The sequence below is a fragment of the Salibacterium lacus genome (assembly GCF_042684865.1).
Lineage (GTDB): Bacteria > Bacillota > Bacilli > Bacillales > Marinococcaceae > Salibacterium > Salibacterium lacus.
In genome coordinates this window covers 155838-213185 of record NZ_JBHUML010000006.1, presented here as the reverse complement: position 1 = coordinate 213185, position 57348 = coordinate 155838, and the positions used below count along the sequence as shown (strand labels likewise).

Below are 57348 nucleotides of genomic sequence, written 5' to 3'. Positions count from 1 at the left end.
AAGACCTGCCCGACCTTCTATGACCTCCTTGAACACCTCGGGGTTTCTGTTTCCTATAGAACAGCCACGTAGTACGGCCGCGGATCTTTATGGCGGAGGCGGTGCAGACGACAGGTCTTCCGGCAGCAGTTCGATATCGGAGCAGCGCGGAAATCATTTTATCGAACATACCAAAAAACGCTCCCGGTTGTCATAACGACAGCGGGGAGCGTTTTACGGTTACTGCTGACAGGAGGCGGCTGCTGTCACCAGTCATCACCGGGCGCGAGAATCGGTGTGCTTCCTTCCATGATATCCGGAGTTTTTACCCCCATGGCTGTATTTATACACACGACGCGATCTTCACGCTGAATCCAGTTCTCTTCCCTCAGCTGCCTTACTCCGGCAAACACTGCCGCCCCTTCCGGACTGGAAAAAATCCCTTCTTCCCGGGTAATCAGCCGTTGCTCAGCCAGAAGGTCCTCTTCGCAGACGGCCACAGCTGCTCCCTTTGTTTTGTAAATAGCATCCAGGACGAGAAAATCTCCAGCGGACGTGCCTGTACTGATCTCAAAAGCTGCCGAATACAATTCCGGGGTCTCTACCGTGTGGGTCCATTTTTTTTCAAAGGCGTGTACAATCGGAGCACAGCTTTCTGTCTGTACGGCTACAAGCTTCGGTATTTTCGCCGAACGCACCCATCCCAGTTCGATTAATTCATGAATTGCCTTATACAGACCGATAAAACTCGTCCCCGCTCCAACAGGGCAGGCGATCACATCGGGAAGGTTCCACTGCAGTTGTTCGGCAAGCTCCAGTCCGGTTGTTTTTTCGCCCTCAATCCGGTAAGGTTCTTTGAAAGTGGAAGCATCGAACCAGCCGTGACGCTCAGATGCCCGGTCTGCTGCCTCCTCAGCCTCCTGCATGAATCCGTTAATCAGCTGCAGGTCGGCTCCTGAGGCTGCACATTCTTTTCTTACAGCAAGTGGAGCTTCCACAGGCATGGCGACATGAGAGCAAATGGAGGAACGGCTGCCGTACAGCGCCCAGGCAGCTCCGGCATGGCCATTTGCGGCCAGGACCATATCGGGTACGTTATATTCGTTCAGTTTGGAAATGCCGACGGCTGCTCCACGGGCTTCTGCAGAACCAGCGGGAAGGACGCCGTCATCCTTGAGCCGCAGGTCATCCATGTTGTATCGTGCAGCGGTTTTCTTCATGGGTAGTAACGGAGTTATGCCTTCGCCCAAAGATACAATGTCCTTTTCCGTACGAACGGGAAGCAGTTCGTGGTACCGCCATATGGAAGGAGGGCGTACCATGACCGCTTCTTTGCGGAACTGAATCTTCAGAGCATCCATATCATAGGCTGTGAGCAGTGGTGCTCCGCACAAACATTTATGCTGCGGGACCGAGGCATCATATTCACGGCTGCACCTCGGGCAGTACAAATGGGAGAGGTAGCTGTAAGCTTGATACACAATGATTCCCTTCTTTCTTCGTCATCAACGGTCAACCGGACTGAAAATAGTTCATAATGGTATTCTGATTAAAGGGAAGGCGCTCATAGGGTGCATGAACACTGAAAGAAATTTCATTATTCTGGAGATCAAACTGTTCTGCTCTCACTTGAATGCTGCTGTGGCTGATCTCTGTTACAGCAACGTAAATATTCTCACGTGACGGATGAACACGAATCCATTCAGGCATTTCATAGTTTTGTTTAATATATTGGAGAACCCGGCTGTTTGGGAGCTGCAGTCTTCCCAGCCGTATGGAATCCTGCTTCAAAATGAGATCACCATTTGTCTGCACTTCAGGGATCAGATTCACCGTTGCGGGAATCTGCTGATTGAAAGCTTTGACAGAGCCGGATAATTCCACAGTACTGTTTAAATCCACGCTGTAGGATACATTTTCGTTCTGGGGAAGCCTGCTTATATACTCTTCGATTAATTGATTCAGATTTTCCTTGTCTGATTCAATCGTGAAAGCTACATCTTGTTCTTCGATTTCTCCGGAAGACCGGGAAACAGGGTCGGAAGGGGGGGCATTCAGAACAAGAAACAACCAGAGAAAGACCCCCAGGTTAATAGTAAACAGGGATAAAAATAACCATTTCCATACTGTTTTCCTGCGGTTTGTGCTAGTCATTGCTGTTCTCCCCATCTGTTCCACTCTGGTATTCTTCCAAATCAGGTTCGATATAATCAAGCACCCGGTCGGCCATAGAAGCATATCCCCTTTGATTCGGGTGAAATTTATCTTCCGAATAGTATCCGGGTCCTGCGTACTGGAAAATGCCTCTGATTGGAATAAATGCGGCATTTTCCTGTTCGTTCACGACGCTTCTTCCGATCATGTTCCAGTCTGTGATAATTTGGTCAAGCTCTGGAATATCAGAAAAGTACATGTTAAATGGATTGTACAGCCCCAGAAGGTAAATGGCAGCATCTCCATTTGCTTCACGGATTTGTTCGAAAATCGAGGTGAGTCTCTGTTCATAGGGGTCTTTTTCTTTTTCAAATACTTCATAGGTGAGGTCGGTTGCGTTGGATCTGACAATTTTCATAATGTCGTTGGCCCCGACTGTAAGAAGAATAATATCCGATTCACGAATAGATGATGAAATGTTCGGTTTATTCAGACGCTCCAGGATCTGGTCGCTGCGGTTCCCCTTCTTCCCGTAATTCTGCACGCGGATGGAAGCATCCGGGACACTTTTTTCCAGCGAGTCTTTCAGAATACCGACATAGCCGCCGCTGCTGGAGGAATCGCCGGTACCTTTTGTCAGGGAGTCACCGACAGCTGTGATGTGCAGATCCGAGGAAATGAAAAGACTGCGTGTCTCATTTACCACAGAAGCCACCGCTTCCTGAATGCCTTGTTCGAAGGGACGTTTGTCATCTTCATTTGAAGGTGTACCGGTGCCGGTGGAGGAGACGGCAGTATCTTCCTGCTGCGTTTTGGAGGAGTTGGCAGCTGAATCGGAAAGTGCGTGGTCAGAACCGGCATCTGAAAGAGAAGAGCTTACAAACCAAGCTCCCGAGGGAAGCATTAATAAAAAAACGAGACCAAGTAAAATAAAGATTCTTTTTTTCATGTGGTATCACACCCGCACATTATCATTTCGCTGTTATACGAACATAACCAGTCTGTTCTTATTATATCAGGTTATGAGGGTTCAGGGAAAAGTACAGCTTTTTCCTGAGGAAAAAAAGCAGCGGGTAACGCGTGTGGACGACTCCCTGCTTTTCTTACATTGTAAGGTGGTTGATGTTTATTTCTATGCTTTCGTCCACCTTATCCATGCCGAATTCATCTTTCACTTGACCTGTAAATGTCACCTGCAGGCGTTGTGCCTCGTCCGGGAGGCGGACTTTATAATAGTTGGTGTTCTGTTCCTGTTCACCCGGCTGCAGGGTTGTCTGCAGACTGTTTGCTGCACTCTCGTTCTTATTTTCAGGGGCCGATACCGAATCTTTAATGACATTGCCGTGTTCATCAAGTACGGCAACGGACATGAAGTCGGCGCTGTATGTCAGGGTGATATCCGAAGAAGGGTTTGGGTTTTCGATATAAGGCTGAAAGTAAACCGTTTGTTCTGCCGGGTCTGTGTATTTCATTCCCACTTCCACCCGTTCCGTCAGTTGTTTGTAATCGTGGCTGAACGTGGGAGTGGTGAAAAAGTAGACAGCCGCCGCACCGGCACCTATTACGATAAACGGAAGGAGCCATTTCAGTATTTTATTAGAAGTCATGATTTTTCACACCTTTTAGCAGCCTGGATGAAGGCTGAATAGTACCAATATATGTTTATGTCCTCATTATAAATCAGGAAAAGCAGAGGGAGAAGGTACAGCATAAACCGTTATTTAGACTTAATCCATGTGTCATCTGTTTGAAAAAAAGGTCCAGTATAACTAAATATTCCACCCCTATTAGACGAATAACGGAGGGATATCGTTTCACTACCAGCAATGTTTCACGTGAAACATTGCTGTGCTCAAAGACTGAACATATTGTATTCAACCATGTTTACTAGTATATTGCCATAAAGTAAGGAGGACGATGTGATGGTTGAGAATGCGGTGACACGTATTAAGGATACGAAGAGATACCTGCGGAAGCAAACCCTGCATACGATTCTGGAACAGTTCGATGCGGAGATTATGAATTTGAGTAACGCGGACCGGAAGGCGAAGTACGATAAGATGAAGGAAGATCCGTTCAGCTTTTTCCGAGGAAGTGCCTATCTTTTCTATTATGATGTGACCAATATTCCTTTTTTCTATCATACCCCGGAAGATAAGCCGACGTGGATTATGGGAGATCTTCATTTTGATAACTTCAGCGCGTTTCAAAATGAGGAAGGCGACATTGTATTCGACGTTGATGACTTTGACGAAGGGTATCTTGGTTCCTACCTGTACGATGTGCTGCGCATGGTGGTAAGTATCCGCCTGTTTGCCGCGCAGCAGGGTTTTAATGAAAAGGAACGGGATGCGCTGGTTGAACGGTTTGCGAAGTCGTATTACAAGCAGATCAAGAAATTCACAAAAGATAAAGAGGATCCCGTGACGACGCGCTTTACCGTAGACAACACGAAGAGCGCCATCAAGAAAGCATTGAAGAAGCTCGAAGAACGCAAAGCGACGCATGAACTGGACAAGCAGACAACCGTGGATGAAAACGGAAACCGTGTGTTTGACCGTGAACATACGAAGCTTGATCCTGTTTCTGATAATGAGTGGAAGGAAATAAATGAAGTCTGGGAGCAGTACATTCAAAGTGTGGCGGAAGAAAGTCTTCAACATGAGGATCATTATGAAATAAAGGATATCGTGAAAAAGTCAGGTGCCGGGATCGGCTCCACCGGCTTGAAGCGTTTCTATATTTTAATAGAAGGAACGCACGATAAGGAACATGAAGATGATGTGATCCTGGAGGCAAAAGAAGCGCGCACCCCTGTTCCGGCTTACTTTTTCCCGTATGACGAGCAGTTTTGGACCGCCCACAAGCATCAAGGGGAGCGCGTCATCGTTACCCAGCAGGCGATGCATCATATGGCTGACCCGTATTTAGGTTACTTCACCATGCAGAACCGCGACTTTTATGTGCGCGAGCGTTCTCCATACGAAAAAGATCTGAAGGAGAAGCATCTGCAGGAGTATGATGACGTGGATAAAACGCTGAAAACCATGGGTGAAATTGCCGCCAAAATCCATTCCCGCGCTGATGGCGATATCGAGAATCACATTCTGGACTATCACAGCGAAAATGAAATTCTAAAAGCCATTGGTGATGACAAGGAAGGATTTATCAAAGAACTTCAGCTATGGTCCAAATTCTACAAAGAGCGCGTGGAGCAGGACCATGAGTTGTTTAACGAATGGCTGGATGAGTATTTCGATTTTGAGACCGCAGAGTGACGTTGTAAACTTTTATCGTTCTGCGTTATTTTCTTGTATTGAAATCCTTGCAGAATGTGAAAAAACCAGGAGCATTCATACTTCCAAATGAATGAATGCTCTCTATACAGGATAACCGAAGGTCCTGGCGCAGATCTTCTCTTTCGTGAGCGTGCGTCTGCGCGAGGCACTGTTCCATAAATGGTTCAAACTGGTCGACGATGCGTTGAATGGCTTTTTCATCGTGTGTTCTTGCTTCCTGAATAAGGGGCAGTGTAATGGTCACTCATTATTCCTCCTGTTTTCCTTGTTTCTCTTCAATGTTTTTTCTATACTTTCCAATCGTTTTTCGAACCGGAACAGCAGGTAAAACGTCATGACAATCGGAAATCCGACGTTGGCAAGCATCTGCATAAAACCTGCCGCGTTCAACACATTCATCATGTGTTCCTTCCCCCTTCCATGAACGATCTCAATTTCGAAAGCGCAGCCTGTTTGGTCTTGTAGACGGCCTGCGGGGAAATGTTCCACTCGCCGGCAATGGCTTTATTGGTTTTTTCTTCTAAAAACTTCTTGTGAAGCACGGCATACTGGTGATCCGTGAGTTGGCTCAAGGCTTTATAAAGGAAAGCATCGCCGATACACTGCCGGAGATCTTGTGCTTTTTCCGGCAGCCATCTTTCCGGCTCCGGTGTGTTGGTTGATACAAAAGAATCTATTATCGTTTCCGGCTGGTCCGGGTTCAGAGGTTTGTCCATTATTAGAGGCTGCTGCCGTGTCCTGCGCTGCCGCTTCTGATCATATCGGACTGCCTTCCAGTGCAGCGTTTTCAATATATAGGATGTAAACCTGACTTCTGTGTAAAAGGAAGCGAACACTTTATCGAGTGCTTCCCGGTTTTCTGGTGTCGGAGCACAAACCGCCTGAATGAGCTGTTCCCGGCGGTGCTCATCCTGGAGGAACTGCTGCATCACAGAATGCTCCCAGAGCGCAGGGTGATCCGCAATGAATTGATCAAGCCTGCGGCAGCGGCCGTACAATCCGGATGGTACGTGTTCCATGCTGTGTCCTCCTTTCCTTTCGTCTCCCCATCAAAAGACAGGAATCCGCGTGAAAAACAACCATAAAATCGAACGTTTGTTCTTATATTAAAACAGAAAAGCCCTCTGAATGCAAAAGGAAACAAGAATATTTCTCCAGGTTCATGGCATCGTCCTGCGAAAAAAGAAGGAGAAGAGGAGGCGTACTCCGGATCTGCCGCAGTTTTGAAAACTGATAGATCCGTAAGGTTTGTGCTACATTGTGTATACGGGGCAGTAATGATGCTGGCTGCCGCACAACGTAAAAAAGGTGGAGAATACACATGAAAACAAATAAGATGTATGAAGCAGGAGACGTACGTGTGGAAGACGTACCGGTTCCACGCGTCCAGCAGCCGACAGACAGCGTGTTGAAAGTGGTGGCGTCCTGTATCTGCGGGACTGACCTGCATCCTTATCACAACATGGAATCCCATGAACACGGAGAAGGCGCAGCGATGGGTCATGAAGTACTTGGCCGAATCGAAGAATTGGGAGAAGACGTAACCGGCTTTGAGAAAGGCGACCTCGTCGTTGTGCCGTTTTTCTACGCCGATAACACCTGCCCGCACTGTCAGGAAGGATGGACGACATCGTGCGTGAACGGAGGGTTTATGAGCGGCGGCCAGGCAGAATACGTTCATGTCCCCCAGGCCCAGGGAAGTATGTTCAAACTGCCTGATGAAATAGAAGACGACTCCCCTCTTATTCCATCTCTCCTGACGTTGTCAGACGTATACGGCACCGGTTATCATGCAGCAGTCATGGGCGGCGTGAACGAGAATACAACCGTCACGGTAATCGGTGACGGAGCAGTTGGTCTTCTTGCTGTACTGTCCGCGAAAAAACTCGGGGCAGAGAAGATCATACTAATGGGACGTCACAAGGAACGCACCGACCTCGGTGTCGAATTCGGCGCGACAGACGTTGTCGCCGAGCGCGGCGAAGAAGGCATTGCGAAAGTGCGTGAGCTCACAAATGGGGAAGGCACCCATGTTGTGCTCGAATGCGTCGGCCTGATGCCCGCGTTTGAAATGAGCGCCGGTGTCGTCCGCTCCGGCGGTGTGATAAGCCGCGTCGGAGCACCGCAGTACAACGATGCTCCTGTTGGAGCCAGCTTTTTCGGCCGCAACATTACGCTGACCGGAGGCCCGGCGCCGACACGTGCCTACATGGACGAGCTGCTGCCGGACATTCTCAATGGCACCCTGAATCCCGGCCGCGTCTTTGACGTAACGATGGGCCTCGATGACGTGCCGGAAGGGTACCGTGCCATGGACAATCGTGAAGCCCTGAAAGTCCTGATCAGACCTTAACGATGCAGGGCATCGAATCTAAAGAAGAAACGAAGACGAAAAATCCGGATGATATTGTCCGGATTTTTTCTTTTAACTGAATGTTTCAAAAACGCACACAGATGTAATGATCTAAGCGTTTAAGGATTGGCTGAATAAGGAAAAGTCATACAGTCATATAAAATTGGAAGGAATGAGTGAAGAGGGATTATACGGTTGTAACAAGTTATGCTATACCTTTATAAAGGCGTGATAATGAATGGGTACCGCATACGAAGCAGCAAGAAAAGTCTTTATCGAACATTTTAGAGAAGGAAAGCATGTTGAAAAATCAAAAACGAAAGACAGCCATACCGGAGAGTTGATCATGCGCTTCGCTATGGATATTCAGTTTTTGTCCCTTCTGGAAAATAAAGCACGAAGCAACGGGGACCATCATGTGGCAGATGAGGCGTTAACGCAGCTGGAAGATGCTTTTGATTTTGTTTACAGGAATGTGACGGCTGATGGGAATGAATATTATGAGCGGACCAGTATTTTTAATTCGCCCAGTGCTTCTCTTATGGCACAGGCTTGTATCTATATGAGGTATTATAATTTTTCCAGGTTATCGGATCATAATCCGGATACTCAACAGAGAACAGAGATGTTAAAGGATGATTTGATGACGGAAATGACCGATGTCTATATTAATGACACATATGGAGATTATGGAACGTTTCAAGAGATTGTCAGAGCGCAGGAGTATAGAAATGCTTCGGAGAATCTTCCGGTGTTTTCTATCAATATCATTTCTCTGTACGGTGCAGCATTGGCGATGGACTCGTATTTAATGCACCATGCTTTCGAGAATGATGGGGAAAGCGTTCCGAAAGACTACAAACGGTATGGAGGGTATGACCGCATCGTTGAAATAGGAGATTTTATCAAGGCGATGGATTATGATCATATGGACGGTAAAGGAAGAGAGAATAAAATTGGAGGAGGCAGAGAACTATCCAACACAGTATCTGCAGGCTATACTTCGTGGGTCGCCTGGTCAGAAGCCCAGATAGCTTTTGGGCACTGTTATGACGTTTCTAGCATCGAAGCAGAGAACAACTCTGTATATACACAAGAAGCAGATGCTGTGTGGGAAGGTTTTCAGACAACGTACGAAAGGGACGGCGTGATTCATGAAAATTATTATGATCACGGCGGTACGGCGGTGGAAGGAAATAAAATAGGTTATTTGTATCCTATGGTTTTCTCCTGCACCAAAGAAAAAGACAAGTATGTGAAATGGCTGGATAACAATGTCCATGATTTCTGCGACGCGCAGCAGGAGAAAAATAACGGGGACGAAGCGGTTGTAAGGCTTGCCCGGATAGATGTAGAGACAACGACTACGGTGAATGGAGACCCATTTTATGACGAGCCTTTTTTCCATAGAGCTCTGACTGGTTTAACGATGGGGATGATAAAAAATATATCCTTCCGTTAATACAACTAAAGCTTAAGATTTCCATGAGTTCGTACCGTGTTCAGCTGGGTGTGCGGCTGTCTTTTACTGCTGGATCCGTGCCAGAAACAGCCAGCTGATGACGGATATGACCCGGATTTTATCCTGATGGGACAGGTCGTCGGACAATGCTACGATGTCATTTTGCATGTCCCGGAAGAGGTTGGTGTATTCATGGGGAAACCAACCGTTGTAAAAGGACGCCCAACGTCTGCCTTCTTCATCATACCACTTGAAATCGCCGGAAAATCCGGATGTTTTTAAGGCAATTCTTTCTTCTCCGTGCTCGTCGTAAAGCGAGCCTTTCATCTGGGTGAACGATTTCCACTCCTCTTGTATGTACGTGCCGGTCTCTTCCTTTTCTTCATTGAAAATCCTGACCTTCCCCCGTTTGAAACCGCCTGTTTTCCGGAAGGTACAGGCGGTTTTTCCATGATGTAAAACCAGTCCGTATGTGACAGGTAGAAGGTGGAGTATTGACTCACCGAGCAGACCGAGCGGCGCCATCCACCAGGGCAGGTGGAGCGGCTTCACCATGCCGATAAACGCGCCGTCCTTTTCAAACAGCAGGAGCCGCGGAACGAACGCCGCATCTTTTTTAATGACGACGTGCTGCAGGTCCGGCAGTTGTTTTTCGGAAGGGGGAATGACGCTATCTTTCACTTTATGATAGTTGAAGCGGCTTGTGGCAATGATGGAGAGAACCATGCCGAGCGGAAGCAGGAACCAGAGCATTTCCAGCCACTCTCCCACAGTTTCAAATGGCTGATACAACAACCACAAAGCGGCAATCAGCAGAATGACCGCTGTGAGAACATACCCCAGTTTTTCCCGTCGTTTGTACATATCTGCAATCACGTTATACCACCCTCTCTGTTGATGCAAAACCTTATTTCATTCTGCACGATAAAGCAGGATTTGACCATTACAGCTTTCATAAAAAAATCCGATTATCAATCAAGATAATCGGATTCCGTTCTCCCGTACTTTTTACTGTTGTTTAGTATGTGCTGTATACTCCCGGACAACTTCCTTCCGACGGGGTGTAAAAACAATGGGATTTGTAGCGGCCGGCAAGTGGTTCGCCGAACCATTGGTCGGGGCAGTTTCCAGTGGGAGCGAAGAACCACAGGGAGTAGCTGGCGGGATGATAACGTTTTCCCTGAATTACTTTTCTTGCTAAGTTGATGTCCGTCTGTCTGGCTCTTTGATAAAAATATCCCTTCTGAGTGGCTTCGAAGCCGCCAGGTGACTGGTAAACCATTTCAGGAATGGTATTAATGTTTTCAAAATCCAGGCACCGGACTCTTGTACGGTTTATTCCAACGTTGCCAACCATAAGCATTCCCAGTTTTCCGTCCCCCTCGGCCTCGGCACGAATCAGTCTGGCCAGCATCTTCACATCGGATTCGTTCGCTTTAACTACAGCCAATGAAAATACCTCCTTTTTTACCTATACTCCTTATGTATATAAAGAGCATGGGTAAACTATAACGTGTGATGATGATAAAGGCTGATAAATATAAATAAGAAAATGAACACACCTGTCCATTTTCTATAAATCTCTATGAAAGCATGTACAAAAAATACATTTCAGCTATATCTCTTAAAGGAGGATATTATACTAAAAGCTCGCACATTGCCGATCGTAGAAGCCGACACTTCCTGTGTAGTACGTCCTGTAACGGGCACCGATCCTAGAACATACTGTTCGTCGAAGAGACAGCCGAATATCCCATCAAACAAAGGATCACGTGATATGAGCCAGACCGTTTCCCGACAGGATGTGCCGAATATAACCAATCTTACCTCAGAGATGCCTTAACTTTTAATGGCTTTTGATACGGTCCTGTTTTTTTGAATGATATGACGGAAATACGTAATGAATGGGTACTGCTTTTCCCTTCCCTACGCACCGGCTTCGGCTTGTGCGGAAGATGATTTCCGGCGTTCGGATATGACGAAAATAGAGGCGAGCACGAGAATGATGCCGAGAACCTGCCAGCTGTTCAGGGTGTCGCCGAATACGGTGACGCCGAGGAGGATGGCAACGACCGGCTCTATCGTCGTCAGAATCGAGGCACGGCTCGATTCGATATAGGTCAGGCCGCTCGTATACAGGATATAGCCGAGCACGGTCGGGACGAAGGCGAGCCCGAACCCGTACAGCAGGACAGCCGGATCCGCCAGTTTGCCGGCCTGACCGATCAGCCCTCCCGCCGGTATCATAAAGGCACTCGCGCAGATAAACGAATAGGCGGTGATCGTCATGGAAGAGTAGCGGCGGCTGACGTATTTTCCGAAAATGCTGTACAGCGCGTAGAAAAATCCGGAACCAAGCCCCGCCAGAATCACAAACGCGGAGATGCTCGTGTCAAACGACGGAAGCAGACCGACCGTAAAAGCACAGCCTGTTAACGTAAGAAAGAGCGATATAATTTTCCGCCGGGTCAGCCATTCCTTAAACAGGAGGCGGGAAAGCAGGGTGACAAACAGCGGTCCGGTGTACAGCAGCACGACCGCAAGCGACAGCGATGCTTCATCCATGACGGTGAAATAGCACCAGTTAAAGAACACGATGCTGATAATGCCGGTGCCGATGAAATACGGCAGATCTTTGATATGTATTTTTAAAAGGTGCGGGTGCCGGATGGCAAGATAGGCGGTGATTAACCCCGCAGAAAAAATGGCCCGGACGGCCACCGTCTGCCACGGGGTAAACCCTTCCGCATAGAGGGCCTGCACGAATAAACCGAGGAACCCCCACATCGCTGCTCCTGCCGTTGCACAAAAATAAGCCTGCTGCCTGGACATAAACGCATCTTCCTTTGCCTGAACGTAGTTCCTTTCATATCTTCTCATACCTTTGTGGGAAAGGAAATAAGGGATACCGCTGTATCATCACTTCTGGTGTATTCTTTTGAGAACTGGTTTCAGCGGCTGATGATTTTTACTATCAGCAGATGGTTGGCAGCTGGTAGTGTGAATTGGTCGTCAGCCCGGTTCTAAGAGCTATCTGCCCGGTGGAGCATGAAGAAAGATGGTCTTTAGAAGAGTCTATGAACCATCTGTGCGGCTGTTCTGTCTGGAATTGGTCCCCGGCCTCCTTCTACCGGCCATTTCCGCCCTGCCCCCACCAGCCGGATCAGTCGTTTCATGCAGGAACCATCACACGACATGCTGTTCCATACTGCTTTTTGGCAGGCACAGAAAAAACCGGACGACCCCTGCCTCATCGTCCGGTTTCTCCTCTGTTATTCATTTTGTTTAGTCATCAATTGTCACAGTAACCGGGGACCATTCTGCGGTGACTGTCTGGCCGTGGACGGAGACGCTGCCTTCCGGGGTGAGGTCTTTTTCGGTCATGATACCGAGGCCGACGGTGAACTGGTTGAGCTTGAGCGGGACCTCTTTTTCCCGGCGTACTTCCACGCCGTTCACATGATAAATGACTTCGTCTTCCGCGCGGTTGTACGTGATACGGTACGTATTGAAGGCACGTTCTTCAAAACTGTGCGTATCTTCTTTGAAAATACAGAAGTACTTTGTCTGATCGGTGTCCGGCACTTCGACATTTGGAAACGGAAGTACCCCGTACACCGATGCGTACTGATCATCCGTGACGAAGAAGTCAAGCGCCGCGCCGGTTGTGAAATCAAGAAGATTCAACGACACGTATCCGTCATACAGATCCCCCGGGACGGTATCCTGCGTGCGCGCGCGGATCTGGAATTCGAAGCTGACCTCCCCATTTTCGGGAACTTCGACCGGTTCTTTGGAGTAATACATATGCTTGGCGTTGTCGAGAATCTGAACCTGGTCATGGCTGCGGCTGAGCGGAGCGCGCACATACAGCATGCCGTTTCGGACAATCACGACAGCTTCGGGTTCCCGGTACGTCCAGAAACTTCCGTTCCGAAGCGGGAAACCGCCGATCTGCCACGGACCGTTTTCTGATAAAATCGTATCAAATGCTCCAAGCTGAAACTCTCGTCCCATCATTTGGCCTCCTTACGTAATAAAACCGTGAATAATCAGTGCAAGGATCTGAAGCCCCCCGCACCGCGTTGATGCTTTGAGTGCAGCCCCCATAAAAGGCGGATAAGCTTCCGCAGGATTGGTTTCTCCAAGCGACCGGTGCATGCGTATAAGCGGTATGAAGCCTATCAGGCTGATCAAACCGTACCAGGGCAGGGCCTGAAATGCCACGCAGACCAAAACAAAAACAAACGCAGCAGCGGTCAGCCATTTGGACAGCACGAGCCCTTTTTTTTCTCCAAGTACGACGACTACGGTCCGTTTGCCGGCCGCTTCATCGGAACGCGGGTGCAGGAAGTGGTGGTTATACAGAACCAACGTGGTCAGGATTCCTACGGGAAAGGATAATAGAAACGCCCGGAAATCAAACGCACTGGTCTGAACGAAATAGGCACCCATAACCGGCAGTATGCCAAAAGCCGTGAAGATGCCGAACTCACTGTATCCTTTGCCGCGGTAGCCGAATTTAAGCGGCGGTGCGACGTAAAAGTAGGCAATCAATGCTCCGAGCAGGGCAATGCCGAGAACAGGCCATCCTCTCCCTGCCGCAATGATAATACCGCAGACAGCTGCTACAGCAAACAACCCCCATGTTACCGTTGTAAATGCTCTTTCCGACATGGCACCGCCCGGAAGAATTCTGGAATTGGTCGCAATATCGGCTTCTTCCTTTTCCGCCAGTTCATCGGCGCCGTTGCGGTAGTCCCATAAGTCATTAATCATATTGGAAAATAAGTGCGCGGCCGCCGCGCCGATCAGTGTAATCAGAAACCAGAAAAACTGGAACGTTTCGTCCCAGGCGAAAGCACCTGCTGTGCCGAGAAGTACTGGTACAATGATGACCGGCAGGGCGAATGAACGGGTGGCTTTTCTCCAGAACTGGATTCCCTTTTGCAACATGAGCCCCCCTTTTATATAAAAATTTTGTCGAAAAATAAATCACCTCCATCATTGTAAGGTGGTCCGGATGATTTATCAACAAATATGCAGACGGCATGAATTTTTGAGTAATAAAATAGTTTGATTTTAAGGGGAGAAAGGAATGGAAAACTGTCGGACTGGATGATGGAAGAGGGATGCGGCATGAATGTAGAGAATCAATGGAGTTTCCTTGAAACATTTCAGGATCAGGAGCTTCGTGAACAGCTGGAGAACATGCTGGAAGCAGCCTATCGCAAAGGGTACGATGATGGATACAAAGCAAAGAACGAGGAAATAAAGTAGGGGCACTACTCTCCCGGCAGCGGATATCGAACCCTCCAGTCCAGCATGTGCAGGCACTGCTCCGGGAAATCACTCTCCGGAGCAGTTATTATTTTCACATATGGTATAATGAAAGAGAAAAAGTAGTGATGGAGGGATAGCTGTGAAGGACATGGAAAAGCATATAACAGAGATTCTTGTGGAAAAACTGTCTCCGGTTCTGCTGATTCTGTCCGGGTCGTTTGCCAAAGGGACAAACCGTGCTGACAGTGATGTTGATATTGCTTTTTTAACATATACCTCTATCGACACGACGGCAGCGTTTTTTACCGCGGAGGATCTGGCTGCGCGGGTTGGCAGAGATGTGCAGCTGGTTGATATAAAGAAAGCTTCCATGGTTTTTCAAATGCAGATTGTCAGTACCGGCAAAAGTACTGTACTGCTCGGATGAACCAAAGCGTGAGTGGTTGGAAATGAGGATTTACAAGGGGTGCGCAAAGTGGAACGAGGAACAAAAAGTAGTACTGGACCGGATTGAGGAAAATGGGTCCGTTTATGAAAAGTGATATTGTTTATAATAAAGGAGATACGATAAATTATGGAATAGATATGTTGCATACCGGAGAGAGTCATAATATTATATAAATACAGGGTAGGGGTATATGAAAAAAGGAGGAATATTCATGGAAGAACAGATGCACACGGAGAAACGGACCGTGCAGCCGCATAAACAGCAGATGCTGAACCGCCTGAAGCGAATTGAAGGACAGGTCCGCGGTGTTCATAACATGGTGGAGGATGACCGGTACTGCGTGGATATTCTCAATCAGATCGCAGCAATTCAGTCCGCGGTCAACAAGGTGTCGGTACAGCTAATGGAGGATCATACCCATCATTGTGTATCCAACGCCATCGAGAGCGGGGAAGGTGAAGAATCCATCAATGAGCTGATGGATGTGATGAAACGGATGTTGAAATAATTTTTTGCATATAAAATACCTTACTTGGGTATAGTAAATAAAAAGGAGGAACACATGATGACTACAGAAACATTGAATGTAAAAGGAATGTCCTGCGCTCACTGTGTGCAGGCTGTGGAAGGAAGCGTCGGCAAGCTTGAAGGTGTATCGAATGTTACGGTGCATCTGGATCAGGGAACAGTCGATATAGAGTACGATAAAGATATAACAAAGCATGAAGATATTGTAGAAGAAATTGATGACCAGGGGTACGATGTGGAAGAATAAAATATATTCTTCCGCCCCTCGAAGCAGAGGAGTTAGAAGTCCTGGATTATTTTTGTTTTTTAAAATACCCTACACCGGTAAGGTAAATAGGTGCCGGGAATTTAAAAAGAAATATACCACTCACTCTGGTGATTGGAGAAGGGGGGAACCATGAGCAGACAGGAAGAAACGACGCTGCAGATTACAGGAATGACGTGTGCGGCGTGTGCCAACCGGATTGAAAAAGGACTGAACAAAATCGACGGTGTGGAGAAGGCGGACGTCAACCTGGCAATGGAGCGTGCCGGCGTCACCTATGATCCGGAACAAACCGGGGCCTCGGATTTTGAAGAAAAAATCGAAAAACTCGGTTATCACGTGGAACATGAAAAAACAGATTTTGATGTGACCGGCATGACGTGTGCGGCATGCGCCAACCGGATTGAGAAAAAACTGAACAAAATGCCCGGTGTTGCGGAGGCCAGTGTCAATCTCGCGATGGAAACGGCCTCGGTGGAATATACCCCGGGTATGGTATCCACTGAAGATATGACGCAGGCCGTCGACCGTCTTGGATACGGGCTTCATCAAAAAACAGAGAGCAGCGGGGAGGATCCACGGCAGAAGGCGGTCCGGAAACAGACCATTAAGTTTACGGCGTCAGCCATACTCGCTCTGCCGCTGCTATGGACGATGGTCACCCATTTTGAATGGCTTTATTTCATCTGGATGCCGGACATTCTGATGAATCCGTGGGTTCAGTTTGCACTTGCCACGCCGGTCCAGTTTATTATCGGCTGGCAGTTTTATGAAGGGGCCTGGAAAGCCCTTCGCAATAAAAGTGCGAACATGGATGTGCTCGTTGCGATGGGGACCTCGGCGGCTTATTTTTACAGTATCTATTTAGGCTGGCAGTGGTGGAGCAGTCCGGGGTCTGAGGTGCCCGTTCTGTATTTTGAAGCGTCGGCTGTCATCATCACTCTCATCCTGCTCGGCAAACTTTTTGAGGCGCGTGCCAAAGGACGCACGTCCCAGGCCATTCAGAAACTACTCGGCATGCGTGCCAAAACAGCGGTCGTATACCGCGGTGGAGAAGAAGTGGAAATTCCGGTCGAAGACGTGCAGATCGGGGACACCGTGTATGTGAAACCCGGCGAAAAGATTCCGGTCGACGGCGAAGTGACACAAGGCAGTTCCTCCATCGATGAATCGATGCTCACCGGAGAAAGCATGCCGGTCGATAAAACAGCAGGCAGCGATGTGTACGGCGCCACCATGAATAAAAACGGCGCGCTTCAAATCCGGGCCTCCAGAGTAGGAAGCGACACGGCGTTATCCCAGATTGTCAAAGTGGTGGAGGAAGCGCAGAGTTCCAAAGCAGAGGTTCAGCGTCTTGCCGACCGGGTTTCGAGTGTTTTTGTTCCATCGGTCATCGGCATTGCGCTTTTGACATTTCTCGTCTGGATATTCTTTATTACGCCGGGCAGTGTAGGCGGCGCTCTCATACCAACGATCTCCATTCTTGTCATTGCCTGCCCGTGCGCGCTCGGTCTCGCCACACCGACCTCGATTATGGCAGGATCGGGACGCGCAGCTGAAGCCGGCATTCTGTTTAAAGGCGGAGAATACCTGGAGAATACGAAAAGTATTCAAACCGTAGTGCTCGACAAAACGGGCACGGTAACAAAAGGAGAACCGGAACTGACAGATGTCATACCGGCGGACGGCTGGAATGAAAATGACCTTTTATCGTACGCCGCTTCCGCTGAAAAAGATTCCGAACACCCCCTCGCCCGCGCTATCGTGGAGGGAGCCGGGACCCGCACTGTATCGTTACTTGAAGCGGCAGATACCGAAGCCGTTCCCGGCCGGGGTATCCGGTCCACGGTGAACAGCCGCGCGGTATGGATCGGTACCCAGCGGATGATGGAAGAACAGAAAGTAGAACTGAAGCAAACGGTGCAGGATACGCTGCAGCGGCTCGAATCCGCCGGAAAAACCGCAATGCTCGCAGTAGTGGATGGAGTATATGCCGGTATTATCGCTGTAGCCGATACGATCAAGGAAACATCGAAAGAAGCGGTGCAGCGTTTGCATGAGACTGGGCTTGAGGTTGTGCTTTTGACCGGCGACAACCAGCGCACCGCCGATGCTATCGCGGCGCAGGTTGGCATCAGCCGTGTTATTGCAGGTGTCCTGCCTGAACAAAAAAGCGTAGAGATCCAGAAACTGCAGCAGGAAGGCAGAAAAACCGCGATGGTCGGTGACGGGATGAATGACGCCCCGGCGCTTGCTGCCGCTGATATCGGTATGGCGGTCGGCACCGGTACCGACGTTGCCATCGAAGCGGCCGACATCACGCTGATGCGCGGCGACTTGAACAGCGTCGCCGATGCAGTGCTGATGAGCCGGACAACGATGCGAAACATCAAGCAGAATCTGTTCTTTGCGTTCATCTATAACACACTCGGCATCCCGATTGCCGCCGCCGGCCTGCTCGCCCCGTGGGTCGCCGGCGCGGCGATGGCATTCAGCTCCGTCTCTGTTGTGCTGAATGCTCTGCGCCTGCAGAAAATGAAACTATCCTGATAGAAAGAGTCTCTACTATAGAGGCTCTTTTTTGAGTGGAGTGGTTATGGACAAATGCGCGGGGAAAATGGCCGCAATTGCTGGATTAGGGACAAAGTAGAGGGGAGCAGTGTGGAAAGTGTCTCTAAAACTCAGGTTGCAGACAAAATCCGGAGCGCAAGCCGTCAAAGTGTCTGTAAAAAACACATTATAGACACTTTCCACAGCAATCTGTCTCTAACCTTCAAAATCAAAGCACACTCCTTTCATTCTCAGGATTACAAACGGTCTAAAAGTCACTTTTCCATCATATTCAGGAAAAAGAAGAGCGCAGGCGCTGTCTAAGCCCTTCTTTTCGAGTTTTATGCGTGAAAGTGACGGTTAGAGCGGGATAGATGGTACAATGGCAACATTGATCTAGATTCAAGATTCGAGTGGTGTGACAAAACGGGCACAACTCGTAGGATTTTTCTGTATGTGATTGCTTTGATACCTCATTTCCGATATAATTTTTACGACATTAATAATCATTATCAATTAAAAATGGAAGGGGCACAATAAATGAAACATCGTTCGATATATATGATAGGCACCATCCTTCTGGCTGCAGTCGTGCTGGCTGCCTGCGGAGGAGGTTCCGGTTCGGAATCCGATTCGAGTCAAAGCAGCGCTGACGAAGGGAACAAGGAAGAACAAAACAGTGAAGAACAGAACATGCGTACATACACAGACAGTATGGACCGGGAAGTCGAGATACCGGAGAAACCAGAAGATGTGGTCGCGATTAATTACTTCGGCGAACTTTCGGCGCTTGGAATTAAACCGGTCGGAGCGCTCGATTATGACCTGAACAAATACAGAGATGAATTGACCGAAGGGGTGGAAAGTGTCGGCTCGGAGCAGTCGGACGCAGAAAAAATCATCTCGCTCGATCCGGACTTGATTGTGGTTTCGAACTACCGAGAGACAGAAGCAATCGAAAACCTGCAGAAGATAGCACCGACCGTAGCGCTTAAATTCGGGGCGCCGCTTCGGGAACAGTTGAACATCGTGGCGGAGGTCACAGGACGTGAAGAAGCGGCTCAGGAATGGGTGCAGCAGTATGAAGAAGATGTCCAGCAGGCACGTGAAGAGATGGAGCCGTATATGGATGAGGGAGAGACAGCTGCGGTGATGCAGTTTTATGACAAAAACATTCATATGTACTCCACTTCCGCTTTTCCAACGATTTACGATGCCGCCCAGTTTGAACCGACCGATAAAGCGGCGGAATTAACTGATGCGGTGACACTTTCTGAGGAAGTCATACCGGAATATGGCGCGGACCGTATTTTTGTCATGTTTTCCAATTCGACGGCAGAGGAAAACTATGAGCAGTTAAAGCAAAAAGATGTATGGAATACCCTTTCTGCGGTGCAGAACGACAAAGTCCATGTCGTGGACAATGATTACTGGAGCGAATTCAACCCTGTGCTGGTGGAACGGCAGCTGGATACTCTCGTGTCCCAAATCACCGAATCTGAATGATAGAAGGGAATCACTGTGGCAGAACATGAAAAAGAACAGCTCGAGACGGTAAAAAATAAAAAAAAGAACGGTACCGCTGCGGCCGTTTTGATTCTCGTATTCGGCACGCTCGCACTCCTGCTCAGTCTTGCCGTTTCCATCACCTTCGGGGCGGCCTCGATTAAGCTGACAACGGTATGGGAAGCGCTGTTTGCGTTTAATCCGGACAGCTCCGATCACCAGGTGATTCAGGAAATCCGTCTCCCACGGGTGCTGAGTGCCGTATTTGTCGGTTCTTTTCTGGCTGTCTCCGGTGCCATCATGCAGGGGATGACAAGAAACCCGCTCGCCTCCCCTGCCATTCTGGGTGTATCAGATGGGGCGGCTTTTGCGATAGCCATCGCATTCGCTTTTTTTCCGGCTACGTCGTATGTCGGATTGATGGGATGGTCTTTTGCAGGAGCAGGGCTTGGAGCCCTGCTCGTATTCGGCATCGGGATGTTCTCCAAAGGCGGCATCACGCCGGTGAAACTGGCTTTGGCCGGAGTGGCTGTTGGTGCGATGCTCAGTTCTTTCTCGACGGCCATTGCGATTCAGTTTGACGTCGCGCAGGATATGACGTTCTGGTTCGCCGGCGGGCTGGCCGGCATAGAGTGGACGAGTATACAGATGCTGATTCCGGTTGCTGCTGCCGGGCTTGGCCTTGCGCTCCTCATCTCAAGAGCGATCACCATTTTGAGTCTTGGAGAAGAAGTGTCCAAAGGACTCGGGCAGCGGACGACTCTGATTAAAGTACTCGGCATTATCACCGTACTCCTTTTAACCGGAGCGGCAGTTGCCGTGGCGGGAAGAATCGGTTTTATTGGTCTTGTCATCCCGCATATCACGCGATTTCTTGCAGGAGTGGACTACCGCTGGCTGATTCCGTGTTCCGCTGTGCTGGGGGCGCTTTTGCTCGTCTGGTCCGACCTTGGCGCCAGAATGGTTAACGCTCCTTATGAAACACCGGTCGGCGCCATCACCGCCTTGATCGGCATTCCTTTCTTTCTTTACCTGGCCCGCGGTGAAGGGAGGGGTCTGTAATGGATATCGACCGTATCCACCGGAAACGGTTCGCTTATGTGATGATGATACTCGCCTTTCTCGTCGTTCTTGTTTTTCTATTCAGCATGAATCTCGGAAGTTATCCTCTTTCCCCTTTGGATACGATCAGAACATTGTTCGGAGCAGGCACATCGGAATCTTCGCTTGTGCTGTTTGGTTTCCGGATGCCGAGAATGGTGCTGGCTCTTCTGATCGGGGCAGGCCTTGCAGTATCCGGCGCCATCCTCCAGGGAGTGTCGCGGAATGAACTCGCGGATCCCGGCATTATCGGTATCAATGCCGGTGCCGGTCTGGCGGTGGTTCTGTTCATTTATATGTTTGAAGGATCGATGGGGGATCTGGGCTTATTCTCCATGTTTGCGATGCCGTTTTCCGCTTTGGCCGGTGCTTTTCTGGCTGCGTTTTTGATTTACATTTTGGCCTGGAAGCAGGGCATTTCGCCGGTACGTCTGATTCTTGTCGGAATCGCGGTGAATGCAGGATTCAACGCCCTGCTGATTGTGTTTCAGCTCCGCATGGAGCCCAATAATTTCTCCCAGGCCATGATTTGGCTTTCCGGCAGTATTTGGGGAGCAAACTGGCAGCTTGTCCTCTCCACCCTGCCGTGGATTGTTCTTTTACTGCCGTACACGATATACAAAGCGCAGCACTTGAATGTCCTCTCCCTCGGGGATCACATTGCGACAGGGCTCGGTACAAAAGTGGAGAAGGAACGCCGGGTACTTCTAATGGCAGCAGTAGCGCTTGCAGGCGCGTGTGTTGCTGTCGGCGGCGGTATTGCGTTTCTCGGTCTGGTTGCGCCGCACCTGGCTCGTCGGCTCGTCGGCCCGATGCATCACTACCTGATTCCGACATCGGCTGTTATGGGAGCATTACTTTTGCTGATTGCTGATACAATCGGAAAAAATCTATTTACGCCGGCCGAAATTCCGGTCGGGCTCGTCGTCTCAGCCATCGGTGCGCCGTATTTTATTTACCTGTTAATGAAAACTACTTAACGTTCCATTAAACCCATCCTTTCCCGAGCTGGAGCTCGCGGGGGATGGGTTTTTGATTTAAATGATATTCCATTTGTCATGGTTCCCGGAACGGCCGGCACGCAACGCGCGATAAGCTGATCATCTCTGCTCTGTTTCCGGCAGCTGATCCTCCATCCGTTTCATTCCCGCTGTGACGATGGTAGTGATGATAAGAATCGCAAAAGAACCGAAAATGACAGCATTCCATCCGAACAGACTCCACAACAGTCCGTAATACAGGCTTCCAAGGCTTCCTCCAATGTAATAGGAAGTCAGGTAAAGACCGGAAGCGCTCGCTCTGGCGTGTGTGGCGTGCCTGGTAACCCAGGCGCTCGAAGTGGAATGGGTAAAAAAGAATCCGAAACAAAGCAGAAACAATGCAGCGATAATAACAGGAAATACAGGAAGCAGCGTAGCGGCCAGACTGACTGCCATACAGCCCATACCGGCGAACATACAGACGGTCTGCTTCCACCGCTGCGCAGCTTTGCCGGCAAGGATGGAGCTGATCGTACCTGAGCTGTACGTGAGATAAAGCAGACCAAGAACCCCGGTGGAGGCATAGAACGGCTCCTGGCTGAGATAATAGGTGATAAACGTGAAAATACCCATAAACATGAGAAAATGCAGGCCGCCGATGATGTAAGCCCCGCGGAGCAGGGGGCTGGCTAAATGGTCTTTATTGTCCTGAATAATCGTTTTGAGATGAAGAGGTCTTGCCTGAAATTCCTGTGAGCGCGGCAGCAGCATATACACAAGGGCAGCCAGAATCACGCTCAGCACGGTCATCACAAGAAACGCTGTCCGCCAGTCCCAGAATTCGGTTAACACACCACTGAGTACGCGGCCGCTCATTCCGCCGAGACTGTTACAGCTGATATAGGCGCCGACAGCCACTGTCATCGCACGCGTCTTGAATTCTTCACTGATATAGGCCATGGCAGCCACCGGAATGCCGGCCAGTCCGGCAGCCTGAAATATCCGTCCGGCCAGCATCACCTCAAATGTCGGAGCCGCGCTTACTGCAATCGTACCTAACGTCCCGAGTCCGAGCGCCGTAAAAATGATGGGACGCCGCCCGAACGCATCCGATAATGCAGTATAAACAAAAAACGTAATCCCGAGCACAAACAGCGGCACCGAAACGAGTAGACTCGCTGTCGTTTCGGAAACGCCGAAAGACTCGGAGAAATGAGGAAGGAGCGGCTGCGGGAAATACAGGTTGGCGAACGTCATCAGGGCGGCTGCTCCGAGCGCCAGCGTCCCCCGCCAGAATGCTTTCGTTTTGATGTCGATCATAGGAGCACCTTCTTCTATAGATATAACCAATTTTAGGAATGCAACTACAGGGGAATTATAGAATCCGCCACGGGCAAATGCAATACACCTGCTAAGTTGATGTTTTTATTTCACGGGAAAAAAGGAATAGAGGAAAAGTAAAGGGTAACCAAGAGGTAAGGAGGTATGGGAATGAAAAAATTTATTAATAACCCGGAAAACGTTGTGGAAGAGATGCTTGAAGGAATGGCAGCTGCTCATTCCGATGAACTGAGACGTCTCCCCGGCTGGAATGTGCTGGTCCGCAAAGATGCTCCCCTTCCCGGCAAAGTCGGACTCGTGAGCGGGGGAGGAAGCGGCCACGAACCGGCCCACGCCGGCTATATCGGAGAAAATATGCTCGATGCCGCCGTTGCGGGGGAAGTGTTCACGTCCCCGGCGCCGGACCAGATCCTTGAAGCCATCAAGGCGGTGGACAGCGGAAGCGGCGTCCTGCTGATTGTGAAAAATTTCAGCGGAGACGTGATGAACTTTGATATGGCGGCGGAAATGGCAGCCGCGGAAGGTATCGATACAGAGCAGGTGGTCGTAAAAGACGATATGGCGGTGGAAAACGAAGAAGACCGCCGCGGCACAGCAGGAACAGTGCTGGTACACAAAATAGTCGGCACGGCCGTGGAAGAAGGACTGGATCTCCAGGAAGCAGCAGAGCTTGCCCGTCATGTCATAGGCCATACCCGGTCGATGGGGGTATCCCTCAGTCCCAGCACAGTTCCGGCCTCCGGCAAACCAGGCTTTACACTTGCTGACGATGAAATGGAGCTTGGCACCGGTATTCACGGAGAGCCGGGAATGGAGAGAAAGAAAATCCAGCCGGCCGATGTCGTAGCCGAAGAACTGCTGAATAACGTGACGGCAGACCTTGACGTGAAAAATGGAGAGGAAGTAGTCGTTCTCGTGAACGGACAGGGTTCCACGCCGTTGATGGAGCTTTATATCGTGTACCGCAAAGCAGCCGCGCTTCTTGCCGGCAGAAACATTTCCATCCATACCTCGATGGTAGGCGAATACATGAGTTCGCTTGAAATGGCAGGATGTTCTATCACGCTGTTGAAGCTCGATGACACGATGAAAAAGTATATAACATAATCAGAAAGGGTGATTGGTGCTGTGGAACTGACGACCAATGATATGAAGCAGTGGCTGTTAACAGCCGGCGAAAAAATGCAGGACAATAAAGAATATTTATCCGAACTGGATCAGGCCATAGGAGACGGTGACCACGGCCACAATATGGCCCGCGGGTTTCAGGAAGCCGCAGATGGTGTGAAAGGGAGCGGAGAAGAAGATATCGGAAGTATTGTAAAATCCGCGGCGATGACCCTTATCTCTAAGATCGGCGGGGCATCCGGTCCGCTTTACGGCACCGCCTTCCTGAAAGCCTCGAACGAGTGGAAAGACAAAACTTCCCTCACACAAAATGAACTGGCCCAGGGTCTGGAAGCTGCTGTAGAAGGCGTGAAAACACGCGGCAAGGCTGAAAGCGGCGGCAAAACCATGCTGGATGTCTGGGTTCCTGTTGTGGAATACGTGCAGCAGCGGGATCTCGTTCCATCGGAATTAGCCGCAAAAGCGAAAGAAAGCATGGAGCAGACGGAGGGAATGAAAGCAAATAAAGGAAGGGCTTCGTATTACGGAGAAGAATCCAAAACTCATATTGACCCCGGGGCCTATTCCTCCTATCTTCTGTTCGAAGCGCTGGCGGAGGCCCTGGACAAGGAGGAAGTCTAATGAGCAAACCCGCAGTCATTATCGTTTCCCACAGCGGGAAAATCGCAGACGGAGTATATGATCTCGCCGCCCAGACGAAACAGCCGGACGTTGAAGTATATGCTGCCGGCGGCACGGAAGACGGCGGCATCGGGACGAGCGCGGATAAAATTCAGAATGCGCTGCAGCAGGCGGATAATGAAGCCGGCATGCTTGTGTTTTATGACATCGGAAGCGCTCTGATGAACGCTGAACTCGCACTTGATATGCTTCCTGATTTGGAGGGGAGTGTGGAGATTGTGAATGCGCCGATTGTGGAAGGCACCTATGTAGCGGTGGTGGAAGCCGGTATGGGAAAATCACTTGAAGAAACCGCCGCAGCCGTCCGGCGCCAGCAGTTCGTGGAATAAAACAACGAACGTGCAAGTACCTTTACTTCAAAGAAGCGGCGGTCCTTGATCCCGCAGTAGACGAATACGTTAAAAATCCGAACGATAGCGCATTTTTGCGTAGAATGCAGCTCATCGTTCGGAGTTTTGTGTACAGGAAGGGGAAAGGGGTTTTCATTGAAAGCGTGATGACAAAACGAAGCCCTCTGCGGTATTATGACCTGCGTTTCTGGACGAGCAGAAGAAAACAGCCCAGCGCCAGGAGGTCGGCTGTGAAAATAATCAAGCCCATAGGGAGTGCTGTGTTTTCTCCGGCCACTCCGACAAGCGGGGCGGAGGTCGCTCCGAATAGAAACGGCAGCAGACCGAGCAGCGCAGAGGCACTGCCGGCCCGGTGACCCTGGGTCTCCATCGCGAGGGAAAAGCAGGTGGTCGTAACAACACCTACGCACGACACGATCAGAAAAAGCGGAATAACGATAAAGACGAGCGGAGCCTGCAGTAAAATCATGAGCAGCAAAAACGTGCTGGCGCCCATTGTGACAAACAGCCCGCTTTTCAGTATTGTATTTTCGTTTACCAAGCCTGCCAAACGGCCGGTCAGCTGACTTCCTATAATCAGGCCGATCCCGTTCATCGCAAACAGGATACTGAACACCTGGGCGGATACTCCGTAAATGCCCTGATAGACAAACGGAGTACCGGAAACGTAAGCGAATATTCCAGCCATGACAAGCCCCTGTGCCAGCGCGTAGCCGGCAAAGGTGCTGTCTTTCATTAATTCACCGAATGTCTGAATCGTATGTTTGATACCGCTGCTTGATTTATTGTCGTCCGCCAGCGTTTCCGGAAGCAGCCAAAAGACAGTAGTCAGCATAAACAGACCGATCATACCCAGTATGACAAATATCCCCTGCCACGACGTCCAGTTCAGCACAATGCCGCCGGCAAGCGGGGCAAGAATCGGTGCCAGTCCGTTGACAAGCATCAGCAGGGCAAAAAATTTCGTGAGTTCTTTGCCGGTATACAGATCCCGGACGACGGCTCTCGAAATGACAATGCCCGCCGAAGCGGAAAATCCCTGCAGGAAACGCGCAGCGATGAGAACCCAGATGGAAGGCGCAAACACACAAAGTATGGATGCGGCCGCATAGACCGCCAGAGAAATCATCATCGGTGTTTTACGGCCTTTCATATCGCTGATGGGGCCGATGACAAGCTGCCCTCCCGCAAGACCGAGAAGACAGGCGGTCAGACTTAACTGTACCGACGAAGCGGTCGTTTCCAAATCACTCGCGATGGAAGGGAAACTCGGCAGATACATATCAATCGTAAGCGGCCCGAAAGCAGCCAGCGAACCGAGCAGGACAGCCATCCATAAACGGCGCATTTTAGATAACGTTGGAGCGGAGGTGGCGGAATGTTCCATAAATATACCAGACGACCTTTCAGATAGGAATAACATCTACACTTGACACACTATCTCTCATCATACAGGAGAAAGAGAAATATATCCCGTCATTCGGCTTGTTCAGAAGGCGCTTTTTCCTAATCTTCAAGATCATCGAGAGAGACGGGCTTAAGGTTTTCGTTTCCCTGCAGCCGGGTGAAGAAGGAGACGAGCAGTTCAATCGTCTGTTCGATATCATCCAGGCTTACGGTTTCAACCGGTGCATGCATATACCGAAGCGGCAGAGAAACCACAGCAACAGGAACACCGCGTGCTGTTTTGCGCAGCTGATCGGCATCGGTGCCGGTTGAGCGCGGAGTAAGTTCATACTGCACCGGGATACCTGCGGCGCCGGCAGCCTGTTCCAGCAGGTCATTGGCTTTTTGGTTAATGGGAGCCCCTTTGGCAAGGACTGGACCTTTACCGAGCTTCACTTCCGCTGTTTGTCCTGATACGGCGCCCGGATAATCTGTGGCAAATGTCACATCCACCGCGATGGCAAGGTCCGGAGCGATTCCTGCTCCGGCAAAATAAGCCCCGCCCATGTTTGTTTCTTCATTCACCGTACTGACCGCATGCATGCCGACGTCCGCTTGAAGCCGGTTCTCCAGGCGCCGGAAGACTTCCGCTACAATGAAAGCACCGGTCCGGTTATCGAGGCCGCGCCCACTGATGCGGTTGTTCAAAAGTCCTTCCGGTTCCCGTTTGTAGACTGCTGTGTCCCCCGGTACCGTGAAAGCCTCCACTTCTTCCCTGGAAGACGCCCCGCAGTCAATGAATAAATCCGAAAAGCTGAAATCATCTTTTGCCCCGCCGTGATGTTCGGCCTTTGATCCAAACACCCCGGTCAGACGGCCGTATTTCCCGAGTATCGCCACTTTCATGCCGATCGCCGGTTTGTGACTGATACCACCTAATTTCTCCACATAAATATAACCATCGTTATCGATGGCTTTGACCATAAATCCAATTTCATCACAGTGTCCCGCCACAGCTACCCGCAGCGAAGCATCCGGATGGTGAACGGCGGAAGCGTTCCCCGCGCCGTCGGTATGTAACTGCGCCGCATACGGCTTCACATGCTGCAGCCACTTCTTCTGAATGTCCGCCTCCATGCCCGAAGGTGACGGTGTCTGCAGCAGTTCGTATAAAAAGTCGTGATGCCTGTTGTTCATACTACGATCCCTGTCCTTTCTCCAGTACGTTTCTTTCATTATATGCGTTATCCATACTAAACAACAAATGATCCCTTTGGGGTACCATGATGAAATCACACTGTATGTTCATTATATAAAACAAAAAAGCAGTAATAATCCTGAAAAAATGAGTTATTAAAAGAAATTCAGAGAAATATAAAGGTAATGTGCGTTATATAGAACTTATTGAACTCAGAATAGGTTTTGCAAATGATTAAGTTCGTTATATAATACATTTACATTCTATAAAACGAACAAAAGGCAGGGAGGGAGCAGGATGGCTGGTAAGATGATCCGAATTGTTGTGAATAGTTTTCTGGGTATACTGTTCGTTCTTTTTCTGGCATCAGTGTTTCTGTTGATCCAGGGCCGGGTGAATCCGGATGAAATGCCATCTGTGTTTGGGTATCATCCCTTAACCGTCTTGTCGAACAGTATGGAACCTGCTTTTTCGGCAGGGGACATGATTCTCACAAAACAGACAGATCCCGGGGCGATTCAGTCCGGCGATGTGATTTCCTTTTATAACGAGGAAAGAGAAGTCATTACCCACCGGGTTATCGAAACGACCGAAAAAGAGGGACAGCCGGCGTTTGTAACCCAGGGGGATAACAACAATGTGAAAGATGATGAAGCGGTCGGCGGTGCCCAGGTTCTTGGGAAAATGCAGTTTTCCGTTCCTTACGGCGGTTATCTGGCACAGTTTTTCGGAAGTCCCGCCGGCATGATCCTGTTTATTATCCTTCCCGTTTTTTCCTACATTGGCATTGTTATTTACGAACGGCTTGGAAAAAGCAGCAAATCAGACCAAACGGTAGAGCATGGTTCTTAATTCTTTAAAGGAGGTGAGAAAGGAAGACAGCCGCATCCGGCTATTATTTATCGATGTATACACAGTGTCACTGGGGACAGGAGAAGAATGAATAACATTTACTTAATAATGAGGAGGATTTATCAATGAACAAAACAAAAAAGGCACTTATCGCAACATCTGTAGCAGGCGTGATGGCAGCAGGGGCAGGATTCGGCACATTCTCATGGTTTACCGAAAGCCAGGAAACAGGATCCAGTGATGTACAGGCAGGAACGCTTTCCCTGACAGACATTAGTGAAGAAAGAGTCTTCAGTACGGAAGGGCAGCTTCTGCAGCCGGTCAAGCAGAATACAGCGGAAAACGATTCAGAGTATATGGCCGAAGGCAACTCCATCACGTTTGAAAACGATGGCAACCTGGCACTTGATCCGCGTCTGATGCTCGATGTGGAAACAAACGGCATTGACGGTGCGGACGGCAATGACTATAAGATCCGTATGAATCTGGACCGTACCGGCAGCGTGGATTGGAGCGGGCAGAGCGAGTGGATTGATGCCAATGAAACAGAAGCACCTATTAATGAATGGTTCCGTGATGCAGCGGATGGCTTCAACAGAGATATGGAACCGGGTGATGAAGTGACTGTCAGCTTTGACGTCTACCTCGATCAGGAAGCCGGCAATGAGTATCAGGACTCTTCGGTAACAGGCACCCTCCGTGTCGACGGTAAGCAGACAGTTGAAGATGCAGAGTATCCGCAAGACTAATAGCTAATTAGATAAGCTGTAAACACGAAGCAGCTGGTTTCCAGCTGCTTCGTTCTATATTGCGATCAATGAATGGAGGTGCTGTAGGTTGAAAGGTTGGTTATCCCTGTTTGTGGTGAGTATGTTTGTGATTGCAGGCGTATTGGATGGATTCAGCACTTATTCGTATTTTTCAGCCGAGACAAGAAGTTCTTCCAGTTCGGTCAAAGCATTTGTCCCGGCAGACGGCTTGGATATTGATGAAAAGGTAAAAGGATGCGCCGTTACGCTCACCGTGAAAAACAAAACACAGGTGGATGCAGGAGACGTCCGTATCAAAGCCGGGCAGAAGACACATAAGAAAAATAATTACCGCATCATTCCTGCGGTGGAACGTCTCTCGATTTCGGCAAGAGATTCAGTGTCTTCCACGTTTGTGACAAATCACCGGGAAGGGAACCATTGTAACAATCAATGGGTGTATTTTGACATTAGTGCTTTCAATGGAAGCTTTGAAGAAAGTATCCGCGTGAAAGTCCATAACCCTCCTCCGAAAAAAGAAGAAGTAGAAGAAGAATTAAAAGAGAAAGAAAAAGAAGAGGCTGGTGAAAACACGGAAGAGCAGCAGGAAGACAACGTAGAAGACGGTGTGGAGGAAGAAGAACCGGTCGAAGAGAATCCCGAGTCTGAGGAAGAAAATAAGGAAGAAGAGCAGCCGGAATCCGGAGACGGCAGTGAAGAAGAAGGAAGCAAAGAAACCGGAAACAACGAAGAAGACAAAAGCGGCAGTAATGGTAACGACGGCTCCGAAGACAATGGAACCGGCGGAAATGCTGACCAGGAAGAATCCACGGAACCAGAGCCGGATAACGGCAGCGAAGACGAGGAGAACAGTGAAGATACTACGAGCGGAGATGAAGCAGCAGAAGAAAATGCCGGCGGAAATGAAGGTAACGAGGAATCCGGCAGCAGCGGAGAAAGTACGGAAGAAAGCGGAGAAGCGCCCGGAGAGGAAGAAAGTTCAGACTCAGAAGCCCCGCCGGAATCCGAAACGCCGGCCCCTGGTGACAGCAGCGGAGATACCGGCGGCACGGAAGAAGCCGTAGAAGAAGAGAACAGTGGAAATGAAAATAACGGGGAATCCGGCAGCAGCGGAGAAAGCACGGAAGAAAGTGTAGAAGCATCCGAGGATGGAGGAAGCTCGGAGCCGGAAGAATCGCCGGAATCCGAAAACCCGGACCCCGGTAACAACAGCGGACAGGAAAATAACGAAGAAGGCGGAGAAGAAGTTTCCACCGACGGAAACAGCACAGGAGAAGACGAAGAAACCAGCGGGGAAAACCAAAGCGCCAGAGAAGAAGAGGAAGAAACCCCGGGAGAACAGACAGATGGTAACGAAGACCGCGACGGAGGAGACGCCGGCAGTCCAGGCAAGGCGGAGGATAATATAGACTCTTCCCCTTCCGAAGAAGAGAGTAGCAGTGAGGATAACAGCCGGCAGGATGAAGAGAGTGTCTCCGGCAGCGAGGAAACATCCGGCGGTGCTGACAGAACAGACAAGGACAAACGCAGCGCTGTGAAAAGTGATAAAGATTCCAGCAAGGAAGATGAGGAATCAACGACCCGGGAAAACAAAGCCCGTTCCGAAAGCCCGGAGACGGAACCATCTGACAACAAAAAAGAAGACAACGGCAGCAAGGAAGATGAACAGACAGATAAGAGCGGAGATAATGAAGAAACAGGCGGAAAAACGGATGATAAAGATAAAGAAAAGCCTGGTAAAGATAAGGACAATAAAGGCAAAGACAAGGACAAAGATAAAGACAACAAAGACAAGGATAAAGATAAAAAGAAAGAAAAAGGACGTACCAGCAATTCGGGAGATGATAAAGCTTCGCGGTCTGACGATGATAAAACCAGGAAGAAAGCAGAGAAAAAGGATAAGGACCAATGAAACTGCTGAAAAGACTGATGGTTTTTCTCAGCCTCTGTACTTTCATTTATGCGGTCTATCTTGTTTTCTTTACCGTGCATAGTTCGGGGGGTATTCCGAAAGCTTTCGGTCTGCAGCCGGTAAAAGCAGCATCCGGGAGCATGGAACCAACCTTTCATGCAGGCGATCTGTTGATTCTAAAAGACACAGGCGGAGTCCGCACCGGTTCAATTATTATGTTCAACCAAAACGGTAAAAGTGTAACCCATCGGGTAACGCAGGTAACGGAGGAAGGATTCCGCACGAAAGGAGATGCCAATCCGGTGCAGGATAATGCAATGGTTCCGCCGGAGCAGGTGGAAGGGGTGTATCTCTTCCATCTTCCCCAAGCCGGATGGTTGATAGAACAGATGGCAGGCGGATACGGAATAGCCGCCGTTACGGTATTGCTCGGTTCTATTGTTTTATGGAAATATTACAAAACGATTTTCAAAGCATTGGGGATGCGGAAGAAATATGTCCGCTACAAACCCCGGAGTTTTGACAGCTGAAAAGAAATGAAAAGAACGGGGGTCGGGAGATGATAAAGACGAAATGGAAAAAAGCGTCGTCTCTGCTGCTTGGGACGGCGTTGTTATTTCTGTTTTCCTGGAATACAGCTGCTGCAGGAAAGCTGGTCGAATTGGAGGACAGCAGCTTTATGAAAGGTATCGGTCCTTTTGCTCCGGGTCTTTCCTTTGAAACGGATATCACCGTGGAAAATGTCAGTAGTGATGATATCGAATACGCTCTTACACTGCAGAGAGAAGAAGAAGAGAAGCAGCACCGGGAAAAAGAATCCAGTATGTTTTTTGAAAATCTCCAGGTAACCGTTCAGGCAGACGGTAATCAGAAATACGAAGGAAGCTTTGCGGGCGTAGATACGATTGATATGGGGATGCTGGAAGAGGACGAAGATCTGCCGGTTACCTTTGTTGTTCATTTTCCGGAGGAAAGCGGGAATGAGTATCAGGGCCTGTCTGCGAGCGTGTCGGTGAAAGTGGATGCAAGACAGGTAAATGCCCCGCCGGAAGATGATGAAGACAGCGATACGGACGATAACGGAGGTGGGGGAAATGATTCAGGCGGCGGTTCCGGAAATCCGGACTCTGATACCGGTGATCCGGGAGATACCGGTAACCCGGGAGGTTCAGATGACCCGCAAACACCTTCATCCCCGAATCCGGACACCGGCGAACCGGAACAGCCGGACACCGGGGAGCCGGCGGCCCCTGACCAACCGGTAGAGGAACCGGATAACCCGGACAATCCAGAGAGTCCTGGTAGTCCCGCAGCACCGGATGACCCGGATGTGCCGGATACAGAGGACCCGAATGAACCGGAAGAGCCCGGAGACGATGAAACGGTAGTCCCCGGTGGAAATGACCGGCCGGGGCCGACGCTTCCGCAGACAGGCGAACACGGAGATCTGCTGTTTTATGCGGCTGGCCTTGCCAGTATAGCTGTAGGGATCTATTTATATGGCAGAGTCTCTTCTCTTGCTGTGCCATTTATGTTCAGGAGGAGAAGGGAGCCATGAAACCAGCTGCCCTTCTCCTAGTTCTAACGGGAATTCTCCTGTTGCTTTATCCGCATGTAAACGAATGGATGGCAGATTCCAGACAGGCGCAGCTGCTGGAGCAGTGGGAGACGGCTGAAGCAGCACAGGTGGAGACCAGAGCCGGACGGGATTACAAAGAACTGGAACACGTCTTTCAGCAGGCGGAGAAGGAACAAGCGTTCAATTCCGCACCGGAACATCCACCAGAATCGAAAGGGGAAACCGATCCCATCGGTCTCCTCCGGATCCCTGCCATTAATGTGGAACTTCCTGTGGCAAAAGGAGCATCTGCCTCCATCCTCGATGTGGCAGCCGGTCATCTTGCCGGAACGGCTGCGCTGGGAGCGGAAGGAAACAGTGCAGTTGCAGCCCACCGTAGTCACACGTATGGCCGTATGTTCAACCGTTTGGATGAGGTGGAAACAGGAGATCTGATAGAAGTGGAGACCGGCACCGGAACACACTCTTACACCGTTTTTCAGACAACGGTCGTAGATCCTTCCGATACTTCCGTGCTGCGGCAGGATACGAATGGAGAAGATGTTATTACATTAATTACCTGCACCCCGATGAAAAATCCGGTGAACCGGTTAATCGTGCAGGGAAAAATAGAATCATAAAAACAATAAAGCAGATGGAAATAAATGAATATAAATAAAAAACAATCCGAACAGTGGCGGAGAATGTTGTTTCGAGCATTCTCCGCCATCGTTCGGATTTTTGATGCTTTACTTTACGGCGATAATATTTTGTTTCCCGTCATGCAGACGTGAACCCTCTTACTGCGGTGTTCCTTCCATATTTGATATGAGCCAGGTACTGTTTTTCTTCACGAGCGTGTATTCGTAGTAGGTGGCCTGATTGTTTAACTGGCTTTCCGGTTCCAATCCACCGACCACAACTTCGTTACTGCTGCGTGATTCAAATGTTACGTTTTCCATTACTCGGAAGGGAAATGCCTGCGCCAGAGCCGGACCGTATTCATCCAGACCTTCCTGGTAAAAAGGTTCCCACATGTTGGTGGTAATACTTTCTGTGTAATAGGTATGGAATGTGTCTTCAATTTCTGTGAAGGGGTCTTTTGCCTGGTCACTTCCGGAGGCTTCCTCATACTGCTGGTACATCGCCTGTTCTATGGCCTCTTCCGCTTCAGTGATACGTTCTTCAAAGTAAGAAAGGGACGGGGTGTCTGCCGGTTCCTGTCTGTATTCTTCGTTCATCGCTCTGGCGGTAAATACGGAGAACTGGGCTCTGGTTGTGGATTCTCCCGGCCGGAACGTGTTGTCTTTGGCGTATCCTGTTGTGATGTTGCTGCCGGCAAGGGCTTGAATGTCTTGATAGAAAATATAATCCTTCTCGATATCTGCAAAGTCACGGGCGCTGCCGTCTGCGTTCAGGCTATAAGCTCTTGTCAGGACGGCTGCCATCTGTCCTCTTGTTAAAGGCTCATTCGGCATAAAGGCCCCGTCATCTCCATTAATAATCCCTTCGTCTGCGACAGCTGCAATGGCTTCATACGCATGACTGGATTCATCTACATCTTCAAATCCGGGATTCGGACGGTCTCCGGTCTCAAGATTCAGCGACGCGGCAATCATAAGCGCTGCCTGGGAACGTGTGACTTCGTTTCCGGGACGGAATTCTCCGTTCGGATAGCCGCTGATCACGCCTTCACCGGCAAGATACGTGATTTCATTTTCCGCCCAAAAGTCTGAGCCGACATCGGAGAAGTTCTCACTTGCAGATACTGTACCTGTTGTCATGAAAAATGCAGTGATGCAGGATAACCCTGCTTTCTTCCATAATTTCATCATCATCCACCTCTTTTAAAATAATATAAAGAATCCTGTTTACGCTTTTCTCTTGTTTGACGAAAACATAGAGAGAAACGTTGCAGAGCCCGCTGCTTCTTTTTTTTGATGATGCACGTGCAGATAGTCCAGATAAAAGATGAAGAATATCTTTTCTGGATGGAATATCCGCTGTGTAGAGGTTGTAAACAAGAAACCATTGGAATCCATAAAAAACGCAGGTATGAACCGTTCATATCTGCGTTTCTGACCGTCTGTTTTTCTCTTTTGCACTTCTGCTCCCCTGGAAAACTATGTTGAATCCGGGTCGCCGTACTTACGCGTAATCAAGCTCTTTTCTTAGTAATGACCTTGAATGAAAGGCAGCACATCCTCTTCATACATTCTGCGGAGTTTATGCATTTCCTCTTCCGTATAGGAAGCACTTTCTTCAGCCTGCAAGTTGTCCTCTACCTGCTCCACCGATTTAAAGCCTGGGATCACGCATGTTACTTCGTCGTGTTCGAGAATCCATTTTAAAGCTCCTCTGGTCATGGATCCGCGCCCCTTGGCGATCCACTCGAGAGACCGGCTGAGTTCCACTCCTTTTTCAAAAGGCAGGCCGGCAAATGTTTCTCCTACATTGAAGGCTTGTCCTTCCCGGTTGAAGTTCCGGTGGTCGTCTTCGGCAAACGTGCTCCCGGTTGTGAATTTGCCGGTCAAAAGGCCGCTGGCAAGCGGAACCCTGGTCAGAATGCCGACGCCCTGCTGTTTTGCTTTTGGAAGAAGTTCCTCAAGAGGTTTCTGGCGGAAGATATTAAAGATGACCTGGAGCGCCCTGACATTCGGCTGATCCAGGCAGATCAGGCCTTCCTCGACCGTTTCCACGCTGACACCGTAATAGCGGATCTTTCCTTCCTGCTGCAGTTTATCAAGCACATGAAATACCTGGCCGTCTTCGAGAATGTGTTGGGGCGGACAGTGGATCTGGTAGAGATCAAGCTGTTCCCGGCCAAGGCGGCGCAGGCTGTTTTCGAGCCAGGCGCGCACATTTTCCTCAGAGTAGGTGGCAGGGTCGTGGATATCCCCGGCACGGCAGAACTTGCTCGCGATATGAATCTCCTTTTCGCGGCCCTTCGTCGCTCTTGCAAGAAGTTCTTCGCTGCGGCCGCCGCCGTATACATCCGCGGTATCAAAAAAATTCACGCCGGCTTCCATGGCCCGTTCCAATCCTTTTAAGGCTTCCGTGTCATTGGTGGACCCCCAGGCTCCGCCTATCGCCCATGTGCCGAAACTGATTTCACTTACGTTCAGGTCTGTTGTTCCAAGCTGCCGGTATTGCATTGTTCGTACACCACCTTGTCTAACATACTATAAAACGCTTTCACCATTGTACATGATTTTTATTCCAGCATCTACAAACTGGTTCGAGCGAAGTGATGTCGACTGCGGGCGGTATTTTGTCGAAAACGAGCGGAATATTGTCGCAATCGAGCGAAACCATGTCAAAAACAAGCGAATCTGCAAAAAATACAAAAGGTACGAATTGGGAAAACCAGGTTTAATCATGCGCGCGAAGAAGGGATAGTAGATATAAAAGAGGAAAGGAGCGTACTGCCGATGCATATCTTTTCTGAACGTGATATCCGGCAAGTGGTGGATGTAAATAGGAAGGCACTGGAACTGGTGGAAGAAGGATTTCAGAAACTGGAGCGGGGAGAGGTGACAATGCCGCCGGTTCTCCGGGTCGATATTCCTGAACACCATGGAGAAGTGGATGTGAAAACGGCCTATGTAAAAGGAATGGATATGTTTGCTCTGAAAATGTCGTCCGGTTTTTTCGACAATCCCGATAAAGGGCTTCCCAGCCTTAGCGGCATGATGCTTCTTCTCCGCACCGATACTGGTTTTACCGATTCCATCCTGCAGGATAACGGCTATTTAACCGATGTCCGCACGGCGGCGGCCGGAGGCATCGCAGCAGCGCACCTGGCCCCGGAAACGGTGGAAACAGCCGGTGTGATCGGAACCGGAACCCAGGCGCGGTACCAGATCCGCGCGCTGCAGCTGGTCCGGAAACTGGATCAGGTGCTCGTGTACGGGAGGAAGTCAGAACGGGTACAAGAGTATATCGATGACATGCAAAAGGAGCTCGGAATTGAGGTGAAAGCAACCGAAAGCCCGGAAGAGGTAGTTCGAAACAGTGATGCGGTCGTAACGACAACCCCCGCGAAGCAGCCCATCATTCAAAAAGAATGGCTCCATCCCGGCCTCCATATTACCGCCATGGGATCTGATGCCGAGGAAAAGAACGAAGTGGCCCCGGATGTCCTCGGAGCGGTGGATGTGCTGGCGTGTGATGCCAAAGCACAGGTTTTTAAGCTTGGTGAACATCATCATGCGCTTGAAGCAGGAGTTATTCAGGAAAACGCCGATACGGTGGAACTCGGAGCGTTGTCTCTCGGTCATGCCGGGGGAAGAACATCCAACGAAGATGTGACGTTTTGTGACTTGACCGGCACTGGAGTCCAGGACACTGCCATCGCCGTATACGCCCGGCAGAGCCTTGTCGACGCGGGAAAAGGTACGACATTTGAAACGTAGAAACCAGGCCGAAAACCTGATACAAAAAGTGTCTATAAAGCAAAGGATATCTTTCTAAGCGTCACTTTTCAGCGGAGCCACAGAAAAAGTAACTCGCAGACAGGTTCTAAGCGTTACTTTTCAACCCGGCGGGGCAGAAAGTGACCGGAACCGTTATTCAGGTACAAAAGAATAATAAAAAAATCGCAGCATGGACTGGACTCCGCTGCGATTTTTAATCAACCGGACTATAGAAAAGTGATACAGAACCCCTGTATTTGGTGTACAATAGAAGAAAGTCAAGTCCCGGCGGGTCTTCATCTACGCTTCTTTCCCCATCTGTTCTCCGAAAAATACAGTCATAAACAGGCAGGCTGGTACATATCATGACAGCGTAGGCCTGTCTTTATCTTGCATGTGAAAAAGGGAATCGCTACACTTTGTATACGGAGAAACCCAGAGACCCAAAAATCCATGATATAAAAGGGGAGCGGTAGGATGACAGATGCGCTGAAGACGCCGGTGGATGTCAAGATGACCACCAACATCAGACAGCAGGGGGAAAAGGAACAGGTGAACCTGCAGGCGAAGGGCGAAGTCTACCAAAAGCAGAACTTCACGTTTGTGTCGTTCACGGAAAATCTGGACGACATTGGCGAAGTTTCCACTGTCTTAAAGGTGGGAGGACGCGAAATTACGGTACTTCGGTCCGGCTCGGTATCCATGCGTCAGCGTTATTTACGTGGAGAACGAACGGAAGGAAGCTATGAAACGCCATTTGGCACCTTCACGACCGAGGCGGACACACACCAGGTGGCTGTCATGTGGGCGGACAGCGGCAGCACCGGCCGCATTCAGTTCGGCTATGACTTGAAACTGCAGGGTGCTTCTGCCGGACGGTATGAAGTCACTATATCGATTGAGGAGGATACGTAACGGTTATGAACGTCGTCGAACAGATCAAGGAACAATTAAAACAGGAAACCGCGGACGCCGCTGTGAAAGCAGGGCTCGTGTCCAAAGAAGAACTGCCGGAAGTGGTGATGGAAACACCAAAGGACAAAGAACACGGCGACTTTGCCACGAACCTTGCGATGCAGCTGGCCAAAACAGCAAAAAAAGCACCAAAGCTGATTGCAGAAGATATTACCGGAGCTATGGATACATCGAAAGCATCTGTTGAAAAAATGGAGATTGCCGGACCGGGATTTATTAATTTCTTCCTCGATCACAGTTATCTGCGCCAGGTCATTCCAGCAGTGCTTTCCTCCGGACAGGAATATGGAAAAACAGATGCCGGCGGCGGGAAGAAAGTCCAGGTGGAATTCGTTTCCGCCAATCCGACAGGAGATCTGCACCTTGGACATGCCCGCGGCGCCGCCGTTGGGGATGCGCTCAGCAGTATCCTCGAGACCGCCGGCTATGATGTCACGCGGGAGTATTACATCAACGATGCCGGCAATCAGATCAGTAACCTCGCCTATTCGGTGGAAGCCCGTTACCTGGAAGCCCTCGGAAAAGAAACGACGATGCCCGAAGACGGCTACCGCGGTGCTGATATTAAACAGTTCGGCGAAGAACTGGCCGCTGAGCACGGGGATGCTTTTGTCGATACAGCACGGGAAGAACGGCTTGCCTTTTTCCGGGAATACGGGCTGAAACGGGAAATGGAAAAACTGAAACAGGACCTGCTTGATTACCGGGTCGAGTTTGATGTGTGGTATTCTGAAACATCATTGTATGAAAGTGGGAAAGTAGAAGAGGCGCTGCAGCTTCTGGAGGAGCGCGGTGAAGTGTATGAAGCAGATAACGCCATCTGGTTTAAATCTTCCAACTACGGCGACGACAAAGACAGAGTCCTCGTCAAAAACGACAACACCTACACATACCTCCTGCCCGATATTGCGTATCATCAAAATAAATTCGAGCGTGGTTTTGAAAAAGTCATTAATGTCTGGGGAGCAGATCATCACGGCTACATTCCGAGAATGGAAGCAGCGGTTCAGGCGCTTGGCTATAATAAGGACCAGCTTGATACCCGTATTATTCAAATGGTGAATCTGTATGAGAACGGCGAACGGGTGAAAATGAGCAAACGGACCGGCAAAGCCGTGACGCTGAAAGACTTGATGGAAGAAGTCGGGATCGATGCGACGAGATACTTTTTCGCGATGAGAAGTTCGGACACTCACATGGATTTTGATTTAACACTGGCGAAGTCCGAATCCAATGAGAACCCGGTCTATTACGTCCAGTATGCGCATGCACGTCTTTGCAGCATTTTCAGACAGGCAGAGGAAAAGGGATATAAATATGATCCGGACGCTGAGTTGACGCCGATTGCCTCGGAAAAAGAGTACGACCTGCTGAAAAAAATCGGTGAATTCCCGGAAGCGGTCGCAATCGCTGCGGATAAATACGCTCCGCACCGGATGACCAATTACGCGCATGAACTAGCTGCTGCCTTTCACAGCTTCTACAACGCAGAGCGCGTAGTGGATTCCGAAGATGCCGCCAAAACACAGGCCCGTCTGAAACTCGTGAAAGCCGCCCAGATCACGCTGCAGAACGCCATGGCTCTGATCGGGGTACATGCTCCTGAAAGAATGTAATCTGCCACGTATTTTAATGCAGCCTTAAACTTCCGAACAATTCCATCCGTGGGATCGTCCGGAAGTTTTTTTATGTTGGCAGAACGGGAAGGACGGCAGGTGCCGCCGGCCAGAAGCAGGTGAAGCAGAAATACCCTGAATTGAGCGAGAACTACGGAGAATCGACCGAGAAATACAGAGAATCAATCAAGAAATGGGGAGAATCAATCGAGAAAAACCCAATTCGTGCGGAAATCAATCGAGAAATGAGCGAAACGATCGAGAAATCCCGGGAATCGATCAGGAAACGCCGCTCCCGCATCGGACGCTGCGCGGTGGTACCACCCGGTGCGGATCGAAGCAGTCATCCGGAGAATCGATCGAGAAATACAGAGAATCGATCAAGAAACCAGCACCCCCATCCATCCCGACAATCAACTCGTGAATCGGCAATATGCGTTAACCGGAATCAGAAACCGGGAATAAGCCCGAAAGCGTTGATGCATAGTATAAAGAAAGGTGTGGTACGAATGCAGGAAGCATTATTATCCCTTTTAACAGGACTGGGCGTCGGCTTTTTATTTGCTGTTGTACGCCTGCCTATTCCAGCTCCTCCCGCTCTGCCCGGTATACTGGGCATTGTCGGCATTTTTCTTGGGTGGAAAATGTTCCATCTTATTCAGACCTGGCTGCAAAGCGGGGGGAGCTGAGCAAAGGAGAGAGGACAGATATGCCATTTTTCATCTCACAGGGACACAAGCTGCATTACGAGGTAAAGGGAAAAGGACTGCCGATTTTTTTTATCCATCCCCCGGCAATGGGAAGTGCGGCCTTTTATCATCAACGAAAACTCGCCCATGATTTCAAGGTGATTCTGATGGATGCCAGAGGCCACGGTTTCAGCCAGGCCGGCAGGGAGACGCTTACTATCTCGGAATGGGCGGAAGACCTGCACAATCTGGCTGACGTCCTCGGGCTGGACCGGGTTCTTCTATGCGGTTATTCAAGCGGCGGATCGGTCGCGCTCGACTTTGCTATCCGCTGGCCGGAGCGGACCGCAGGGGCAGCGCTGGCAGGAGGGTTTCCGGAAGTACGCACCACGCTGCTTCACAGAGAATTCGAAATCGGAATGTGGATCACGGAAAAAGGATGGATGGGGCTGCTGGCCGGGATGCTTTCGATAGGAAATGCCACGCAGTCCGGGCACCGTGAACGAATAGCCGCTGCGGTGAAAAGAAGTTCGGCACCGCTCGTGCGCTCCCTGTACGAATCCGGCCTGCATTACTCCTGTACAGCGGCTCTCCCTTCTCTTTCCCGGCCGCTTCTTCTTTTGTACGGCTCCAGAGACTGGTATGTTCATTACTATCAGTACATCTTTTACAAATACGCCGTGCAGGCACCAAAAGATATCGTGATGGTCCATGGCGTCGGCCACCAGATCCCAACGCTTCAACCCGCCTCCTACAATGCGGCGGTGGCACAGTTCGCCCGGCAGCTCGAGAACGGAAGTGTCCCCTTCAAAACGTTGACGTGACGGTCTGTTACAACAACGCCTCCAGCAGATGAGCGGCTTTTTCTTTGATACGCACCGAAAACGGCCGCTTCGTCACATCCTCAAGGTGCAGGAGGGTGGAATGCTGCATGTCCTTTTCCAATATATTTCTGATGTATTCAATGAATGTTTTATCTTCAATCAGCGTATTCATTTCGAGATTCAGGTGAAAACTTCGTTGATCAAAATTGGCGCTGCCGATATCGCAGCATTGCTCATCAATCAGCACAGCCTTCGCATGAAAGAAACCATCGTTGAAATGATAAACGCAGACTCCGGCGCTTATTAAAGGCTCAAGGTAAGACCAGGACGCTTCCTGAACCAGGGGGTGGTCCCGTTTGGCAGGAAGAATAATCGTGATGATGACATCCCGTGCTGCTGCTTCAAGCAGTGCCTTTTGAAGGGTGGGACCCGGGATGAAATAAGGAGTTGCAATATAAATGCGGGTACGGGCCCGGCCGATCATATGAAGAAAGGTGTTCAGCACTTCATCTCCATCCGTTGCCAGAAAGCGGAAAGTGGTATCCCCATCCGGAAGAGACTCCGGGTTTTTATCAGAGGAAAAATCGTCCTCCGGACGTTCCCGGTGCCAGTCCGCAATGAACTGGCGCGTTAAATCCTGCACCCCCTCTCCTTTAACACGGAGATGAAAATCCCGCCAGTATCCAAATTTCGGATCACGTCCAATGTATTCATCTCCTACATTGAAACCACCCGTGTACCCGGTTTCTTCATCAATGACCGTAATTTTGCGGTGGTTGCGCCGCTGCAGGGAATAGAACAAGAAAGGCAGGGAAATCCGCTGGCTGTACGCGAAATATACTCCTGCGTTCCTAAGCTTTTTCCGGCCTTGGCGGGTCATACCGCTGCTGACACGGTCAAGCATGACGCGGACGATGACCCCGTCTTCTGCTTTCCGGCAGAGCAGGTCAATCAGCTGACTGCCAATGCTGTCCTGCCGGAATATGTAAAAAAGAATATAGATCGACTCTTCCGCCTGCTTTATATCTTCAAAATAATCCCGGAAGAAGGTTCCGCCCTCTTTATAGCACGTTACCTGTCCCGAGCGGCGCGGATAAAGCACACTACTGCGTTCTTTGCGGTGTTTCTTTCTGCCGCAGGCAAAATCAAACAGACACCATCCTGCAGCCAGCAGCAGCGCGGCGGTACCTGACATTATCCAGATCATGAAAGAGGCCTCCTGATACCCCCTTTTCTACAGTAAGAGGGTTCGCTGTACCCCCTAGAATATCCGAAACGAAGCCATTCTAGAATCAAGATACAAAAAAACTTTCCGCTTCATGCAGAAACAGAGCGCGAATCCATCGAAAAATGCTGGCATAAATACCGCAAATATGTTTATAATGAAAAGTATGATTTTGAAGAACGGATAACTTAAACGTAGTCTGTTTCCAAGTCGGGAGAATGTCTGTGTAGACAGTTTCCCGAAGGACATGAATACTTTGTGGAAAAAAGGAGTGTGCGGTCCTTGAGTATTTCTGATTATAATGAAGAAGAAGTGGAAGAAATGTCTGCGATAGAACTGGCTCATATTCTGCTGGAAGATGAAAAAAAGCCATATGAATATGGAAGTTTGATGAACCGGATTGCTGAATTGAAAGACCTGAGCTCGGATGAAACAAAAAACCGGCAGACCAAACTGTTCACTTCCATGAATCTGGACGGACGTTTTGTCCATCTGGGAGAGAATCACTGGGGCCTGCGCGGATGGTACCCGCTGGACCAGTCCGATGAAGATTTAAGTACGACGGTGAAGATGGAAGATACGAAGAAAAATCAAGACCCTGTCGATGACTTCGAGGAAGACTTTGATGATAACTTTGAAGATATCGAAGATGAACTCGATGAACTGTCGCAGGAAGAGAACGCCGAAGACGAAGAAAAAACGAAGCCGCTGGACGGATTTGAAAGTGAAGACACGGAGGAAGAACCGGCAGATGATGGCGACTCCTACTGAGTTCCGCAGAGTGTGACGGCTTCTATGCCCGGCACAGGACATTTGCGGTTTCAGTAGAGGATCCTCTCATATTGATGCTTGACTTTTAAAATAAGGCTCGGTAAAATCATTTTTGGGCTTAAACAGGTATATAATAAGGATTCCATAAATGAGACGAAACGAAAGTGCGCCCCCGCCCTGGGATTGGTGTCACTTTTGTTTTTTTTATAGTCAGGAAAGCTCAAATGCCGACGTTTGCCGGACCCCGTTTCAGCGCCCGCCACTGAACGTGTACGCTCTTCATGGAAGGCCGTTTTAAACAGGTTGGTGTTCCGTCCTTTTCTGAAGAGCAGCCGGCTCGTGCAATTAAATAAAAAAGGAGTAGATGAAGGCATGGCAGTTAAATATATCTTCGTAACCGGAGGGGTTGTGTCATCGCTTGGGAAAGGAATCACCGCCGCTTCACTGGGCCGTCTTCTAAAGAACCGTGGTTACGGCGTGACCATCCAGAAGTTCGATCCCTATATTAACGTCGATCCCGGAACAATGAGTCCATACCAGCACGGGGAAGTGTTCGTGACCGATGACGGTGCGGAAACGGACCTTGATTTAGGGCATTATGAACGTTTTATTGATATTAACCTGAACCAAAACAGTAACGTAACGACAGGGAAGGTATATTCATCGGTTATACGTAAAGAACGCCGCGGAGATTATCTCGGCGGCACGGTCCAGGTCATTCCGCACGTGACCAACGAAATCATTGAACGGGTGTACCGTGCCGGACGTGAAACCGGAGCGGATGTCGTTATAACCGAAATCGGCGGCACTGTCGGCGATATCGAAAGCCTGCCTTTTCTTGAAGCCATCCGGCAGATTAAAAGTGATGTCGGCGTCGACAATGCCATGTACATCCACTGTACACTCATTCCTTATCTCTCGGCTGCCGGTGAGCTGAAGTCAAAGCCGACCCAGCACAGCGTGAAAGAACTCCGCAGCCTCGGGATTCAGCCGAATGTGATTGTGGTCCGGACCGAAAGCGCCGTTCCGCAGGAAATGAAAGAGAAAATCGCGCTCTTTTGTGATATTCATAAAGATGCTGTGATTGAATGTTCGGACGCTGATACATTGTATCAAATACCGATTGATCTTCAGCGGCAGAAGATGGACCAGATTGTATGCGATTATCTGAAATTAGATGGCGGCGCGGCGGATATGGAAGAGTGGAAGATGCTGGTCGAAAAGGTGCAGAACCTATCAGGCCGGGTAACCATCGCTCTTGTCGGAAAATACGTATCGCTGCCTGATGCCTATCTGTCCGTAGCAGAATCGCTGAAACACGCCGGTTATGCTTTTGACTCCTATGTGGATATTCAGTGGATCAACTCCGAAGAAGTGACACCATCCAACATGGTCGAAAAGCTGAAAGAAGCAGACGGTATTCTTGTGCCGGGAGGATTCGGTGACCGCGGCATAGAGGGTAAACTCACGGCTATCCAGTACGCGAGGGAAAATAATATTCCTTATCTTGGATTGTGTCTTGGCATGCAGCTTGCCTCTGTAGAATTTGCCCGCAACGTAGTGGGGCTGACGGAGGCTGGTTCGGCAGAACTTGATCCGGATACAAAGGACCCGGTCATTGATCTCCTGCCGGAGCAAAAAGATGTAGAGGATATGGGCGGCACCCTGCGGCTCGGTCTGTACCCATGCAAACTGCGGGAAAACACTATCGCCAAGCAGGCATATGGGGAGGAAGTGGTGTATGAACGCCATCGTCACCGTTACGAATTTAACAACGCCTACCGCGATGCCATGGAAGAAGCAGGATTCATTTTCAGCGGGACAAGCCCGGACGGCAGACTGGTGGAGATTGTCGAACTGGAAAATCATCCATACTTTGTCGCTTCGCAGTTCCATCCTGAATTCGTGTCCCGCCCGACCAGACCACAGCCGCTGTTTCGCGAATTTATTCAAGCATCCATCGAGCATCAGTAATATAAAAAAAGAAGCTGTCCTGTTTGTTCAGGGCAGCTTCTTTTTGGTTGATAGACTGCATGTGGACGACGCTGCAAGCCCGGAGTGCTGCCATTAGTGTCCGCGGAGAGTGGTTGACGGAGTTAGAATCCGGCAGCCGGCGCTTTACGATTCGTCAAGCATTTCTATGATGTTCAAAAAGAGAAGCTGTCCTGCGAAGAGAGAGCACAGAGCGGAAGGATCCCCCATCCGCTGCCCGCTTTCTCCGGGTACGATGCCGCCTCTCACATGTGTCTGCAGCCACACGTCTGTCGGCTCCAGGTCCAGGCCGCTGTCCTCCTCGGCAAACGGAGCGGTTACCACAAATGGAATCTCCTGCTCCAGCAGTCTGCCGCAAGCGGTCTGCAGTGCCTCCTTTTCCTCGTTTCCGGCCAAGAGCAGCACCCTGTCGTCCATTTCCACCTGACCCAGTTCTTTAAGAGACACAAATGCTGTCTGCGCCGGGGCATCCGGGTGCTGCGTCAGAGTTAGGGCGCTTCCTTCCATGGACGATGTTCCACCGATCAAAAGCCGACCGGTGCCCGCCGGTCCCTGTGCCAGAAGCCTGGCTCCATTTTCTATCGCTTCATCCTCTGATAAAATATGCTGAAAAGCTCCCTGCAGCTGTGTCGCAAAAACTTTCACATGGCTCCCGCCTTTCCTTACGTACTGATTCTATCGTAAAGCAGATTCGTATTTCTGTAAAAATTACAGCAAAAGAAGGAAATCAGAGGGGGGATATGGAAGGGGTAACAATAACAACGAATGAAGAAAAGCAGAGGATATCCTGAGTAGAAAGAATCTGTATGACGGGGAGGGATTCTCTCAAAAACGGCAGCCGTTCTTACGTCCGGTCCCGGGTGATGACTTTCAGCTGAACTCCCGTTGTTTCAGGACGCTTCTGCTTTTCTTATCCACTTGTAAATAGTCGGTATGAAGCGTACTGCATAGAGAAAGAAGGGGAACCGGTTTGCATAAAATATTAATTGTGGATGATCAATACGGCATAAGAGTGCTGCTGCAGGAAATACTCCAGAAAGAAGGGCATGATATTCTGGAAGCCTCAAACGGCAGTACGGCTCTTGAACTTCTCGAACATGAACATCCCGATCTCGTACTGCTTGATATGAAAATCCCCGGTATGGACGGGGTTGAAATTCTAAGGAAACGCTCGGAACGCGGGCTGGCCCCCGGCGCATCTGTCATACTTATGACCGCGTACGGGGAGCTGAGCATGATGCAGGAGGCCGAACAGCTTGGTGCTTCTTCGTATATTTCCAAACCATTTGATATCAATCAGATTAGAGAAGAAATTCAGAAATACCTGGTCTGAGTTCCGTAAGCGGAAATAAAACCGCTCGACATCGCCTTATTATACGCGGCACCGCAACTTTTCCCGGACGGATGGGTGAAAAACGTTCATAATGTGCTATAATGAAGCAGAAAACATTCCAGAGATAGTGGAAAGTGCGATGCTTTGTTACATAGCGGGGCAGAACAAACGCCGTTTTTTCAACGTGTACGGCAGACAGTCTTTTCATTTATCCTGTCACGACGTAAGCCGCAAGGAGGGTAAGTATGCCGCTTGTTTCCATGAAAGAAATGCTGAATGAGGCAAAAGCCAATCAATATGCCGTAGGTCAGTACAATCTGAACAACATGGAATTTGTTCAGGCAGTACTGCAGGCTGCCGAAGAAGAACGTTCTCCGGTTATATGCGGCGTCTCTGAAGGCGCGGCCCGTTACATGAGCGGTTTTAAACCGGTGGTGGACATGGTGAAAACCTTTATGGAAGCCCACCACATTACGGTGCCTGTGGCGGTTCACCTGGACCACGGTTCCAGTTTTGAAAAATGCATGGAAGCCCTCCGTGCCGGTTTTACATCCGTGATGATTGATGGTTCGCACTATCCGCTTGAAGACAACATTGCCCTGACCAGACGCGTCGTGGATGCTGCCCATGCTGTCGGTGTGTCTGTTGAAGCAGAACTCGGCCGTGTCGGCGGGCAGGAAGACGATGTAGCCGTGGAAGAGGCAGAAGAGACGTATGCGGTTCCGTCTGAGTGCAGCAAGTTTGTAAAAGAAACAGGAGTGGACTGTTTTGCGCCGGCTCTTGGTTCTGTGCACGGCCCGTACAAAGCAGAGCCCAATCTTGGTTTTGACCGTATGAAGGAAATAGACAGCGCTGTTGGTGTGCCGCTTGTCCTTCACGGCGGGACGGGCATCCCTGCTGAAGATGTACAGAAAGCTATTGGATTCGGGCACGCCAAGATTAACGTCAACACAGAAAGCCAGATTTCCTCCGCTGCCTCTGTACGCAGAACCCTTGAAGAAAAGCCGGACCTTTATGATCCCCGTAAATACATGGGGCCGGCTCGTGATGCCGTCAAAGAAACCGTAAAAGCGAAGATGCGTGAATTCGGTTCGTCCAACCGGGTGTAACGCAGGGACGTGAAAGGGAAAAGAGTTAATAGAGTACAGGCCGGCCCGGGCTGTACCTGTTAACTCTTTCATTTATAAGATGAACGATAAGGAGGCGGGAATATGAAATTTTTTATTGATTCAGCCAACATGGACGAAATAAAGGAAGCCCACGAACTGGGAATCCTTGCCGGAGTGACGACCAATCCAAGCCTGGTGGCAAAAGAGGGAGCTGACTTTCAGGAGCGCCTGAAAGAAATCACCTCGCTCGTAAAAGGTTCGGTCAGTGCCGAAGTCATTTCCACTCAGGCCGACGGCATGCTTGCCGAAGGAAGAGAACTCGCGCAGATCGCACCGAATATCACCGTGAAAGTCCCGATGACAGAAGAAGGAATGAAGGCGGTAAAAGTCTTTTCCGAAGAAAACATTAAAACCAATGTAACGCTCGTCTTTTCTTCCGTGCAGGCTCTTCTGGCTGCCAGAGCCGGAGCTTCCTATGTTTCCCCGTTTCTCGGCCGGCTGGATGACATCGGGCACAACGGCTTGGACCTGATCAGTGAAATTGCGGAAATTTTTGACGAGCATGATATTGATACAGAAATTCTCGCCGCATCTATCCGTCATCCTATGCACGTGTCGGAGTCGGCAGCAAGAGGAGCGGATGTTGCCACCCTGCCGCTTAAGGTGATCCGCCAGCTCTTTAAGCATCCACTTACAGATCAGGGGATCGAAAAATTCCTGAATGACTGGGAAAACCGCTGAACCGACTCAACTGAAAAACGTGAAATCCGTGTTTTTGGAAAAATCAAAAACAGCCGGGAGGGTCTATCTCCCTTCCCGGCTGTCTATACTGAAAGTACCCCTCTTAACAGATAAAAAGAACATCCCAAGAACGAAGACGAGGAAGTGAGATACGCATGCAGAAGTTGATGATTGAAGGAGGACATCCCCTACACGGCAGTATACATATCAGCGGTGCCAAAAACAGCGCGGTAGCTCTCATTCCCGCGGCTGTACTGGCTGATTCCGTCATATCCATCGAGAACCTTCCGACGATTTCCGACGTGGAGACACTGGCTTCCCTGCTTGAAGATATTGGAGGATCCGTGTCCTATGATGGATCAAAAATGGACATCGACCCCTCCAGTATTGTCCCGACGCCGCTTCCCAACGGAAGAGTAAAGTCTCTTCGCGCTTCCTATTACATGATGGGAGCCATGCTGGGCAAATTCAACCAGGCGGTCATCGGTCTTCCAGGCGGCTGCAATCTTGGTCCGCGTCCGATTGATCAGCATATTAAAGGATTTGAAGCTCTCGGTGCCAAAGTAACAAATGAACAGGGGGCCATCTACCTTCACGCGGAAAAATTAACCGGTGCCCGCATCTATCTTGACGTTGTGAGCGTAGGAGCAACCATTAATATTATGCTTGCCGCCGTCAAAGCGGAAGGACGAACAACCATTGAAAATGCCGCTAAAGAACCCGAAATCATTGATGTAGCCACGATACTGACAAGCATGGGCGCCAAAATTAAAGGAGTCGGCACCGACATTATCCGGATCGACGGGGTGGAACAGCTGGATGGCTGCGTGCATTCCATTATACCGGACCGGATTGAAGCGGGAACCTATATGATTGCTGCGGCGGCGATGGGCAAAGAAGTGATGATGAACAATGTCATTCCCGATCACCTCGAATCCCTTATGGCAAAGCTCCGTGAAATGGGTGTAAGCATTGAAACGGCGGACGAACAGGTGAGAATAGCAACATCATCTGAAATCACCAGTGTTGATATCCAAACCCTTGTATACCCCGGCTTTGCTACAGATCTGCAGCAGCCGGTTACGGCACTTTTGACGAGGGCACGCGGCACAAGTGTTGTAACAGATACCATCTATAACGCCCGTTTCCGTCATGTGGATGAATTGAACCGTATGGGCGCCGACGTTAAAGTGGAAGGACGCTCTGCGATTATTAACGGCAGATCTTCGCTTCAGGGCGCAAAAGTAAGAGCCAGCGACCTCCGGGCGGGAGCCGCTCTCGTCGTAGCCGGTCTGATGGCTGAAGGAGTAACAGAAATCACAGGTTTGGAACATATTGACCGTGGTTACGAAGATCTGGAAGAAAAGCTGCTGGCCCTTGGAGCAAAAGTCTGGAGAGAAGAACTGACGTCAAGCGAAATACAGCAGGTAAAAAGTTCGTAAAGGATATGGGAGGGGAACGAATTGGAAAGAAGTTTATCTATTGAACTGGTACGCGTAACCGAAGCCGCTGCGTTATCATCGGCGCGCTGGATGGGACTTGGAAAAAAAGAAGAAGCAGACGATGCAGCCACAAGCACCATGCGGGATGTGTTTGACACGATTCCGATGAAAGGAACGGTTGTTATCGGAGAAGGGGAGAAAGATGAAGCCCCGATGCTTTACATAGGAGAAAAGCTCGGCACAGGACACGGTCCGCGCGTGGATGTGGCGGTGGATCCGCTGGAAGGAACCAACATTGTCGCAAACGGTATGGAAAATGCGCTCACCGTCATTGCCGTAGCCGACCAGGGGTGTCTGTTGAATGCTCCGGACATGTACATGCACAAAATCGCTGTAGGTCCGGATGCTGTCGGGGTTATTGATATTAAAGCATCTGTACTCGATAATCTGAAAGCGGTAGCCGGAGCCAAAGGCAAAGACGTGGGAGACATCGTTGTCACCATGCTTAACCGGGAACGCCACTCCTCTCTCATCCAGGAAGTCAGGGATGCAGGCGCAAGAATTAAGTTTATTCAAGAAGGTGATGTGGCTGCTGCGATCAACACAGCCTTTGATGAAACCGGAATTGATATTCTGCTCGGGTCGGGCGGCGCCCCGGAGGGTGTTCTTTCTGCCGTCGGCCTTAAATGTCTGGGAGGAGAACAGCAGGGAATGCTGCTTCCAAAAGACGATGAAGAGAAGAAACGGTGCGAAGAAATGGGCATCGATGACGTGTCACGTGTTCTGTACATGGAAGACATGGTTGCCGGAGATGACGCTATCTTTGCTGCGACCGGCGTGACCGACGGTGATCTTTTGAAAGGCATCCACTACAAGGGAGCAAGCGCCACCACCCAGACTCTCGTGATGCGGGCGCGTTCGGGAACGGTAAGATTTGTGGACGGCAAACATAACATAGAGAAAAAGCCGGGATTTGTCATAAAAAAAGCGGACTGAAAAAAGGATAAAAACAAAACAGCAGCACAGCTCTATGTGCTGCTGTCCTTTGAATTCATTGTTGCTATTCTTGTATAAACGTGTTTACAATATATGATAGACGGGAAAAATAGAAAGATATTATATGAAATCTCCCCACCTGAAGACGTTTTCCAGCATATCCAAGCGGAAGCCGCCATTTTCCACCCCGAACCGATAGTTATCCTATTAAAAATCCCAACTCTGTTTTTTCATAGAAACGAAATAATATAGAAAAATGTGTATTTGACTATGCAGAAAAGTGGTGACGATGATTGAGTGTAAATTTAGCAGAACTGGAGAATAAAACGCTGAAAGAGCTTTATACCCTGGCTAAAGAGTATAAAGTGTCCTACTACAGCAAACTGACAAAGCGCGAATTGATTTTTGCTATTTTGAAAGGACAGGCGGAAAAAGACGGCTACATGTTCATGGAAGGGATTCTTGAAATCATCCAGACAGAAGGATATGGTTTCCTGCGGCCGATTAATTATCTGCCCAGTTCGGAGGACATTTATATTTCCGCCTCCCAGATCCGCCGTTTTGATCTGAGAAATGGTGATAAAGTATCCGGAAAAGTCCGGCCGCCGAAAGATTCGGAACGGTATCACGGTCTGTTGATGGTCGAGGCCGTGAATGGAGACGATCCCGATGCTTCCAAGGAACGCCCTCACTTTCCGGCGCTCACCCCCCTGTATCCGGCGGAGCGCATGAACCTTGAGAACAAACCGGGCCGGGCCGGGACCCGCATTATGGATATGGTTACACCGGTTGGTTTCGGACAGCGTGGTCTTATCGTGGCACAGCCGAAAGCCGGGAAGACCTCTCTTTTAAAAGAAGTGGCGAACAGCATTACCGAAAACCATCCCGAAACGGAATTAATCGTGCTCCTCATAGATGAACGCCCCGAAGAGGTCACCGACATCGAGCGGTCAGTGGACGGGGACATTGCCAGTTCTACTTTCGATCAAGTTCCGGAAAACCATATCAAAGTGTCGGAACTGGTTCTGGAACGGGCGATGCGGCTTGTCGAGCAGAAAAAAGATGTCGTTATTTTAATGGACAGCCTCACCCGCCTGGCCCGTGCCTACAACCTCGTTATTCCGCCCAGCGGACGCACACTTTCCGGCGGGATCGACCCAGCGGCGCTGCACCGTCCGAAACGGTTTTTCGGAGCGGCGCGTAACCTGGAAGAAGGCGGAAGCCTGACTATTCTTGCGACCGCACTTGTGGAAACCGGTTCCCGGATGGACGACGTGATTTATGAAGAATTCAAGGGAACCGGCAACATGGAACTGCATCTGGACCGCCGTCTTGCCGAACGCCGGATTTTCCCGGCTATCGACATCCGCCGTTCCAGCACAAGAAAAGAAGAACTGCTTCTTTCCAAAGAGCATCTTGAAAACCTATGGGCCATGCGGAAAACGATGAACGATTCCCCGGATTTTCTCGATCATTTCATCCGCAAAGTCAAACAGACCAAAACCAACGACGAGTTTTTCGAAGATCTCGAAAGAGACAAGCAAAAAGGACGCACGTCGAACCGGCGCAGCTGACCGGATCATAGAGAAATAGTTGAAAAATCACAGTGGACTTGTTATAATCCCGTTATGTGTGACATCAATCGCTGATGGGAAAGTAATATACATGCTGCGCGTGGTCCGGTTCAAAGCCGTGCATGCTGCGGCATTTTCACCACCAGAGCAAAAGGAGTGAAAACAAATGAAGCAGGAGATCCATCCGGAATTCCACAAAGTCGTATTTATGGATTCAAGCACAGGATTTAAATTCTTGAGCGGTTCCACCAAATCGTCCGAGGAAACGATTGAATGGGAAGACGGCAACACGTATCCGCTTTTGAAAGTGGAGATCAGCTCCGACTCCCACCCATTCTATACCGGCAAGCAGAAGCTCGCGGACACCGGCGGCCGTATCGACCGTTTCAAGAAGAAATACAACCTCGACTAATTATTTTATCAGTCCTGGACAAAAACCAGGCAGGGACATGGATCCCTGCCTGGTTTTTTTAGGTCTTCCCGCTCCCATGCGGCGGCCGCTGGGACTGCTCACGACCGTTTGATGTTCAATAGTGTGGATTGGTCGATAGAAGCAGGCAATCGACCAATTGCTCCCCCCGGCTGGCATGGATTAGCTGATAGCGCGGATCTAAGGGCCAATAGCACGGAGGAGCTGAAGAGAAATGGCTGCAGGAAGCTGCCAGGGACCAAAGCAGTCGTGTCTGACACTGGGATTGGTCGATAGAAGCAGGCAATCGACCAATTGCCACCCCGTGCGTCCGGGGGATGGCGGGTAGAGCTGTTCTAAAAGCCAATTGCCCCTTTCTCGACAGGTGGATTGACTGCTGCTTCCCTCCCGAGGGTCGGCCAGCCAAACGTCCTCTAAAGAGGCATCTTGAAAAACCTGGGGCCATTAGCATCTTGAAAGGGAAGAATAATGTCCACCAAACACTATTTGGTGGACATTTTGGTGCAGCCACCTCGAAATAGTGGATGCCGGTGGCTGTGCAAAACCACTAACGGCCCTGCGCCGGCGTCTTAGTGTCCATCTAAACTGTTTCGGTGGACACTAAAAGCTCTCCGGGCTCCTCCAGCGCCTCCCACTTCATGAATCCATCTTCAGAAGAACAAAACAGGCGCCTTTCCAGTATGTATAATATCAGCCTGAATAGTGCACGTTTGTCCGCTGAAAAAAGTATTGAAAAAATATCTCCAGGGGTATAGTATTGCATTAGGGAAACTTTTTGTCATGTGTATAAATAAATTAGCTGGAGGTAAAAAAATGAGCTTGTTGAAAAAATTCATGTTTTTCAGCATTGTCATGGTCACTCTGGGAGCGTGCGGAACAGGAGACCCCTCAGGAGCCTCTGAAGGACCGGAGGAGAAACTTTCTGTCGTGGCGACTACAGGACAGGTACGGGATATCGCAGAGCACATAGGCGGTGATCAGGCCGACGTGCATGCAATGATGGGGCCCGGTGTCGATCCGCACCTCTATGAACCGACGCAGCAGGACGTAGTATCTCTGGCCGAAGCGGACCTGAATCTTTACAATGGATTAAATCTGGAAGGAAATATGGGAGAAGTATTTGAAAACGTTGAAAATGAAACGCCAAGCTACGCCGTAGCGGAGAATGTACCGGAAGATATGCTCATATCAGGCGGAGAGGATTATCCTCACGACCCCCATGTATGGTTTGATCCGGATAGATGGGCCTACGCGGTGGAAGCTGTACGGGACGCGTTCATAGAAGTGGATGAAGCGAACAGCGAAGGATATGAAAAACGGGCGCAGGAGTATCTGAACACCCTGGAGGAACTGGATACGTACGCCGAAGAACAAATTCAGAAAATTCCGGAAGAAAGCCGTGTTATGGTTACCGCCCATGATGCTTTCAGTTACTTCGGTGATGCATACGGCATGGAGGTGCAGGGACTGCAGGGAATCAGCACCGACGCGGAATTCGGTGTCGGAGATGTTAACAATATCGTGAACTTGATGGTCGAGCGGAGCATAGGAGCATTATTTGTGGAATCCAGTGTTTCCGAACAGGCGGTAAACTCCGTTGTGGAAGGCGCAGAAGAACGAGGACAGCAGGTGGAAATCGGTGGAGAGCTGTATTCGGATGCAATGGGGGAAGCCGGAACAGAGGAAGGAACGTATGAAGGAATGTTTCGGCACAACATCGATACGATGGTATCGTCTCTCCAGTAAAACAAGGAGGCAGAGTAATGAGTGATGCATTGGACGTTCAGAATATAACGGTAGCTTATCAGGAGGCCACGGTTCTGGAAAATGCGGACTTTTCGGTGCCGCAGGGAAAACTGGTAGGTATTGTAGGACCAAACGGAGCAGGGAAGTCCACTCTTCTTAAGGCAGTGCTGGATCTTGTACCCAAACTGCATGGGCGCGCCGAATTCTTCGGCAAAGAGCTGAAAAAAATGCGCTCAAGTATCGGGTACGTGCCGCAGCGCGGCGAAGTCGACTGGGATTTTCCCACGAGTGCCCTGGATGTTGTAACGATGGGACGCTACGGCCACGTCGGTCTGTTCCGGCGCCCGGGAAAACAGGATAAAGAGAAAGCGTATGAATGTCTGCAGGAGCTCGGAATGGAGCAGTATGCCAAGAGACAGATCAGAGAGCTTTCCGGAGGGCAGCAGCAGCGGGTCTTTCTTGCCCGCGCCATGGCCCAGGATGCTTCCTTGTATATCATGGATGAACCATTTGCCGGTGTGGACGCCAAAACCGAACGCGCCATCATTTTGCTGATGCAGAAATGGAAACAGGAAAACAAGACGATCATTGTCGTACACCATGACCTGCAGACAGCCCAGGAGTATTTTGACTGGATGATTCTGCTGAACAAACACGTGGTAGCCCAGGGGCCGACAGAAGAAGTGTTTACGAAAGAAAAACTGCAGGAAACCTACGGCGGCCAGCTTGCCTTTCTGGAGAGCTCTTCTTCTGAAAAAGCGGGGAATCCATCATGATACAGGATTGGCTCTCCCTGCTTGGAAGCCCCAACCTCCGCTGGGTTCTGCTTGGCACGATGTTTTTAGGGATGGCAAGCGGCATCGTCGGGTCGTTTGTCCTTTTGCGAAAAGAAAGTCTGGTCGGCGAGGCCATGTCCCACGCAGCGCTGCCGGGTGTGTGTCTTGGATTCTTAGTGGCGGGAAGAGAGCTTCCTGCGCTGATGATCGGTGCTGCTGTCTTCGGTTTAATCAGCTTGTGGGGCATACGTGTCATTCACAGACATTCAAAGCTGAAACAGGACACAGCGATTGGTTTGATTCTGTCTGTGTTTTTCGGGCTTGGTATTGTTCTGCTCACCATGATTACCAACAGCTCGGCCGGCAATAAGAGCGGTCTGGACAGTTACATTTTCGGTCAGGCCGCGTCCATGGTTTCATCCGATGTCTGGATGATGAGCAGCATGGCCATATTGGTTACAGCCGCCGCTCTGCTGTTTTTCAAAGAATGGAAGCTGGTTATTTTTGACCCGCTTTTCGCAGGCGGTCTCGGGTGGAAAACAAAGACGCTGAACAGCGTCCTGAGCCTGTCCATTGTGTTGATTGTAACCGCGGGGATTCAGGCTGTCGGCATTATTTTAATGTCGGCGCTCATCATCACACCTGCCATCGCGGCAAGGTACTGGACCGACCGGCTCGGTATCATGGTAATCCTTGCTGCGGTAATCGGGGCCTTCTCCGGTGTCTCCGGAACACTCCTCAGTGCTGTCGACGGCGGTATTCCTACGGGTCCGGTCGTTGTTTTGACCGCAACAGCCATCTTTATTCTGTCGTTTCTGTTTGCTCCAAAAAGGGGGAAACTGGCGCAGGTTCTCGCGCACCGGCAGTTCCGGCGCCGCTGGAAAAAACAGCAGGCTCTCAAGGCACTCGATTCGGTGCAGGACGCGCCGGGTTCCAACTATGAATCATGGCAGAAAGCGCTCGGTGCGAAAAACAATGAAGCGAAAAAGTTGTGGAATTGGCTGAAAAAGAACAGGTATCTCACGTGACGGAAGAAAGGAGGGACCAACATGACGTATGAAGGATGGATCATTATAACCGGAGTACTGGCCGGGGCTTCGTGCAGTATCATCGGCGTGCTTCTGGTGCTGCGGCAGACAGCCATGATATCGGATGCCATCAGCCATACCGTGATACTCGGGCTCGTGTCGGCGTTTTTGCTGACCGGGACGCTTGACAGCCTTACGATGCTCATCGGCGCGGCTGCCGCCGGATTATTAACGACGATTGCCATCCAGCTTCTGAAAAACTCCGGGGTGCAGCCTGATGCTGCCATCGGCGTAACATTCACTGCGTTTTTTGCGCTCGGAGTGTTTCTCATTTCCCGTTATGCGGGCAACGTTCATCTGGACGTCAATCACGCGTTGATGGGAAACATCGCTTTTGTTCCGTTTCAGACTGTGACACTTTTTGGCGTTTCCATCCCGCAGGCCTTTCTTTTTGTCAGCATCGTGCTTCTTCTCAACGTCGCCATGATCACGTTGTTGTATAAAGAATGGAAACTTTCCACCTTCGATCCGGCACTCGCTGTCTCGCTTGGCATACCGGCCGTTTTTCTTCATTACCTGCTC

At 49.9% G+C, this 57348-nt stretch carries 58 protein-coding genes (2 of these 58 running past the window's edge); 39 read left to right on the top strand and 19 right to left on the bottom strand.

The window, feature by feature from the left end; all coding sequences use genetic code 11:
- Positions 1–72 carry the final stretch of a 3-phosphoshikimate 1-carboxyvinyltransferase gene (aroA, locus tag ACFSUB_RS16885; RefSeq protein ID WP_380714454.1) on the top strand. Its footprint begins 1290 nt before the window's first position, so the window shows 72 of its 1362 coding nt (coding positions 1291–1362); its start codon lies off the left edge, out of view; it ends in the stop codon at positions 70–72.
- 173 nt (positions 73–245) lie between these two features.
- Here the strand turns inward: aroA and ACFSUB_RS16880 are convergent, their stop codons facing one another.
- The 4 genes from ACFSUB_RS16880 to ACFSUB_RS16865 all read right to left on the bottom strand — a co-directional run bounded on the left by ACFSUB_RS16880 (position 246) and on the right by ACFSUB_RS16865 (position 3740).
- Positions 246–1460, bottom strand: a complete 1215-nt coding sequence (locus ACFSUB_RS16880) for a threonine synthase (RefSeq protein ID WP_380714453.1) — start codon at positions 1458–1460, stop codon at positions 246–248.
- Positions 1461–1491: 31 nt separating this feature from the next.
- On the bottom strand, positions 1492–2133 hold the full coding sequence (locus ACFSUB_RS16875; RefSeq protein WP_380714452.1) for a YpmS family protein: 642 nt from the start codon (positions 2131–2133) through the stop codon (positions 1492–1494).
- Positions 2126–3082, bottom strand: a complete 957-nt coding sequence (locus tag ACFSUB_RS16870) for an SGNH/GDSL hydrolase family protein (RefSeq protein ID WP_380714451.1) — start codon at positions 3080–3082, stop codon at positions 2126–2128. The genes ACFSUB_RS16875 and ACFSUB_RS16870 overlap by 8 nt, the downstream gene beginning before the upstream one ends.
- A 154-nt stretch (positions 3083–3236) precedes the next feature.
- The gene (locus tag ACFSUB_RS16865) at positions 3237–3740 is read right to left on the bottom strand and encodes a hypothetical protein (RefSeq protein ID WP_380714450.1); all 504 of its coding nucleotides are present in this window, start codon (positions 3738–3740) and stop codon (positions 3237–3239) included.
- Between the two features lie 315 nt (positions 3741–4055).
- On the opposite strand from ACFSUB_RS16865, the gene ACFSUB_RS16860 reads away from it, so the two are divergent.
- Positions 4056–5411: a DUF2252 domain-containing protein gene (locus tag ACFSUB_RS16860; RefSeq protein WP_380714449.1), complete on the top strand. Its 1356-nt coding sequence runs from the start codon at positions 4056–4058 to the stop codon at positions 5409–5411.
- 25 nt (positions 5412–5436) lie between these two features.
- Here ACFSUB_RS16860 and ACFSUB_RS16855 read toward each other — a convergent pair whose 3' ends face one another.
- From ACFSUB_RS16855 to ACFSUB_RS16845, 3 genes are read right to left on the bottom strand one after another with little or no spacing between them, the layout of a single operon-like run.
- Positions 5437–5676: a helix-turn-helix domain-containing protein gene (locus ACFSUB_RS16855; RefSeq protein WP_380714448.1), complete on the bottom strand. Its 240-nt coding sequence runs from the start codon at positions 5674–5676 to the stop codon at positions 5437–5439.
- Positions 5673–5834, bottom strand: a complete 162-nt coding sequence (locus ACFSUB_RS16850; RefSeq protein WP_380714447.1) for a YvrJ family protein — start codon at positions 5832–5834, stop codon at positions 5673–5675. The genes ACFSUB_RS16855 and ACFSUB_RS16850 overlap by 4 nt, the downstream gene beginning before the upstream one ends.
- On the bottom strand, positions 5831–6451 hold the full coding sequence (locus ACFSUB_RS16845) for a sigma-70 family RNA polymerase sigma factor (RefSeq protein WP_380714446.1): 621 nt from the start codon (positions 6449–6451) through the stop codon (positions 5831–5833). Before ACFSUB_RS16845 ends, ACFSUB_RS16850 begins: the two co-directional genes overlap by 4 nt.
- Before the next feature lie 302 nt (positions 6452–6753).
- Here ACFSUB_RS16845 and ACFSUB_RS16840 point away from each other — a divergent pair, with 302 nt between their 5' ends.
- Both ACFSUB_RS16840 and ACFSUB_RS16835 read left to right on the top strand, forming a co-directional pair.
- Positions 6754–7785 carry an alcohol dehydrogenase catalytic domain-containing protein gene (locus tag ACFSUB_RS16840; protein ID WP_380714445.1) on the top strand — a complete coding sequence of 344 codons (1032 nt, stop codon included), beginning with the start codon at positions 6754–6756 and terminating at the stop codon, positions 7783–7785.
- A 238-nt stretch (positions 7786–8023) separates the two neighbouring features.
- A complete protein-coding gene (locus ACFSUB_RS16835) occupies positions 8024–9247 on the top strand; it encodes a hypothetical protein (RefSeq protein WP_380714444.1) in 1224 nt (407 codons plus the stop codon).
- Positions 9248–9310: 63 nt separating this feature from the next.
- Here ACFSUB_RS16835 and ACFSUB_RS16830 read toward each other — a convergent pair whose 3' ends face one another.
- The 5 genes from ACFSUB_RS16830 to ACFSUB_RS16810 form a co-directional block, all read right to left on the bottom strand.
- Positions 9311–10123, bottom strand: a complete 813-nt coding sequence (locus ACFSUB_RS16830) for a hypothetical protein (protein WP_380714443.1) — start codon at positions 10121–10123, stop codon at positions 9311–9313.
- Positions 10124–10265: 142 nt separating this feature from the next.
- On the bottom strand, positions 10266–10697 hold the full coding sequence (locus ACFSUB_RS16825; protein ID WP_090926506.1) for a cell wall hydrolase: 432 nt from the start codon (positions 10695–10697) through the stop codon (positions 10266–10268).
- 476 nt (positions 10698–11173) lie between these two features.
- Positions 11174–12079, bottom strand: coding sequence for a DMT family transporter (locus ACFSUB_RS16820; protein WP_380714442.1), 906 nt, complete (start codon positions 12077–12079; stop codon positions 11174–11176).
- 453 nt (positions 12080–12532) lie between these two features.
- The gene (locus ACFSUB_RS16815) at positions 12533–13264 is read right to left on the bottom strand and encodes a DUF6081 family protein (protein WP_380714581.1); all 732 of its coding nucleotides are present in this window, start codon (positions 13262–13264) and stop codon (positions 12533–12535) included.
- A gap of 12 nt (positions 13265–13276) precedes the next feature.
- Positions 13277–14203 carry a prenyltransferase gene (locus tag ACFSUB_RS16810; RefSeq protein ID WP_380714441.1) on the bottom strand — a complete coding sequence of 309 codons (927 nt, stop codon included), beginning with the start codon at positions 14201–14203 and terminating at the stop codon, positions 13277–13279.
- A 183-nt stretch (positions 14204–14386) separates the two neighbouring features.
- Here ACFSUB_RS16810 and ACFSUB_RS16805 point away from each other — a divergent pair, with 183 nt between their 5' ends.
- The 8 genes from ACFSUB_RS16805 (at position 14387) to ACFSUB_RS16770 (ending at position 21908) form a co-directional block, all read left to right on the top strand.
- On the top strand, positions 14387–14527 hold the full coding sequence (locus tag ACFSUB_RS16805) for a hypothetical protein (RefSeq protein ID WP_380714440.1): 141 nt from the start codon (positions 14387–14389) through the stop codon (positions 14525–14527).
- Positions 14528–14678: 151 nt separating this feature from the next.
- A complete protein-coding gene (gene mntA, locus ACFSUB_RS16800) occupies positions 14679–14957 on the top strand; it encodes a type VII toxin-antitoxin system MntA family adenylyltransferase antitoxin (protein WP_380714580.1) in 279 nt (92 codons plus the stop codon).
- Positions 14958–15189: 232 nt separating this feature from the next.
- Positions 15190–15486 (top strand): metal-sensitive transcriptional regulator, encoded by a 297-nt coding sequence (locus ACFSUB_RS16795; protein ID WP_380714439.1) that lies wholly within the window; start codon positions 15190–15192, stop codon positions 15484–15486.
- Positions 15487–15540: 54 nt separating this feature from the next.
- The gene (gene copZ / locus ACFSUB_RS16790) at positions 15541–15753 is read left to right on the top strand and encodes a copper chaperone CopZ (protein WP_380714438.1); all 213 of its coding nucleotides are present in this window, start codon (positions 15541–15543) and stop codon (positions 15751–15753) included.
- Positions 15754–15903: 150 nt separating this feature from the next.
- The gene (locus tag ACFSUB_RS16785) at positions 15904–18321 is read left to right on the top strand and encodes a heavy metal translocating P-type ATPase (RefSeq protein WP_380714437.1); all 2418 of its coding nucleotides are present in this window, start codon (positions 15904–15906) and stop codon (positions 18319–18321) included.
- Positions 18322–18861: 540 nt separating this feature from the next.
- Positions 18862–19827: an ABC transporter substrate-binding protein gene (locus ACFSUB_RS16780; RefSeq protein ID WP_380714436.1), complete on the top strand. Its 966-nt coding sequence runs from the start codon at positions 18862–18864 to the stop codon at positions 19825–19827.
- Between the two features lie 15 nt (positions 19828–19842).
- Positions 19843–20889, top strand: a complete 1047-nt coding sequence (locus ACFSUB_RS16775) for a FecCD family ABC transporter permease (RefSeq protein ID WP_380714435.1) — start codon at positions 19843–19845, stop codon at positions 20887–20889.
- The gene (locus ACFSUB_RS16770) at positions 20889–21908 is read left to right on the top strand and encodes a FecCD family ABC transporter permease (RefSeq protein ID WP_380714434.1); all 1020 of its coding nucleotides are present in this window, start codon (positions 20889–20891) and stop codon (positions 21906–21908) included. The genes ACFSUB_RS16775 and ACFSUB_RS16770 overlap by 1 nt, the downstream gene beginning before the upstream one ends.
- A gap of 120 nt (positions 21909–22028) precedes the next feature.
- Here the strand turns inward: ACFSUB_RS16770 and ACFSUB_RS16765 are convergent, their stop codons facing one another.
- Positions 22029–23228, bottom strand: a complete 1200-nt coding sequence (locus ACFSUB_RS16765) for an MFS transporter (RefSeq protein ID WP_380714433.1) — start codon at positions 23226–23228, stop codon at positions 22029–22031.
- Positions 23229–23399: 171 nt separating this feature from the next.
- Here ACFSUB_RS16765 and dhaK point away from each other — a divergent pair, with 171 nt between their 5' ends.
- The 3 genes from dhaK to dhaM are packed head-to-tail and all read left to right on the top strand — an operon-like array spanning position 23400 to position 25387.
- Positions 23400–24356, top strand: coding sequence for a dihydroxyacetone kinase subunit DhaK (gene dhaK, locus ACFSUB_RS16760; protein ID WP_380714432.1), 957 nt, complete (start codon positions 23400–23402; stop codon positions 24354–24356).
- 21 nt (positions 24357–24377) lie between these two features.
- Positions 24378–24998: a dihydroxyacetone kinase subunit DhaL gene (gene dhaL, locus ACFSUB_RS16755; RefSeq protein ID WP_380714431.1), complete on the top strand. Its 621-nt coding sequence runs from the start codon at positions 24378–24380 to the stop codon at positions 24996–24998.
- Positions 24998–25387, top strand: a complete 390-nt coding sequence (gene dhaM / locus ACFSUB_RS16750) for a dihydroxyacetone kinase phosphoryl donor subunit DhaM (RefSeq protein WP_380714430.1) — start codon at positions 24998–25000, stop codon at positions 25385–25387. The genes dhaL and dhaM overlap by 1 nt, the downstream gene beginning before the upstream one ends.
- A 193-nt stretch (positions 25388–25580) precedes the next feature.
- On the opposite strand, the gene ACFSUB_RS16745 is transcribed toward dhaM, so the two are convergent.
- Together ACFSUB_RS16745 and ACFSUB_RS16740 are read right to left on the bottom strand one after the other, a co-directional pair.
- The gene (locus tag ACFSUB_RS16745; RefSeq protein WP_380714429.1) at positions 25581–26795 is read right to left on the bottom strand and encodes a multidrug effflux MFS transporter; all 1215 of its coding nucleotides are present in this window, start codon (positions 26793–26795) and stop codon (positions 25581–25583) included.
- A 119-nt stretch (positions 26796–26914) separates the two neighbouring features.
- Positions 26915–27991, bottom strand: a complete 1077-nt coding sequence (locus ACFSUB_RS16740; RefSeq protein WP_380714428.1) for a M20/M25/M40 family metallo-hydrolase — start codon at positions 27989–27991, stop codon at positions 26915–26917.
- A gap of 298 nt (positions 27992–28289) precedes the next feature.
- Between ACFSUB_RS16740 and ACFSUB_RS16735 the strand changes: the two genes are divergently transcribed.
- From ACFSUB_RS16735 to ACFSUB_RS16710, 6 genes are all read left to right on the top strand, one after another.
- Positions 28290–28844, top strand: coding sequence for a signal peptidase I (locus ACFSUB_RS16735; RefSeq protein ID WP_380714427.1), 555 nt, complete (start codon positions 28290–28292; stop codon positions 28842–28844).
- Positions 28845–28969: 125 nt separating this feature from the next.
- Entirely contained in the window at positions 28970–29593 is a 624-nt protein-coding gene (locus ACFSUB_RS16730) for a hypothetical protein (protein WP_380714426.1), read from the top strand.
- A gap of 88 nt (positions 29594–29681) precedes the next feature.
- The gene (locus tag ACFSUB_RS16725; RefSeq protein ID WP_380714425.1) at positions 29682–31526 is read left to right on the top strand and encodes a hypothetical protein; all 1845 of its coding nucleotides are present in this window, start codon (positions 29682–29684) and stop codon (positions 31524–31526) included.
- Positions 31523–32056, top strand: a complete 534-nt coding sequence (locus ACFSUB_RS16720) for a signal peptidase I (protein WP_380714424.1) — start codon at positions 31523–31525, stop codon at positions 32054–32056. The genes ACFSUB_RS16725 and ACFSUB_RS16720 overlap by 4 nt, the downstream gene beginning before the upstream one ends.
- A 29-nt stretch (positions 32057–32085) precedes the next feature.
- Positions 32086–33084 carry an LPXTG cell wall anchor domain-containing protein gene (locus ACFSUB_RS16715; RefSeq protein WP_380714423.1) on the top strand — a complete coding sequence of 333 codons (999 nt, stop codon included), beginning with the start codon at positions 32086–32088 and terminating at the stop codon, positions 33082–33084.
- Positions 33081–33725, top strand: coding sequence for a class D sortase (locus ACFSUB_RS16710; protein ID WP_380714422.1), 645 nt, complete (start codon positions 33081–33083; stop codon positions 33723–33725). The genes ACFSUB_RS16715 and ACFSUB_RS16710 overlap by 4 nt, the downstream gene beginning before the upstream one ends.
- Before the next feature lie 159 nt (positions 33726–33884).
- Here ACFSUB_RS16710 and ACFSUB_RS16705 read toward each other — a convergent pair whose 3' ends face one another.
- Both ACFSUB_RS16705 and ACFSUB_RS16700 read right to left on the bottom strand, forming a co-directional pair.
- Entirely contained in the window at positions 33885–34922 is a 1038-nt protein-coding gene (locus ACFSUB_RS16705) for an S-layer homology domain-containing protein (RefSeq protein ID WP_380714421.1), read from the bottom strand.
- Positions 34923–35255: 333 nt separating this feature from the next.
- A complete protein-coding gene (locus ACFSUB_RS16700; RefSeq protein ID WP_380714420.1) occupies positions 35256–36239 on the bottom strand; it encodes an aldo/keto reductase in 984 nt (327 codons plus the stop codon).
- Between the two features lie 276 nt (positions 36240–36515).
- Between ACFSUB_RS16700 and ACFSUB_RS16695 the strand changes: the two genes are divergently transcribed.
- The 5 genes from ACFSUB_RS16695 to ACFSUB_RS16675 all read left to right on the top strand — a co-directional run bounded on the left by ACFSUB_RS16695 (position 36516) and on the right by ACFSUB_RS16675 (position 41603).
- The gene (locus ACFSUB_RS16695; RefSeq protein WP_380714419.1) at positions 36516–37499 is read left to right on the top strand and encodes a cyclodeaminase; all 984 of its coding nucleotides are present in this window, start codon (positions 36516–36518) and stop codon (positions 37497–37499) included.
- A 477-nt stretch (positions 37500–37976) separates the two neighbouring features.
- A complete protein-coding gene (locus tag ACFSUB_RS16690; RefSeq protein ID WP_380714418.1) occupies positions 37977–38414 on the top strand; it encodes a DUF1934 domain-containing protein in 438 nt (145 codons plus the stop codon).
- A 5-nt stretch (positions 38415–38419) separates the two neighbouring features.
- A complete protein-coding gene (gene argS / locus ACFSUB_RS16685) occupies positions 38420–40090 on the top strand; it encodes an arginine--tRNA ligase (RefSeq protein ID WP_380714417.1) in 1671 nt (556 codons plus the stop codon).
- Between the two features lie 509 nt (positions 40091–40599).
- Positions 40600–40779, top strand: a complete 180-nt coding sequence (locus ACFSUB_RS16680) for a XapX domain-containing protein (RefSeq protein WP_380714579.1) — start codon at positions 40600–40602, stop codon at positions 40777–40779.
- Between the two features lie 20 nt (positions 40780–40799).
- Positions 40800–41603 carry an alpha/beta fold hydrolase gene (locus tag ACFSUB_RS16675; protein WP_380714416.1) on the top strand — a complete coding sequence of 268 codons (804 nt, stop codon included), beginning with the start codon at positions 40800–40802 and terminating at the stop codon, positions 41601–41603.
- A gap of 7 nt (positions 41604–41610) precedes the next feature.
- Here ACFSUB_RS16675 and cls read toward each other — a convergent pair whose 3' ends face one another.
- Positions 41611–42810 (bottom strand): cardiolipin synthase, encoded by a 1200-nt coding sequence (gene cls / locus ACFSUB_RS16670; RefSeq protein WP_380714415.1) that lies wholly within the window; start codon positions 42808–42810, stop codon positions 41611–41613.
- A gap of 300 nt (positions 42811–43110) precedes the next feature.
- On the opposite strand from cls, the gene rpoE reads away from it, so the two are divergent.
- Positions 43111–43599 carry a DNA-directed RNA polymerase subunit delta gene (gene rpoE, locus ACFSUB_RS16665; RefSeq protein WP_380714414.1) on the top strand — a complete coding sequence of 163 codons (489 nt, stop codon included), beginning with the start codon at positions 43111–43113 and terminating at the stop codon, positions 43597–43599.
- A gap of 372 nt (positions 43600–43971) precedes the next feature.
- On the top strand, positions 43972–45573 hold the full coding sequence (locus ACFSUB_RS16660; RefSeq protein WP_380714413.1) for a CTP synthase: 1602 nt from the start codon (positions 43972–43974) through the stop codon (positions 45571–45573).
- Between the two features lie 144 nt (positions 45574–45717).
- Here the strand turns inward: ACFSUB_RS16660 and ACFSUB_RS16655 are convergent, their stop codons facing one another.
- Positions 45718–46236 (bottom strand): DUF2529 family protein, encoded by a 519-nt coding sequence (locus tag ACFSUB_RS16655; RefSeq protein WP_380714412.1) that lies wholly within the window; start codon positions 46234–46236, stop codon positions 45718–45720.
- A gap of 325 nt (positions 46237–46561) precedes the next feature.
- Between ACFSUB_RS16655 and ACFSUB_RS16650 the strand changes: the two genes are divergently transcribed.
- The 11 genes from ACFSUB_RS16650 to ACFSUB_RS16600 all read left to right on the top strand — a co-directional run.
- Entirely contained in the window at positions 46562–46924 is a 363-nt protein-coding gene (locus tag ACFSUB_RS16650; RefSeq protein ID WP_380714411.1) for a response regulator, read from the top strand.
- Positions 46925–47169: 245 nt separating this feature from the next.
- Positions 47170–48033, top strand: coding sequence for a class II fructose-1,6-bisphosphate aldolase (gene fba / locus ACFSUB_RS16645; protein ID WP_380714410.1), 864 nt, complete (start codon positions 47170–47172; stop codon positions 48031–48033).
- Between the two features lie 102 nt (positions 48034–48135).
- Positions 48136–48774: a fructose-6-phosphate aldolase gene (gene fsa, locus ACFSUB_RS16640; RefSeq protein WP_380714409.1), complete on the top strand. Its 639-nt coding sequence runs from the start codon at positions 48136–48138 to the stop codon at positions 48772–48774.
- 155 nt (positions 48775–48929) lie between these two features.
- Complete coding sequence (locus ACFSUB_RS16635) at positions 48930–50216, top strand: UDP-N-acetylglucosamine 1-carboxyvinyltransferase (RefSeq protein ID WP_380714408.1); 1287 nt, start codon at positions 48930–48932, stop codon at positions 50214–50216.
- Between the two features lie 21 nt (positions 50217–50237).
- On the top strand, positions 50238–51212 hold the full coding sequence (gene glpX / locus ACFSUB_RS16630; RefSeq protein WP_380714407.1) for a class II fructose-bisphosphatase: 975 nt from the start codon (positions 50238–50240) through the stop codon (positions 51210–51212).
- A gap of 293 nt (positions 51213–51505) precedes the next feature.
- Positions 51506–52786, top strand: a complete 1281-nt coding sequence (gene rho, locus ACFSUB_RS16625; RefSeq protein ID WP_380714406.1) for a transcription termination factor Rho — start codon at positions 51506–51508, stop codon at positions 52784–52786.
- A gap of 166 nt (positions 52787–52952) precedes the next feature.
- Positions 52953–53198, top strand: a complete 246-nt coding sequence (locus ACFSUB_RS16620; protein WP_380714405.1) for a type B 50S ribosomal protein L31 — start codon at positions 52953–52955, stop codon at positions 53196–53198.
- Between the two features lie 831 nt (positions 53199–54029).
- Positions 54030–54962, top strand: coding sequence for a metal ABC transporter solute-binding protein, Zn/Mn family (locus ACFSUB_RS16615; protein WP_380714404.1), 933 nt, complete (start codon positions 54030–54032; stop codon positions 54960–54962).
- A 17-nt stretch (positions 54963–54979) separates the two neighbouring features.
- Positions 54980–55738 carry a metal ABC transporter ATP-binding protein gene (locus ACFSUB_RS16610; RefSeq protein WP_380714403.1) on the top strand — a complete coding sequence of 253 codons (759 nt, stop codon included), beginning with the start codon at positions 54980–54982 and terminating at the stop codon, positions 55736–55738.
- Positions 55735–56766: a metal ABC transporter permease gene (locus ACFSUB_RS16605; RefSeq protein WP_380714402.1), complete on the top strand. Its 1032-nt coding sequence runs from the start codon at positions 55735–55737 to the stop codon at positions 56764–56766. The genes ACFSUB_RS16610 and ACFSUB_RS16605 overlap by 4 nt, the downstream gene beginning before the upstream one ends.
- A gap of 21 nt (positions 56767–56787) precedes the next feature.
- Positions 56788–57348, top strand: partial view of a metal ABC transporter permease gene (locus tag ACFSUB_RS16600; protein WP_380714401.1) — the 5' portion only. 372 nt of this gene lie beyond the right edge of the window; only the first 561 of its 933 coding nucleotides appear in the window; its start codon is at positions 56788–56790; its stop codon lies off the right edge, out of view.

Bases quoted from the DNA above. Each gene is read 5' to 3' on its own strand.
- ACFSUB_RS16870 (WP_380714451.1), bottom strand. From the start codon at position 3,082: ATGAAAAAAAGAATCTTTATTTTACTTGGTCTCGTTTTTTTATTAATG.
- dhaK (WP_380714432.1), top strand. From the start codon at position 23,400: ATGAAAAAATTTATTAATAACCCGGAAAACGTTGTGGAAGAGATGCTT.
- ACFSUB_RS16700 (WP_380714420.1), bottom strand. From the start codon at position 36,239: ATGCAATACCGGCAGCTTGGAACAACAGACCTGAACGTAAGTGAAATC.
- ACFSUB_RS16795 (WP_380714439.1), top strand. From the start codon at position 15,190: ATGGAAGAACAGATGCACACGGAGAAACGGACCGTGCAGCCGCATAAA.
- argS (WP_380714417.1), top strand. From the start codon at position 38,420: ATGAACGTCGTCGAACAGATCAAGGAACAATTAAAACAGGAAACCGCG.
- dhaM (WP_380714430.1), top strand. From the start codon at position 24,998: ATGAGCAAACCCGCAGTCATTATCGTTTCCCACAGCGGGAAAATCGCA.
- ACFSUB_RS16865 (WP_380714450.1), bottom strand. From the start codon at position 3,740: ATGACTTCTAATAAAATACTGAAATGGCTCCTTCCGTTTATCGTAATA.
- ACFSUB_RS16745 (WP_380714429.1), bottom strand. From the start codon at position 26,795: ATGGAACATTCCGCCACCTCCGCTCCAACGTTATCTAAAATGCGCCGT.
- ACFSUB_RS16840 (WP_380714445.1), top strand. From the start codon at position 6,754: ATGAAAACAAATAAGATGTATGAAGCAGGAGACGTACGTGTGGAAGAC.
- fsa (WP_380714409.1), top strand. From the start codon at position 48,136: ATGAAATTTTTTATTGATTCAGCCAACATGGACGAAATAAAGGAAGCC.
- ACFSUB_RS16605 (WP_380714402.1), top strand. From the start codon at position 55,735: ATGATACAGGATTGGCTCTCCCTGCTTGGAAGCCCCAACCTCCGCTGG.
- ACFSUB_RS16690 (WP_380714418.1), top strand. From the start codon at position 37,977: ATGACAGATGCGCTGAAGACGCCGGTGGATGTCAAGATGACCACCAAC.
- fba (WP_380714410.1), top strand. From the start codon at position 47,170: ATGCCGCTTGTTTCCATGAAAGAAATGCTGAATGAGGCAAAAGCCAAT.
- ACFSUB_RS16780 (WP_380714436.1), top strand. From the start codon at position 18,862: ATGAAACATCGTTCGATATATATGATAGGCACCATCCTTCTGGCTGCA.
- ACFSUB_RS16615 (WP_380714404.1), top strand. From the start codon at position 54,030: ATGAGCTTGTTGAAAAAATTCATGTTTTTCAGCATTGTCATGGTCACT.
- ACFSUB_RS16715 (WP_380714423.1), top strand. From the start codon at position 32,086: ATGATAAAGACGAAATGGAAAAAAGCGTCGTCTCTGCTGCTTGGGACG.
- ACFSUB_RS16705 (WP_380714421.1), bottom strand. From the start codon at position 34,922: ATGATGATGAAATTATGGAAGAAAGCAGGGTTATCCTGCATCACTGCA.
- ACFSUB_RS16660 (WP_380714413.1), top strand. From the start codon at position 43,972: ATGGCAGTTAAATATATCTTCGTAACCGGAGGGGTTGTGTCATCGCTT.
- ACFSUB_RS16740 (WP_380714428.1), bottom strand. From the start codon at position 27,991: ATGAACAACAGGCATCACGACTTTTTATACGAACTGCTGCAGACACCG.
- ACFSUB_RS16610 (WP_380714403.1), top strand. From the start codon at position 54,980: ATGAGTGATGCATTGGACGTTCAGAATATAACGGTAGCTTATCAGGAG.
- ACFSUB_RS16860 (WP_380714449.1), top strand. From the start codon at position 4,056: ATGGTTGAGAATGCGGTGACACGTATTAAGGATACGAAGAGATACCTG.
- ACFSUB_RS16815 (WP_380714581.1), bottom strand. From the start codon at position 13,264: ATGGGACGAGAGTTTCAGCTTGGAGCATTTGATACGATTTTATCAGAA.
- ACFSUB_RS16820 (WP_380714442.1), bottom strand. From the start codon at position 12,079: ATGTCCAGGCAGCAGGCTTATTTTTGTGCAACGGCAGGAGCAGCGATG.
- ACFSUB_RS16635 (WP_380714408.1), top strand. From the start codon at position 48,930: ATGCAGAAGTTGATGATTGAAGGAGGACATCCCCTACACGGCAGTATA.
- ACFSUB_RS16845 (WP_380714446.1), bottom strand. From the start codon at position 6,451: ATGGAACACGTACCATCCGGATTGTACGGCCGCTGCCGCAGGCTTGAT.
- ACFSUB_RS16850 (WP_380714447.1), bottom strand. From the start codon at position 5,834: ATGATGAATGTGTTGAACGCGGCAGGTTTTATGCAGATGCTTGCCAAC.
- ACFSUB_RS16720 (WP_380714424.1), top strand. From the start codon at position 31,523: ATGAAACTGCTGAAAAGACTGATGGTTTTTCTCAGCCTCTGTACTTTC.
- ACFSUB_RS16810 (WP_380714441.1), bottom strand. From the start codon at position 14,203: ATGTTGCAAAAGGGAATCCAGTTCTGGAGAAAAGCCACCCGTTCATTC.
- ACFSUB_RS16835 (WP_380714444.1), top strand. From the start codon at position 8,024: ATGGGTACCGCATACGAAGCAGCAAGAAAAGTCTTTATCGAACATTTT.
- ACFSUB_RS16710 (WP_380714422.1), top strand. From the start codon at position 33,081: ATGAAACCAGCTGCCCTTCTCCTAGTTCTAACGGGAATTCTCCTGTTG.
- ACFSUB_RS16675 (WP_380714416.1), top strand. From the start codon at position 40,800: ATGCCATTTTTCATCTCACAGGGACACAAGCTGCATTACGAGGTAAAG.
- ACFSUB_RS16620 (WP_380714405.1), top strand. From the start codon at position 52,953: ATGAAGCAGGAGATCCATCCGGAATTCCACAAAGTCGTATTTATGGAT.
- ACFSUB_RS16765 (WP_380714433.1), bottom strand. From the start codon at position 23,228: ATGATCGACATCAAAACGAAAGCATTCTGGCGGGGGACGCTGGCGCTC.
- cls (WP_380714415.1), bottom strand. From the start codon at position 42,810: ATGATCTGGATAATGTCAGGTACCGCCGCGCTGCTGCTGGCTGCAGGA.
- ACFSUB_RS16680 (WP_380714579.1), top strand. From the start codon at position 40,600: ATGCAGGAAGCATTATTATCCCTTTTAACAGGACTGGGCGTCGGCTTT.
- ACFSUB_RS16805 (WP_380714440.1), top strand. From the start codon at position 14,387: ATGAATGTAGAGAATCAATGGAGTTTCCTTGAAACATTTCAGGATCAG.
- mntA (WP_380714580.1), top strand. From the start codon at position 14,679: ATGGAAAAGCATATAACAGAGATTCTTGTGGAAAAACTGTCTCCGGTT.
- ACFSUB_RS16695 (WP_380714419.1), top strand. From the start codon at position 36,516: ATGCATATCTTTTCTGAACGTGATATCCGGCAAGTGGTGGATGTAAAT.
- ACFSUB_RS16785 (WP_380714437.1), top strand. From the start codon at position 15,904: ATGAGCAGACAGGAAGAAACGACGCTGCAGATTACAGGAATGACGTGT.
- ACFSUB_RS16770 (WP_380714434.1), top strand. From the start codon at position 20,889: ATGGATATCGACCGTATCCACCGGAAACGGTTCGCTTATGTGATGATG.
- ACFSUB_RS16735 (WP_380714427.1), top strand. From the start codon at position 28,290: ATGGCTGGTAAGATGATCCGAATTGTTGTGAATAGTTTTCTGGGTATA.
- ACFSUB_RS16730 (WP_380714426.1), top strand. From the start codon at position 28,970: ATGAACAAAACAAAAAAGGCACTTATCGCAACATCTGTAGCAGGCGTG.
- copZ (WP_380714438.1), top strand. From the start codon at position 15,541: ATGATGACTACAGAAACATTGAATGTAAAAGGAATGTCCTGCGCTCAC.
- ACFSUB_RS16875 (WP_380714452.1), bottom strand. From the start codon at position 2,133: ATGACTAGCACAAACCGCAGGAAAACAGTATGGAAATGGTTATTTTTA.